General features: G+C 72.6%; 54 protein-coding genes (1 of these 54 only partly in view). 40 read left to right on the top strand and 14 right to left on the bottom strand.

Translation table 11 applies throughout. The features are described from left to right. Positions 1–1,292 carry the 5' portion of a (Fe-S)-binding protein gene (locus ACFZCD_RS05555; RefSeq protein WP_391828190.1) on the bottom strand. 1,018 nt of this gene lie to the left of the window's left edge, so 1,292 of the gene's 2,310 nt are visible here — the first part of the coding sequence; it begins with the start codon at positions 1,290–1,292; its stop codon lies off the left edge, out of view. 360 nt (positions 1,293–1,652) lie between these two features. Here ACFZCD_RS05555 and dnaK point away from each other — a divergent pair, with 360 nt between their 5' ends. From dnaK to ACFZCD_RS05525, 6 genes are all read left to right on the top strand, one after another. Further along, on the top strand, positions 1,653–3,503 hold the full coding sequence (gene dnaK / locus ACFZCD_RS05550) for a molecular chaperone DnaK (protein WP_391828188.1): 1,851 nt from the start codon (positions 1,653–1,655) through the stop codon (positions 3,501–3,503). Then, positions 3,500–4,177 (top strand): nucleotide exchange factor GrpE, encoded by a 678-nt coding sequence (grpE, locus tag ACFZCD_RS05545; RefSeq protein WP_391828186.1) that lies wholly within the window; start codon positions 3,500–3,502, stop codon positions 4,175–4,177. Before dnaK ends, grpE begins: the two co-directional genes overlap by 4 nt. A 48-nt stretch (positions 4,178–4,225) precedes the next feature. Continuing rightward, complete coding sequence (dnaJ, locus tag ACFZCD_RS05540; protein WP_391828184.1) at positions 4,226–5,395, top strand: molecular chaperone DnaJ; 1,170 nt, start codon at positions 4,226–4,228, stop codon at positions 5,393–5,395. Between the two features lie 5 nt (positions 5,396–5,400). Next, complete coding sequence (locus tag ACFZCD_RS05535; RefSeq protein WP_391828182.1) at positions 5,401–5,853, top strand: heat shock protein transcriptional repressor HspR; 453 nt, start codon at positions 5,401–5,403, stop codon at positions 5,851–5,853. A gap of 242 nt (positions 5,854–6,095) precedes the next feature. Beyond that, positions 6,096–6,299: a hypothetical protein gene (locus ACFZCD_RS05530; protein WP_391828180.1), complete on the top strand. Its 204-nt coding sequence runs from the start codon at positions 6,096–6,098 to the stop codon at positions 6,297–6,299. A gap of 88 nt (positions 6,300–6,387) precedes the next feature. Next, positions 6,388–6,642 (top strand): hypothetical protein, encoded by a 255-nt coding sequence (locus ACFZCD_RS05525; protein ID WP_391828179.1) that lies wholly within the window; start codon positions 6,388–6,390, stop codon positions 6,640–6,642. Between the two features lie 72 nt (positions 6,643–6,714). Here the strand turns inward: ACFZCD_RS05525 and ACFZCD_RS05520 are convergent, their stop codons facing one another. Beyond that, positions 6,715–7,713 (bottom strand): helix-turn-helix transcriptional regulator, encoded by a 999-nt coding sequence (locus tag ACFZCD_RS05520; RefSeq protein ID WP_391828177.1) that lies wholly within the window; start codon positions 7,711–7,713, stop codon positions 6,715–6,717. A gap of 252 nt (positions 7,714–7,965) precedes the next feature. On the opposite strand from ACFZCD_RS05520, the gene ACFZCD_RS05515 reads away from it, so the two are divergent. After that, positions 7,966–8,229, top strand: a complete 264-nt coding sequence (locus ACFZCD_RS05515) for a helix-turn-helix transcriptional regulator (RefSeq protein WP_391828175.1) — start codon at positions 7,966–7,968, stop codon at positions 8,227–8,229. Between the two features lie 85 nt (positions 8,230–8,314). Here the strand turns inward: ACFZCD_RS05515 and ACFZCD_RS05510 are convergent, their stop codons facing one another. Both ACFZCD_RS05510 and ACFZCD_RS05505 read right to left on the bottom strand, forming a co-directional pair. Further along, entirely contained in the window at positions 8,315–8,950 is a 636-nt protein-coding gene (locus tag ACFZCD_RS05510; RefSeq protein ID WP_391828173.1) for a hypothetical protein, read from the bottom strand. A 42-nt stretch (positions 8,951–8,992) separates the two neighbouring features. Beyond that, positions 8,993–10,750: an ABC transporter ATP-binding protein gene (locus tag ACFZCD_RS05505; protein ID WP_391828171.1), complete on the bottom strand. Its 1,758-nt coding sequence runs from the start codon at positions 10,748–10,750 to the stop codon at positions 8,993–8,995. Positions 10,751–11,018: 268 nt separating this feature from the next. Here ACFZCD_RS05505 and lxmA point away from each other — a divergent pair, with 268 nt between their 5' ends. From lxmA to ACFZCD_RS05450, 11 genes are all read left to right on the top strand, one after another. Further along, positions 11,019–11,234: a lexapeptide family class V lantibiotic gene (gene lxmA, locus ACFZCD_RS05500; protein WP_030366991.1), complete on the top strand. Its 216-nt coding sequence runs from the start codon at positions 11,019–11,021 to the stop codon at positions 11,232–11,234. A 91-nt stretch (positions 11,235–11,325) separates the two neighbouring features. After that, positions 11,326–11,994: a peptide terminal cysteine decarboxylase LxmD gene (lxmD, locus tag ACFZCD_RS05495; RefSeq protein ID WP_391828168.1), complete on the top strand. Its 669-nt coding sequence runs from the start codon at positions 11,326–11,328 to the stop codon at positions 11,992–11,994. Beyond that, complete coding sequence (locus tag ACFZCD_RS05490) at positions 11,991–12,974, top strand: hypothetical protein (protein WP_391828166.1); 984 nt, start codon at positions 11,991–11,993, stop codon at positions 12,972–12,974. Before lxmD ends, ACFZCD_RS05490 begins: the two co-directional genes overlap by 4 nt. Next, on the top strand, positions 12,971–14,167 hold the full coding sequence (gene lxmK / locus ACFZCD_RS05485; RefSeq protein WP_391828164.1) for a class V lanthionine synthetase subunit LxmK: 1,197 nt from the start codon (positions 12,971–12,973) through the stop codon (positions 14,165–14,167). Before ACFZCD_RS05490 ends, lxmK begins: the two co-directional genes overlap by 4 nt. 56 nt (positions 14,168–14,223) lie before the next feature. Continuing rightward, positions 14,224–15,258 (top strand): T3SS effector HopA1 family protein, encoded by a 1,035-nt coding sequence (locus ACFZCD_RS05480; RefSeq protein ID WP_391828162.1) that lies wholly within the window; start codon positions 14,224–14,226, stop codon positions 15,256–15,258. A gap of 8 nt (positions 15,259–15,266) precedes the next feature. After that, positions 15,267–16,124: a class I SAM-dependent methyltransferase gene (locus ACFZCD_RS05475; RefSeq protein ID WP_391828160.1), complete on the top strand. Its 858-nt coding sequence runs from the start codon at positions 15,267–15,269 to the stop codon at positions 16,122–16,124. Beyond that, positions 16,121–17,365 (top strand): M16 family metallopeptidase, encoded by a 1,245-nt coding sequence (locus tag ACFZCD_RS05470; RefSeq protein WP_391828158.1) that lies wholly within the window; start codon positions 16,121–16,123, stop codon positions 17,363–17,365. The genes ACFZCD_RS05475 and ACFZCD_RS05470 overlap by 4 nt, the downstream gene beginning before the upstream one ends. 112 nt (positions 17,366–17,477) lie before the next feature. After that, positions 17,478–18,701: a M16 family metallopeptidase gene (locus ACFZCD_RS05465; RefSeq protein ID WP_391828156.1), complete on the top strand. Its 1,224-nt coding sequence runs from the start codon at positions 17,478–17,480 to the stop codon at positions 18,699–18,701. Next, positions 18,698–19,666 (top strand): F420-dependent peptide dehydroalanine reductase LxmJ, encoded by a 969-nt coding sequence (lxmJ, locus tag ACFZCD_RS05460; protein WP_391828154.1) that lies wholly within the window; start codon positions 18,698–18,700, stop codon positions 19,664–19,666. Before ACFZCD_RS05465 ends, lxmJ begins: the two co-directional genes overlap by 4 nt. Before the next feature lie 73 nt (positions 19,667–19,739). Next, complete coding sequence (locus tag ACFZCD_RS05455) at positions 19,740–21,107, top strand: ATP/GTP-binding protein (RefSeq protein ID WP_391828152.1); 1,368 nt, start codon at positions 19,740–19,742, stop codon at positions 21,105–21,107. Further along, complete coding sequence (locus ACFZCD_RS05450) at positions 21,085–21,714, top strand: RloB family protein (RefSeq protein WP_391828150.1); 630 nt, start codon at positions 21,085–21,087, stop codon at positions 21,712–21,714. The genes ACFZCD_RS05455 and ACFZCD_RS05450 overlap by 23 nt, the downstream gene beginning before the upstream one ends. Positions 21,715–21,779: 65 nt before the next feature. On the opposite strand, the gene ACFZCD_RS05445 is transcribed toward ACFZCD_RS05450, so the two are convergent. The 4 genes from ACFZCD_RS05445 to ACFZCD_RS05430 form a co-directional block, all read right to left on the bottom strand. Further along, positions 21,780–22,226: a hypothetical protein gene (locus tag ACFZCD_RS05445; RefSeq protein WP_391828149.1), complete on the bottom strand. Its 447-nt coding sequence runs from the start codon at positions 22,224–22,226 to the stop codon at positions 21,780–21,782. A gap of 446 nt (positions 22,227–22,672) precedes the next feature. After that, positions 22,673–23,179 (bottom strand): DUF2505 family protein, encoded by a 507-nt coding sequence (locus ACFZCD_RS05440; RefSeq protein ID WP_391828148.1) that lies wholly within the window; start codon positions 23,177–23,179, stop codon positions 22,673–22,675. Positions 23,180–23,258: 79 nt separating this feature from the next. Then, positions 23,259–23,663, bottom strand: coding sequence for a pyridoxamine 5'-phosphate oxidase family protein (locus tag ACFZCD_RS05435; RefSeq protein ID WP_391828147.1), 405 nt, complete (start codon positions 23,661–23,663; stop codon positions 23,259–23,261). A 32-nt stretch (positions 23,664–23,695) separates the two neighbouring features. Continuing rightward, positions 23,696–24,283 carry a Uma2 family endonuclease gene (locus ACFZCD_RS05430; RefSeq protein ID WP_391828145.1) on the bottom strand — a complete coding sequence of 196 codons (588 nt, stop codon included), beginning with the start codon at positions 24,281–24,283 and terminating at the stop codon, positions 23,696–23,698. 266 nt (positions 24,284–24,549) lie between these two features. Between ACFZCD_RS05430 and clpB the strand changes: the two genes are divergently transcribed. Continuing rightward, positions 24,550–27,207, top strand: a complete 2,658-nt coding sequence (gene clpB / locus ACFZCD_RS05425; protein ID WP_391828143.1) for an ATP-dependent chaperone ClpB — start codon at positions 24,550–24,552, stop codon at positions 27,205–27,207. Positions 27,208–27,319: 112 nt separating this feature from the next. Here clpB and ACFZCD_RS05420 read toward each other — a convergent pair whose 3' ends face one another. Beyond that, positions 27,320–27,721, bottom strand: coding sequence for a hypothetical protein (locus ACFZCD_RS05420; RefSeq protein WP_391828141.1), 402 nt, complete (start codon positions 27,719–27,721; stop codon positions 27,320–27,322). Between the two features lie 181 nt (positions 27,722–27,902). Between ACFZCD_RS05420 and ACFZCD_RS05415 the strand changes: the two genes are divergently transcribed. Continuing rightward, positions 27,903–28,454, top strand: coding sequence for a YbjN domain-containing protein (locus ACFZCD_RS05415; RefSeq protein ID WP_391828139.1), 552 nt, complete (start codon positions 27,903–27,905; stop codon positions 28,452–28,454). Positions 28,455–28,536: 82 nt separating this feature from the next. Here ACFZCD_RS05415 and ACFZCD_RS05410 read toward each other — a convergent pair whose 3' ends face one another. Continuing rightward, positions 28,537–29,751, bottom strand: coding sequence for a hypothetical protein (locus tag ACFZCD_RS05410; RefSeq protein ID WP_391828137.1), 1,215 nt, complete (start codon positions 29,749–29,751; stop codon positions 28,537–28,539). Positions 29,752–29,992: 241 nt separating this feature from the next. Between ACFZCD_RS05410 and ACFZCD_RS05405 the strand changes: the two genes are divergently transcribed. From ACFZCD_RS05405 to ACFZCD_RS05395, 3 genes are all read left to right on the top strand, one after another. Beyond that, on the top strand, positions 29,993–31,162 hold the full coding sequence (locus ACFZCD_RS05405) for an aminotransferase class I/II-fold pyridoxal phosphate-dependent enzyme (protein WP_391828135.1): 1,170 nt from the start codon (positions 29,993–29,995) through the stop codon (positions 31,160–31,162). A 402-nt stretch (positions 31,163–31,564) separates the two neighbouring features. Further along, positions 31,565–32,086, top strand: coding sequence for a DUF2617 family protein (locus tag ACFZCD_RS05400; RefSeq protein WP_391828133.1), 522 nt, complete (start codon positions 31,565–31,567; stop codon positions 32,084–32,086). Positions 32,087–32,139: 53 nt separating this feature from the next. Beyond that, on the top strand, positions 32,140–33,723 hold the full coding sequence (locus ACFZCD_RS05395) for a polyamine aminopropyltransferase (RefSeq protein ID WP_391828131.1): 1,584 nt from the start codon (positions 32,140–32,142) through the stop codon (positions 33,721–33,723). Positions 33,724–33,758: 35 nt separating this feature from the next. Here ACFZCD_RS05395 and ACFZCD_RS05390 read toward each other — a convergent pair whose 3' ends face one another. Next, on the bottom strand, positions 33,759–34,706 hold the full coding sequence (locus tag ACFZCD_RS05390) for a helix-turn-helix domain-containing protein (protein WP_391828129.1): 948 nt from the start codon (positions 34,704–34,706) through the stop codon (positions 33,759–33,761). 75 nt (positions 34,707–34,781) lie between these two features. On the opposite strand from ACFZCD_RS05390, the gene ACFZCD_RS05385 reads away from it, so the two are divergent. From ACFZCD_RS05385 to ACFZCD_RS05325, 13 genes are all read left to right on the top strand, one after another. After that, positions 34,782–35,408 (top strand): DsbA family protein, encoded by a 627-nt coding sequence (locus ACFZCD_RS05385; protein WP_391828127.1) that lies wholly within the window; start codon positions 34,782–34,784, stop codon positions 35,406–35,408. A 90-nt stretch (positions 35,409–35,498) separates the two neighbouring features. Next, positions 35,499–36,149, top strand: coding sequence for an NAD(P)-dependent oxidoreductase (locus tag ACFZCD_RS05380; protein ID WP_391828125.1), 651 nt, complete (start codon positions 35,499–35,501; stop codon positions 36,147–36,149). A gap of 196 nt (positions 36,150–36,345) precedes the next feature. After that, a complete protein-coding gene (locus ACFZCD_RS05375; RefSeq protein WP_391828123.1) occupies positions 36,346–37,179 on the top strand; it encodes an SRPBCC domain-containing protein in 834 nt (277 codons plus the stop codon). Between the two features lie 180 nt (positions 37,180–37,359). Continuing rightward, positions 37,360–38,196: an aldose 1-epimerase gene (locus tag ACFZCD_RS05370; protein WP_391828121.1), complete on the top strand. Its 837-nt coding sequence runs from the start codon at positions 37,360–37,362 to the stop codon at positions 38,194–38,196. 24 nt (positions 38,197–38,220) lie between these two features. Next, positions 38,221–38,763 (top strand): orotate phosphoribosyltransferase, encoded by a 543-nt coding sequence (pyrE, locus tag ACFZCD_RS05365; RefSeq protein ID WP_179081539.1) that lies wholly within the window; start codon positions 38,221–38,223, stop codon positions 38,761–38,763. Between the two features lie 238 nt (positions 38,764–39,001). Beyond that, positions 39,002–40,024: a class II fructose-bisphosphate aldolase gene (fbaA, locus tag ACFZCD_RS05360; RefSeq protein ID WP_106682282.1), complete on the top strand. Its 1,023-nt coding sequence runs from the start codon at positions 39,002–39,004 to the stop codon at positions 40,022–40,024. A gap of 299 nt (positions 40,025–40,323) precedes the next feature. After that, a complete protein-coding gene (locus tag ACFZCD_RS05355) occupies positions 40,324–41,790 on the top strand; it encodes an MFS transporter (RefSeq protein ID WP_391829002.1) in 1,467 nt (488 codons plus the stop codon). A 128-nt stretch (positions 41,791–41,918) separates the two neighbouring features. Then, positions 41,919–42,332: a DUF3151 domain-containing protein gene (locus ACFZCD_RS05350; protein ID WP_391828118.1), complete on the top strand. Its 414-nt coding sequence runs from the start codon at positions 41,919–41,921 to the stop codon at positions 42,330–42,332. 166 nt (positions 42,333–42,498) lie between these two features. Continuing rightward, positions 42,499–43,329 carry a tryptophan 2,3-dioxygenase family protein gene (locus ACFZCD_RS05345; protein ID WP_391828116.1) on the top strand — a complete coding sequence of 277 codons (831 nt, stop codon included), beginning with the start codon at positions 42,499–42,501 and terminating at the stop codon, positions 43,327–43,329. A gap of 133 nt (positions 43,330–43,462) precedes the next feature. Next, entirely contained in the window at positions 43,463–44,827 is a 1,365-nt protein-coding gene (locus tag ACFZCD_RS05340; protein WP_391828114.1) for a kynureninase, read from the top strand. Further along, positions 44,824–45,603 carry an alpha/beta hydrolase gene (locus tag ACFZCD_RS05335; RefSeq protein ID WP_391828112.1) on the top strand — a complete coding sequence of 260 codons (780 nt, stop codon included), beginning with the start codon at positions 44,824–44,826 and terminating at the stop codon, positions 45,601–45,603. Before ACFZCD_RS05340 ends, ACFZCD_RS05335 begins: the two co-directional genes overlap by 4 nt. A gap of 190 nt (positions 45,604–45,793) precedes the next feature. Then, the gene (locus ACFZCD_RS05330; protein ID WP_391828110.1) at positions 45,794–47,185 is read left to right on the top strand and encodes a sensor histidine kinase; all 1,392 of its coding nucleotides are present in this window, start codon (positions 45,794–45,796) and stop codon (positions 47,183–47,185) included. Further along, positions 47,182–47,841 carry a response regulator gene (locus ACFZCD_RS05325; RefSeq protein WP_391828108.1) on the top strand — a complete coding sequence of 220 codons (660 nt, stop codon included), beginning with the start codon at positions 47,182–47,184 and terminating at the stop codon, positions 47,839–47,841. Before ACFZCD_RS05330 ends, ACFZCD_RS05325 begins: the two co-directional genes overlap by 4 nt. Before the next feature lie 149 nt (positions 47,842–47,990). On the opposite strand, the gene ACFZCD_RS05320 is transcribed toward ACFZCD_RS05325, so the two are convergent. Next, positions 47,991–49,151, bottom strand: coding sequence for a hypothetical protein (locus ACFZCD_RS05320; RefSeq protein ID WP_391828107.1), 1,161 nt, complete (start codon positions 49,149–49,151; stop codon positions 47,991–47,993). A gap of 265 nt (positions 49,152–49,416) precedes the next feature. Between ACFZCD_RS05320 and ACFZCD_RS05315 the strand changes: the two genes are divergently transcribed. Continuing rightward, a complete protein-coding gene (locus ACFZCD_RS05315) occupies positions 49,417–50,703 on the top strand; it encodes an adenylosuccinate synthase (RefSeq protein ID WP_391828105.1) in 1,287 nt (428 codons plus the stop codon). Positions 50,704–50,793: 90 nt separating this feature from the next. On the opposite strand, the gene ACFZCD_RS05310 is transcribed toward ACFZCD_RS05315, so the two are convergent. Both ACFZCD_RS05310 and ACFZCD_RS05305 read right to left on the bottom strand, forming a co-directional pair. Continuing rightward, positions 50,794–52,689, bottom strand: coding sequence for a serine/threonine-protein kinase (locus tag ACFZCD_RS05310; RefSeq protein WP_391828103.1), 1,896 nt, complete (start codon positions 52,687–52,689; stop codon positions 50,794–50,796). Between the two features lie 145 nt (positions 52,690–52,834). Next, entirely contained in the window at positions 52,835–53,038 is a 204-nt protein-coding gene (locus ACFZCD_RS05305; RefSeq protein ID WP_030367030.1) for a cold-shock protein, read from the bottom strand. A gap of 441 nt (positions 53,039–53,479) precedes the next feature. On the opposite strand from ACFZCD_RS05305, the gene ACFZCD_RS05300 reads away from it, so the two are divergent. The 3 genes from ACFZCD_RS05300 to ACFZCD_RS05290 all read left to right on the top strand — a co-directional run bounded on the left by ACFZCD_RS05300 (position 53,480) and on the right by ACFZCD_RS05290 (position 56,493). Further along, positions 53,480–54,835 carry an aspartate aminotransferase family protein gene (locus ACFZCD_RS05300; RefSeq protein WP_391828100.1) on the top strand — a complete coding sequence of 452 codons (1,356 nt, stop codon included), beginning with the start codon at positions 53,480–53,482 and terminating at the stop codon, positions 54,833–54,835. A 199-nt stretch (positions 54,836–55,034) separates the two neighbouring features. After that, complete coding sequence (locus tag ACFZCD_RS05295) at positions 55,035–55,709, top strand: GntR family transcriptional regulator (RefSeq protein ID WP_391828098.1); 675 nt, start codon at positions 55,035–55,037, stop codon at positions 55,707–55,709. Between the two features lie 133 nt (positions 55,710–55,842). Continuing rightward, positions 55,843–56,493, top strand: coding sequence for a hypothetical protein (locus tag ACFZCD_RS05290; RefSeq protein ID WP_391828096.1), 651 nt, complete (start codon positions 55,843–55,845; stop codon positions 56,491–56,493). Positions 56,494–56,643 lie beyond the last annotated feature (150 nt).

The raw sequence follows: 56,643 nt of genomic DNA, 5'->3' as shown, positions 1-56,643 counted from the left end.
GCCTCGGACGGGAAGGAGCTCTCGATCATCACCTGGTAGCGGCGCATGTCGACGATGTGGTCGACGTGCTCGATGTCGACCGGGCACTGCTCGACGCACGCGCCGCACGTGGTGCAGGACCACAGCACGTCCGGGTCGATGACGCCGTTCTCCTCCAGCGTGCCGATCAGCGGGCGCTCGGCCTCGGCCAGGGCGGCCGCCGGGACGTCCTTCAGCTGCTCCTCGGTCGCCTTCTCCGCGCCCTCGGCGTCCTTGCCGCCGCCCGCGAGCAGGTACGGCGCCTTGGCGTGCGCGTGGTCGCGCAGCGCCATGATCAGGAGCTTGGGGGAGAGGGGCTTGCCGGTGTTCCAGGCGGGGCACTGCGACTGGCAGCGGCCGCACTCGGTGCAGGTGGAGAAGTCGAGCAGGCCCTTCCAGGAGAACTCCTCGACCTTCGAGACGCCGAACGTGTCGTCCTCGCCCGGGTCCTCGAAGTCGATCGGCTTGCCGCCGCTCGTCATGGGGAGCAGGGCGCCGAGCGCCACGTCGCCGGAGGCCTCGCGCTTGAACCAGATGTTCGGGAAGGCGAGGAAGCGGTGCCAGGCCACGCCCATGTCGGTCTTCAGCGCGACCGTGATCATCCAGATGAAGGACGTCGCGATCTTCAGGCCCGCGAAGAAGTAGGTGAGGTTCTGGAGCGTCGAGACGTCCATCCCCTCCAGCCACGAGACGACCGGGTACGAGACGAAGAAGGAGGCCTCGTAGCCGTCCACGTGGTGCTGCGCGCCCTCGAGCGCGTGCAGCATGAAGATGCAGACGCCGACGATGAGGATGACGGCCTCGACGAAGTACGCCTGGCCGGTGTTGGAGCCGGCGAAGCGCGACTTGCGGCCCGGGGCGCCCGGCCGGTTCAGCTGCCGGATGACGATGAGGGTCAGGATGCCGAGCGCGGTCATCGTGCCGAGGAACTCGACGAAGACGTTGTACGGCGTCCAGTCACCGATGATCGGCAGCAGCCAGTCGGCCTGGAAGAGCTGGCCGATGGCGTTGACGATCGTCAGCAGCAGCGAGAAGAAGCCCACCGCCACGAACCAGTGCGCGACACCGACGACGCCCCAGCGGTTCATCCGGGTGTGGCCGAGGAACTCCTTGGCCACGGTGACGGTGCGCTGCGCGGGGTCGTCGGTGCGGGTGCCGGCCGGTACGGGCTGACCCATCCGCATGAAGCGGTAGATCTGCAGGATGGCGCGGCCGAACAGCGCTACGCCGACCGCGATTGTTACCAGCGACACGATGATCGCGGCGAGTTGCATGGGTGGGCTCCTCGGGCCTGCGAGAGCGAACTTCTACGAACCACTACTAACGGGTAACTTATCCAGTCCGTACGAGACTACTCACTCTCCCGCGCGCGATATAGCCGCACCGCCGGTGATCTGTGTCGCTCAGGGCACCCTCAGCGCCGGGTCCCCGCAATGGACCCCGGCAACAGACCCCCGGGCCGGCCTCTCCCGCCACGGGCTCTTCTTCCCTCCAGCGTCCCACCCTCCGTACGGGCCCGCCTGCGCATAAGCCCCGCATAAGACTTGAGCCGCCCCGACTCAGCTCCGTTGACAGAATCGGATCCGCATTGCACCCTTGAGTCTGTTCCACTCAAGTCAGCTGGAGGAATCGACATGGCACGTGCGGTCGGCATCGACCTGGGTACGACGAACTCCGTCGTCAGTGTTCTCGAAGGCGGTGAGCCCACCGTCATCACCAACGCCGAGGGCGCCAGGACCACGCCGTCCGTCGTCGCCTTCGCGAAGAACGGCGAGGTGCTGGTCGGCGAGGTCGCCAAGCGCCAGGCCGTGACCAACGTCGACCGGACGATCCGCTCGGTCAAGCGCCACATGGGCACGGACTGGAAGATCAACCTCGACGGCAAGGACTTCAACCCCCAGCAGATCTCCGCGTTCATCCTGCAGAAGCTCAAGCGGGACGCCGAGGCCTACCTGGGCGAGAAGGTCACCGACGCGGTCATCACCGTCCCGGCGTACTTCAACGACTCCGAGCGCCAGGCCACCAAGGAGGCCGGTGAGATCGCGGGCCTCAACGTCCTGCGCATCGTCAACGAGCCCACCGCGGCCGCCCTGGCCTACGGTCTCGACAAGGACGACCAGACCATTCTCGTCTTCGACCTCGGTGGCGGCACCTTCGACGTCTCGCTGCTCGAGATCGGCGACGGCGTGGTCGAGGTCAAGGCCACCAACGGTGACAACCACCTCGGTGGTGACGACTGGGACCAGCGCGTCGTCGACTACCTGGTCAAGCAGTTCGCCAACGGCCACGGCGTGGACCTCTCCAAGGACAAGATGGCTCTCCAGCGTCTCCGCGAGGCCGCGGAGAAGGCGAAGATCGAGCTGTCCTCGTCCACCGAGACCACGATCAACCTGCCCTACATCACGGCCTCCGCCGAGGGCCCGCTGCACCTGGACGAGAAGCTCACGCGCGCCCAGTTCCAGCAGCTCACGGCCGACCTGCTGGAGCGCTGCAAGACCCCGTTCCACAACGTCATCAAGGACGCGGGCATCGCCCTGTCCGAGATCGACCACGTGGTCCTCGTCGGCGGCTCCACCCGCATGCCCGCCGTCGCCGAGCTCGTCAAGGAGCTGACCGGCGGCCGCGAGGCCAACAAGGGCGTCAACCCGGACGAGGTCGTCGCCATCGGCGCCTCGCTCCAGGCCGGTGTCCTCAAGGGTGAGGTCAAGGACGTCCTGCTGCTCGACGTCACCCCGCTGTCCCTCGGCATCGAGACCAAGGGCGGCATCATGACCAAGCTGATCGAGCGCAACACCACGATCCCGACCAAGCGCTCCGAGATCTTCACGACGGCCGAGGACAACCAGCCGTCCGTGCAGATCCAGGTCTACCAGGGCGAGCGCGAGATCGCCGCGTACAACAAGAAGCTCGGCATGTTCGAGCTGACCGGCCTGCCGCCGGCCCCGCGGGGCGTCCCGCAGATCGAGGTCACCTTCGACATCGACGCGAACGGCATCATGCACGTCGCCGCGAAGGACCTCGGCACGGGCAAGGAGCAGAAGATGACCGTCACCGGCGGCTCCTCGCTGCCGAAGGACGAGGTCGACCGCATGCGCGAGGAGGCCGAGAAGTACGCGGAGGAGGACCACAAGCGCCGCGAGGCCGCCGAGACCCGCAACCAGGCCGAGCAGCTCGTCTACCAGACGGAGAAGTTCCTCAAGGACAACGAGGACAAGGTCCCGGCCGAGGTCAAGACCGAGGTCGAGACCGCCGTCACCGAGCTCAAGGACAAGCTCAAGGGCGAGGACACGGCCGAGATCCGCACCGCGACCGAGAAGGTCGCCGCGGTCAGCCAGAAGCTCGGCCAGGCCATGTACGCCGACGCGCAGGCCGCCCAGGGCGCTGCCGGTGCCGCCGGTGAGGCCGGCGGTCCGACCAAGGCCGACGACGACGTCGTCGACGCCGAGATCGTGGACGAGGACAAGCCGAAGGGCGGTGCGGCGTGACGGAGGAGACCCCGGGCTTTGACAACAACGAGAAGCCTGAAGGCACCTCCGACGCCGCCGGTTCCGAGGAAGCGGCGCAGGGCGCCGGGGCCGCCGACAAGGCGGGCCCGGGCTCTGCCCCCTCCGGTGAGGAGCTGGTGGAAGTAGGGCTCCAGGCTCAGCTGGACCAGGCCCAGGCCGCGCTCAACGAGCGCACCGCGGACCTCCAGCGTCTCCAGGCCGAGTACCAGAACTACCGCCGCCGGGTCGAGCGGGACCGGGTCACGGTCAAGGAGATCGCCGTCGCGAACCTCCTGTCCGAGCTCCTGCCCACGCTCGACGACATCGGCCGCGCCCGTGACCACGGCGAGCTGGTCGGCGGCTTCAAGTCCGTCGCCGAGTCGCTGGAGACGGTCGCCGCCAAGATGGGGCTGCAGCAGTTCGGCAAGGAGGGCGAGCCCTTCGACCCGCTGGTGCACGAAGCGCTGATGCACTCCTACGCCCCCGACGTCACCGAGACCACGTGCGTGCAGATCCTGCAGCCGGGGTACCGGATCGGCGAGCGGACGATCCGCCCCGCGCGGGTCGCCGTCGCCGAGCCCCAGCCGGGCGCCCAGGGCGCCAAGGGCGAGGGCGAGGACGCCGGGTCCGGCTCCGGCTCCGAAGAGGAGAGCGGTGGCCCGGACAAGGGCTGACGCTGAACCGATGGATCACCGCAGGGAACGGAAGGAGGGACACCGGGGATGAGTACGAAGGACTTCCTGGAGAAGGACTACTACAAGGTCCTCGGTGTCCCCAAGGACGCCACCGAGGCCGAGATCAAGAAGGCGTACCGGAAGCTCGCCCGCGAGTACCACCCGGACGCCAACAAGGGCGACGCCAAGGCCGAGGAGCGCTTCAAGGAGATCTCCGAGGCGAATGACGTCCTGGCCGACCCCAAGCGGCGCAAGGAGTACGACGACGCCCGCGCCCTCTTCGGCAACGGCGGCTTCCGCCCGGGCCCGGGCGGCGCGGCCGGCGGCTCCTTCAACTTCGACCTGGGCGACCTCTTCGGGGGCGCCCAGGGCGGGGCCGGCACCGGCGGCTTCGGCGGCGGTCTCGGGGACGTCTTCGGCGGCCTGTTCAACCGCGGCGGCGCGCGCACCCAGCCGCGCCGCGGACAGGACATCGAGTCCGAGGTGTCCCTGAGCTTCACCGAGGCGGTCGACGGGGCCACCGTTCCGCTGCGGATGTCCTCCTCGGCGGCCTGCAAGACCTGCTCCGGCACCGGCGACAAAAACGGTACTCCTCGTGTCTGCCCGACCTGTGTCGGCACCGGCCAGGTGTCGCACGGCTCCGGCGGCGGGTTCTCCATGACCGACCCGTGCCCCGACTGCAAGGGCCGCGGCCTCATCCCGGAGAACCCCTGCGACGTCTGCCACGGCAGCGGTCGCGCCAAGTCCTCCCGCACGATGCAGGTCCGCATCCCCGCCGGCGTCTCCGACGGCCAGCGGATCCGGCTGCGCGGCAAGGGCGCCCCGGGCGAGCGCGGCGGCCCCAGCGGCGACCTCTACGTCGTCGTGCACGTCGGCACCCACCCGGTCTTCGGCCGCAAGGACGACAACCTCACCGTCACCGTGCCCGTCTCCTATCCGGAGGCGGTCCTCGGCGGCGAGATCAAGGTGCCCACCCTCGGCGGCCCCCCGGTCACCCTCAAGCTGCCGCCCGGCACGCCCAACGGCCGCACGATGCGCGCCCGGGGCAAGGGCGCGGTGCGCAAGGACGGCACCCGCGGCGACCTGCTCGTCACGGTGGAGGTGACCGTGCCCAAGGATCTCGGCGACAAGGCCCGGGAAGCCCTGCAGACCTACCGTGAGGCCACCGCGGACCACGACCCGCGGGCAGAGCTCTTCCAGGCCGCGAAGGGAGCGTGACCCCCATGGATGGGACCGGCCGGCGGCGCAATCCGTACGAGCTGACCGACGAGTCGCCTGTCTACGTCATCTCGGTCGCCGCGCAGCTGTCGGGCCTGCATCCGCAGACCCTCCGGCAGTACGACCGGCTCGGCCTGGTCTCACCCGACCGCGCCGCCGGGCGCGGCCGGCGCTACTCCGCGCGGGACATCGAGCAGCTCCGGCAGGTGCAGCAGCTCAGCCAGGACGAGGGCATCAACCTCGCGGGCATCAAGCGCATCATCGAGCTGGAGAACCAGGTGGCCGCGCTCAAGGCGCGCGTCGCCGAGCTGCAGGGCCTGGTGGAGGGCGCCGCGGCGGCCCGGCAGCAGGCCGAGGCGGCGGTCCACGCCTCCTACCGCCGCGACCTGGTCCCGTACCAGGACGTGCAGCAGACGAGCGCGCTGGTGGTGTGGCGCCCGCGCCGCGATCAGCAGTAGGGCGCGCGCATCAGCAGGAGAGCGCATCGCAAGTAGGGCGCATCGCAAGTAAGGCGCATCAGCAGTGCCGGCAGGGCCGGGTGAGCATTCCGCTCACCCGGCCCTGTCCGCATCCGGACACCCGCCCGGACTGGCATGAAGCTGTGTGCCCACTGCAGCAAGCTGACAGTCCATTCCTGCCGGCCGTCCCGCCCCCGCTGGCAGAGTTTTCCCCACGGAACAACGACGTTGGGGGAAACGTGATGACCGGTAAGTTCGCCGCCAAGGCCGCCGCAGTGCTCGTTCCGGGGGTGTCCCTGGCGGTCTTCGCGCTGCCGGGCACGGCGGTCGCCGCACCCGCCGCAGCGGACGCGCACGGCCTGCATGGCCTGCACGGCCTGTGCGGCATACCGGTCAAGCTCGTCGACCGGCTGCCGGTCTGTCATCGTGTCAACGGGTGGCAGTGACAAAGACGTCGGCTTCGGAGCCCCGGTCTGCGATGTGGCAGGCCGGGGCTTTGCCATGGGTACCCCGAGAGGAACCGGAGGAGAAGGCGTGGCGAGGACAGCAAGCACGGAGGCGGTGGTGGAGCGCGCCGCGCCCACCGCCGCTCCTCCGGAGACGGCCGTGATCAGGCTGGTGTCGGCGCTGCCCGAGGGCTGGGACTGCACCTGGCGGCTGGAGGAGGACCGGATCCTCCTCCGGGTGACACCCTCCGGCCCCGCCACGGGCCCCGCCGCCGTCCACGCGTGGCTCGCAGGCGCGCTCGTGGAGGGCGGGGGGCTGCGCGGCTGGCGGCGGGGCCGCTAGCTCCGGCGGCGGCCGGATCCGGCAGCGGTCAGGCCGGCCGTGCGGATCCGGCAGCGGTCAGGTCCGGCCCGCTCAGATCCAGCCGCGCTCCCGCGCCAGCAGCGCGGCATGCGCACGGCTGGAGGCGTTCAGGACGCGCAGCAGGTCGGCGACGTGCCGGCGGTACGTCCGCACGGAGATGCCCAGGTCGCGGGCGCCGATCTCGTCCTTGCCGACGCTGCACATCGACTCCAGGACCCGCTGCTCCATGGCGGAGAGCCCGGCCGCGCCCTCGGCGGGCTCGTCGATCAGTGCGGCGAGGTCGGTGGCCTGGTCCCAGATCTTTTCGAACAGGGCCAGGATGTTGGCCACCAGCCCGGCCTCCTGGGCGACGAGGGCACCGCGCGAGGTGTCGTCGGGATCGGCGGGCACCAGTGCGGTGTGCCGGTCGTAGACGAGGATCCGCTCGGATATGTCGCAGGCGACGCGTATCTCCGCGCCCCGGGCGGTGAGTTCGCGCAGGTAGGCCAGGGTGGGCGGGTGGTCGAGCGCCTCCTTGAGGACGACGTTGCGGATGCGTACGCCGCGGCGCAGGCAGCGGGCGTCGAGCGGCCGGGCGTGGTCGATGTTCTCCTGGGTGAGCGCCGTGTACGGCTCGACGGACAGGATCTCCTCGCGGGCGAAGAAGGACAGGTCGTCGATGCGCTCACGGATCCGGGCCAGGTCCTCCATGCGCTCCACGCCCTTGGGGGCGGGGGCGCGCCGGCCCTGTTCGGCCTGCAGTTCCGCGATCAGATGGCGGGACTGGGTGACCTGCTGCAGTTCGTGGTGGAGCTCGCGGAGCCGCAGGTCGGTGAGGCGGTCCACGGCGATCCCGGGATCGGCCGGGGTGACGGTCCCGTCCTCGGCGCGGCGCAGCAGGCCGAGTCCGTGCAGCCGGTCCAGGGCGGTGCGGACGGTTTCCTTCGCGGTGTGGATCCTCAGGTGGATGTCATCGGCGGACGTGCCGGGATGGCGCAGGAAATGCCGGTAAATATCCTCTTCTGCTGTGGAAAGCCCCAAAAGGCCCATACCCATGCCTGACTTGCTCATGGTTCCCCCGTGTGCGACTGGCCGGCGGCGGCTCGACTGGTCAGTGACGAGCGCGGTTCTGCGTAACCGCCGGTACATCGTCCAAAGCGTAATGCAGAGGTAAAGCGACTGGCCACGGCGTTCCTGCGGGGAGGACGCAGCAAGCTGTAACGGCGGTTGCAGGAAGCTGCCTTGGGAGAACGGGCCCCGGGCCGGGCCGCCTTGGCAGTCTGGTGGGTGCCGGAAAGGCTGAGACCTACGAGGGGAATCCGGATGAGTACGACGATGGCCGAGGCACGGCACGACTTCACCACGCTCACCGAGCGTGAGGTGGAGGTCCTGCTCCTGCTGGCCTCGGGGGAACAGAACAGGCGGCTCGCGCGGAGGCTGGGCATCGCGGAGCGCACCGTACGGGCCCACACCGCGAACATCGTGCGCAAGCTCGACCTGCGGTCGCGGTTCGAGGCGGCGATCGTGTCGCACGTGTACGCGGACGCCATCAGAGCCGCCGTGCCGGGCGGCCGCGCAGCCGCGTAGCCGCGTAGGCCTTCCACGGACGACAGGCCCCGCCGGGACTCTCCGGCGGGGCCTTCAGGGTGTTCCGGGCGTGCCGCTCATCCCGTCATCCCGGGAGCAGTTCGGCCGCGGCCTCGATCGCCACCATCCACATCGGCTGCCCACCGGTGCCGAACGCCGCGGCGAGCGCGTAGCCGACGGAGGCGTCCGCGGGGGCGACGTCCGCCCCCTCCTTCCACTCGGCGAGGACCCGCCCGTCGCCGTCGGAGGAGAAGTCGCCGAGGTGCTGCCCGTCCTTCAGCAGCCGGCTGCCGGCGATGGAGTCCGGCACGAGGCGGTAGACGGTCCCGCCGCGGGTGACGTCCACGGCGTACGAGCGGCGCGACAGCTTGCCCTTGCTGGGCACGAGCGCGACCGGCTCGCCGTCCACCGTCATCGTCAGACGGGCGGGGTCGCGGGTGCCGATGGGGACGTGGTCCTCGGTCTCCGCCTCGGGGGCGCGGTCCACGGCGACCGGGGGTATCGCGTCGCCCAGGACCTCCACCCAGCCCTCCTCGTCGTTCAGGAGGACGGTGATGTCGCCGAAGAGGTCGTCCCGGACGGGGCCGGTGAGGGCTTCCTCGTCGAGGCCGTCGGCACCCGTGCCGTCGGCGTCCTTGCCGTCCAGGCCGTTGTCATCGGCGTTCTTGCCGTCCACGTCCTTGTCCAGGGTTACAGGTCGGCTGTCGGTCACGTGCGTCATGCGGAGCTTCCTTCAGTGTGGTCAGTACTGACGGTCTGACGATCAGTGTGAGACGGCGAGCTGCGTCGCCGCCAGGTCGCGGTACAGCTCGTCCCGGTCCAGGAGTTCCTCGTGCTTCCCATGGTCACGGACGCGTCCGCCTTCCAAAAGGATGAGCCGGTCCGCCGACGTCACCGTCGAGAGCCGGTGCGCGATCAGCAGGACCGTGCAGTGCTCCGCCGCCTTCTCGACGGTCTGCCGCAGCGCCGTCTCGCTCAGGCCGTCGAGGTGCGCGGTGACCTCGTCGAGGAGCAGCACCTGGGGGCGGCGCAGCAGGGCGCGGGCGATGGCCAGGCGCTGCCGCTGGCCGCCGGAGAGGGCGAGTCCGCGGGCGCCGACGGGGGTGTCCAGGCCCTCGGGCAGGCCGGCGACGTACGAGTCGAGCAGGGTCTGCCGCAGCACGTCCGCGATCTCGTCGTCGGTGGCGTCGGGGGCCGCGTAGAGCAGGTTCTCCCGGACCGTGCCGGCGAGCATGGGCGCGTCCTGCTCGACGTAGGCGATGCGGCGGCGCACCTCGGCGCGGCTGAGGCCGGAGATGTCGGTGTCGCCGAGGAGGATGCGGCCGCCGTCCACGTCGTAGAAGCGCTGGAGGAGGGAGAAGACGGTCGTCTTGCCGGTGCCGGACGGGCCTATGACGGCCGTGATCTTGCCGGCGGGGGCGGTGAAGCCGATGCCGTCCAGGACCGGGGCGCGGCCGGGGTAGGCGAAGGTGACGTCCTCCAGGACCACGCTCGGCGGCGGTCCGGTGGGGCGCGCCGGAACGGTGTCGACGTCGTCCTCGGTCTCCATCCGGTCGACCTCCTCGATGCGGGCGAGGGCGCCGAGGCCCTGCTGCAGCGAGGTGGTGCCGCCGACGAGGGAGAGGATCGGCCCGCCGAGGTTGAACAGGTAGAGCAGGAAGGCGATCAGGGCGGCCAGGTCGAGCGTCCCGGTGGCGACGAGGGCGCCGCCGAAGCCGATCACGGCCAGGAAGGACGCCTGGACGACCATGCCGGTGATCACGGCGATGGCGGCCTGGTAGCGGGCGCCGACCAGCCCGGCGCGGTAGGCGTCCTCGGCGGCGGACACGGCCCGCGCGGTCTCCGTGGCCTCCCCGCCGTTGGCCTTGACCGTACGGGCGGCGCCGAGGGCGCGGTCGAGGGCGGCGCCGATGTCGCCGACCGACTCCTGGGAGCGGGTGGTGACCCGCCGGATGCGCGGCATGACGATGCCGACGGCGATGCCGGCGAAGACCAGGACGCCCGAGGTGATGCCGAGCAGCGGCAGACTGGTGATGCCCATCAGCACGATCGTGGCGAGCAGGTGGACCGCCCCGTCCACGAGCTGGATCACGCCGTTGGTGGCGGCGTGCTGCACGAGGGTGCTGTCGGAGGTGACGCGGGTCGTCAGGCCGCCGGGCTCGACGCGGTCCAGCTCGGCCGTGCGCAGCCGGATCAGACGGGTGATCAGCCCGCGGCGCACGTGCAGGACCACCCGCTCCGCGGTCCGCTCGCTCAGCCAGGACTGTGCCCAGGTGAACCCGATGGAGACGACGAGCAGGCCGATCAGCAGCAGGAGGGTGTTGCGCAGGCTGCCGCCGGTCATGAGCGCCGTCATCGCCGACTCGATGACCATGGGCTGGGCGAGACCGGCGGCGCTGCCCCCCAGTGTCAGCAGCAGCACCAGCGCGAGGACGCGGCGATGGGGGCGCGCGTACGCGAGCAGGGCCCGCAGCGGAGGCCGCGGGGCGGGTGTGGTGTCGTGCGAGTCAGGTGATTTCACCCTCGTAGTTCTAGCTCTCTTACGCGGGCGCGCGAAATTGGCGGTTGCGGCATTGCCGGTTGCGGCAATGCCGCGCGAGGCACCGCCTATTGGGCGTTGTGGGGTGGGCGTTGCCGGTTGAGGCAATGCCGGTCGGGGCAATGCCGCAAGTGGCAATAGCGCGGTTCCCGGCAGCCGGGTGAATATCTGTCTGTCCGCAGCGGACACCGGGCCGGAAACACCAACTCCCGGCCCGGGAAACCTTGTTGAGAATGTGGAGACATTCACCATGCAGAACGTCACCGAGAAGGACCTGTTCGACGGCTACACCGCCTACACCTCGGCCGAGGAGCTGGGCCTGTACGACGGCAAGGACGCCGCCCCGGCCTTCAGCCCCACCATCCCGTGGGCGATCCGCGCCACCCTCATCACCGCCCGCTCCTCGCAGCAGTGCGCCATGGCGATCGGTTCTTTCACCGCTCGCACGATCGAGAGCAAGTGCTGATCGCTGCGTGAGCCGCGGGGGCCGGCCGGTCGCGCACCGCGCCGGCCGGCCCCCGGCCCCGTACGACTCCGGTGAGAAGGAAGCACCCGTTATGGAAATCGCCGATGCCGGATTCCGGCGCGTGCTCGTGGTGGGCACGGGAGCGCTCAGCGTGTCCTTCCTGCCGTTCTGGATCAACTGGCTGCAGGATTCCTTTCCGGCGATGGAGAAACGGGTCGTGCTGACCCGTTCCGCCCGCCGCTTCGTCTCGCCGGACGCCGTCGCGGCGCTCGCCCGCCAGGAAGTCCTCACCGACGACTGGGACAGCGCCCCGCCGGGCAAGGCGCCGCACGTCGAACTCGCCGCCTGGGCCGACCTCGTCCTCGTGCACCCGGCCACGGTGCACTTCCTGAGCCGGTACGCGCTGGGGCTCGCCGACACCCCCGTGCTGCTGGCCCTCCAGACCACCCGGGCCGTGGTGGGAGTCGCCCCCGCGCTCCCGCCGGCCGCTCAGCACAGCCCGGTGGTCCAGGGCCACCTGGCGGCGCTGCGCGCCCGCCCCGGCGTCGTCGTCGCCCCGACCGTGCCCGCGGCGAGCGCCACCACGGGCGAGCGGGAGGACGGCGGCGCGGCGCCCATGCCGGAGCTCTTCCGCCTGTGCGCCACGTACCAGCAGAAGCGCGTCGCGGACGAGCAGAAGCGCGTCGCGGACGAAGAGAAGCGCACCACGGACGAACACAAGCGCGCCCTGGATGAGCAGAAGGTGGAGCAGCCGTCGTGACGCTTCCCGACGACGCCGGTGAGCTCGTGGGCGAGTACGTCACCGGTCTCCAGCACACCCGCGTGCACCGCTCGGCGCGCGACGGCTTCCTGTGGTGGCACCGGCCCGGCGCGCTGCACCCCGGCCCGCTCACGGCGCCCGCCGCCGCGGCCGTGCCCGACCTGTCCGGCGTGCCCGGAGCCGCGCTGCTCGTCACCCCCGTCCCCGCGGGCGGCGGCCTGCTCCACCGCGCGCCGGGCGCCGTCTCCGCGGTCACCTGGCTCGCCGACCCCCGCCCGGGGGCCCGGCAGCTGGCCGCGCATGCCCTCGCCGCCGCCGGACGGGCCCTGCGCGCGCTGCACGGCACGCCCGTACCGCCCGGCCTCCCCGCGGGCCCGCCTGCCGCGCTGCGGCGGATGCGCGCGTGGGCGGACGGCCGGAGCGGGCTCCTGCCGGGCGCCGCGCGGCTCCGCGAGCAGACCCTCGGCGTGTGGGGAGCGGACCGGCTGGAACGGGTCCGCGCCTGGTACGACGCGGCGGTCGCACCGCCCGCCCCGTGCCTGATCCACGGCGGGGCCTCGCTCGGAGCGCTCGTACCACCCCTGCACCGGGGCCGGACCGCGCTGCTCACCGGGGAGGACCTCGCCGCGGGCAGCCCCGCGCTCGACCTCGGCTGGCTGCTCGGCGACCTCGCCGAACTGGCCTGGTCGGAGGGCCGGCACGGGGGGCCGGGCGGCGGGGCCGGGTCCGGCGGGGCCGGGCCCGATCCGCGGCAAGTCCTGCTGGCTGCTTACGGCACCGGGGTCGATCCCGGGGTCGATCTCGCCGCCGTGGGCCGGGCCGCCGTCCTGCGGGTGGTGACCCACATGCAGGACTTCGCCGCGTACTGCGACTGGACCGACGAACTGCACGACTACATCGCCTTCACTGCCGAGCTGATCGACGAGGAGGGCCAGCGGGCCGTCCCCGGCCTCGGCCCCGGCCCCGGAGGAACGCCATGACCACCACAACAGCCGAACAGCCCACGCTGCAGCGGTTCCAGCCCACCGACCTCGACGCGGCCCCCGAGGTCAACGCCCTGCTGGAGCGGCTCGGCCTCGGCCGGCTCGGCCGGGAGGGCCTGGCCTCCTTCGGCGGCCGCAACGACAACTGGGCGGGCCGCACCACCGGCGGCCGGCAGGTGTTCGTGAAGACCGTGGCCCGCAGCGCCGAGGGCGGCAGCCCGCAGCTGGACCGCGCCCTGGCCTTCGAGCACCTCGCCCGCCTGCTGCCGGCCGGTTCCCCGCTGCGCACGCCCGCGCACCTCGGCTCGGACCGTACGGCCGCGGTCGGCGTCTACGAGCTGCTGCCCGGCGCCCGCTCGGGCTCCGAACTCGCCCTGGACGACGAGTTCGACGACGACCTCTGCCGCGAGGCGGGCCGCGCCATCGGCGCCCTGCACGCCCTGCCCGCCGGCGATACCACCGGCAACGCGGAGGGCTCCGGCTTCGGCGAGGACGGCCCCGCCATCGACACGGAGGAGGCGCCGCTGCCGCCCATGCCGTGGCTGGAGGCGCTCCCCTGGAGCACCGTGCAGGAGCGCAGCATGGGCCAGATCGCCGCCTGGCGGCTGGTCCAGGACGACGCGCAGGTCATCGCCGCGCTGCACGCCCTGCGTGCCGCCGAGCGCGCCGCGCCGCACACGCCCGTCCACTGCGACCTGCGCTTCGACCAGTTCCTGCGGCACGACGGGAAGCTCTACCTCTGCGACTGGGAGGAGTTCCGGCTGGCCGACCCGGCGCGCGACGTCGGCGCCTTCGCCGGCGAGTGGCTCTTCCACGCCACGTACGCGGTGTTCGCGCCGGGCGCCGGAGAGGACGCGCCCGCCGCCGGCTTCGGCCTCGACCACGCCGAGATCATCGAGCGCGGAGCGGCCAGCCTGCGCCGCCACACCCCCCGGATCGCCGCCTTCTGGCAGGGCTACCTCGACCAGCTCGCGCTCGAAGGGCGCACGCCCGGTCCCGGGCTCGCCGAGCGGGCCGCGGGCTTCGCGGGCTGGCACATGTTCGACCGGCTGCTCGCGACGGCGGAGCTGCACGCGACCCTCAACCCGGTCGCCCGCGCGGCCGCGGGCATCGGCCGCACGCTGCTCCTCAACCCCTCGGGTTCCGTCACCACGATCGGCCTCACCCAGCCCTCCGGGAGCTCCCGATGACCCTCACCGCCCACCCCGCAGATCACCTTGTAGACCCCTCTGCAGAACACCTCGCAGTGCACCCGGCGGATCGCCCCTCGGATCGCCCCTCAGATGTCCCGGCGCGGGGCCTCACCCCCGGGCTCGCCGCCGCCCTCGCGACCGTCTCGGTCCGGGGCGACGGCTGCCAGGCCACCGTCGCCGGGCGCTCCCTCTCCGCCGACAGCCCCCGTGACCTGCGCGGACGCCTCACCAACGCGCTCTACGAGGAGCTGCACGCCGGGCGCGACGGCGCGGCGCGCGACACCGACACCCCGCCGCGGCGCAGCCTGCGCGACCCGGAGCTGGAGCGGCGCCTGGCCGCCGCCGTCCCGCACGACCGCACGCCCGTCCGCGGCCGGCTGATCGAGGTGCTCCGGCGGCCCGACGGCGATCAGCTGATCGTCCGGCTCCCCGAGGTCACCGCCCGCGTGCCCGCCGACCGGCTGCTCGGCCCCGAGGCGCCCGAGCCCGGCGAGTACGTCGAACTGTCCCTGGAAGCCGCCCGGCCCGCGCTCTCCCCCGGCTTCTTCTACGTCATGGGCTCGCGCGCCCTGCCCCGCCCCACGGGCGCCGTCCGCCGCATCTTCGTGCACGCGGCCGACGCGGACAGCGCCGTCGTCCTGTGGGGGGCGACCCTGGCCGCCCTGGAGCGCGCGGAGGCCCGCTACCACGCCAAGGTCCTCTCCGACCCGCAGGACTTCCCGCGCCGCGACGGCATCGTCGTCTACCTGCACGGTGACCACGTACCGGGCGAGGAGGCCGTCGTCCGCGCGGTGGCGCCGCTCCCCGGGAAGGGCGCGGAGACCTCCGTCTTCACCGAGCGCCTCGCGCCGGGCATCGCCGCGTCCTGGGACCCGGAGGACCCGCGTCCCGGCCAGGACGGCATGAGCTTCGGCCAGCACCGCGCCTTCGCCCTGGCCACCGCCCTGATCGACCACGCCCTGGCCCCGGAGGGGTCCGGGACCCGCGAGGAGCACGTCGTGCGGTGCTTCCGCGAGGCGGGCATCGACCCGTGGCGGCCCGACCGCAACCTGACTTCGCCCACCGACCGCACCGTCTCCGGGAGCTGAGAGCCGACATGTCCACCGACACCGCAGTGATCACCGACGACACCGCAGTGACCGCCGGTACCGCGAAGGCCGCCGGCACCGCGAAGGCCGACGAGGCCCCGGCGGACGGGATGAGCGGCTTCGCCGTCGCCATCACCGCCGCCTACAGCGACGCCCTCGCCGAGGTCTACGACGACATCTACCCGAGCACCCCCGACCTCGAAGACGTCGCCGACTTCCTCCTCACCCTCACCGCCCCCGGCGCGAGCGTCCTCGAACTCGGCGTCGGCACGGGCCGCGTGGCGCTCCCGCTCGCCGACAAGGGCTTCGCGGTCCACGGCGTGGACGCCTCCGAGGGCATGCTCGCCCGCCTCGCGGAGAAGGACCCGGAGGGGCGCATCACGCCCGTCCTCGGCGACTTCGCGACCCTCGACCTCGGCCGCACCTTCGACGTCGTGCTCGCCCCGTTCAACGCCATGTGCTGCGCCGTCACCCCGGCCGAGCAGATCGCCCTCATCCACGCCGTCGCCCGCCACACGGCACCGGACGGGCACGTCGTGATCGAGACGTTCGACCCCAGCGACTACCACGTGCAGAAGAAGAACGAGGTGAACACGTACCCGATCGGCACCCGCGGCGCCATGATCGAGTCCGTTGGCGTGCTGCCCGCCTCGCAGAACATGATGATGCAGAACACCCTCTTCCTGGACGGCGAGGCCCCCAAGTCGGCCACGACGGTGATGCGTTACCTGTGGCCGAGCGAGCTGGACCTGCTGGCGGGCCTCGCCCGGCTGGAGCTCGCCGAGCGGTACACGGGGTGGCAGAAGCAGCCGTTCGACGGCGGCGACAGCCGGAAGATGGTCGTCTCCGTCTACCGCCCGCTGTGAGCCCCGCCGCCACGGTGACCCGCACGCTCGGCAACGGGCTGCGCCTGACCGTCGAGCCCGAGCCCGGCCGGGGGCTCGTCGCCGTCGCCCTCACCGTGGCCGCGGGCGGCGCCCACGACCCGGCGGGCCGGCACGGCATGGCCCACCTCGTGGAACACCTGATGTTCCCCCGGGGAACGGCCGCCGACCCGGACGGGCACGTCGGCCGGGTCGAGGGCGCGGGCGGCATGTGCAACGCCGAGACGCACCGCGACCACACCGTCTTCCACACGGTCGCCCCCGCGGACGCGCTCCCCGGGATCCTGGAGTGGGAGGCGCGCCGCCTGCTGGACTTCGCGCCCGGCGACGCCGTCGTCCGTACGGAGACGGAGATCATCGGCGAGGAGATCCGGGGCGCGGTCGGCGGCGGCCGGCTGTGGGACACGGCCTACGCCTCGCTCCACCCCGGCAGCCGCGACAGCTACGGCACGGTCGCCGAACTGCGGCACGCCACGGCCGCCGAGGCCCTCGCCTTCCAGCGCGCGCACTACACGGCGGGCGCGATGGCGCTGACAGTCGTGGGTGACGTGGATGCGGAGTGGGTGGCCGAGCGGGCGGGGGAGCTGTTCGGGGGAGTGGCCGCGGGGTCCCCTCGTACGCCTGACGGGAAAGTCGCGTCACTCTCGCCCGTAACGACCGGCAGCATCCCGTACGCGGCCTCCGGCGTGGCCCTCGCCCACGCCCTCCCCGACGCGGTGAGCGAACGGCACGCCTACCTCGCCCACGTGGTCCTCGCGGAACTGCTGGGGCGGGCCCGGCTGCCCGGCGCCGTCCGGACGCATGCCGGGCTCACGTCGGCGAGCGTCATCTGCGGCTACTACGGGGAGTGGCTCGCGTCGGCGGCGCCCGATCTCGCGCTGGTGCTGCTGGGGAGGTCCGGCACCGCCCGCACGGACGAGGTGGTGGACGCCTGGCTGGGGCTGCTGCGGGAGGCGGGGGAGCGGCCGCCCTCCGCGACCGAGCACCGCCGCGCCGTCAACGCCCTCCTGGTGAACTGCCACCGGCACGCGGACTCCCTCGCGGCCAGAGCCGTCGCCCACGGCCGCGCGGCCCTGCTCTTCCCCGGGCGCTTCCCCGGGGACAACGGCCCGGACGCACTCGCAGGACAACTGGCCGCCGTCACCCCGGCGGACGTCTCGGCCGCCGCCCGGCGGCTCCTGGCCGCACCGTACGGAGTGACCGAACTCGTATCGCAGCACTAGCGAGTACACCGCACGGCAGTAGCGAACGCACCGCACGGCAGCAGCAAACAGCAGCGACAGCTGCAGCGAACAGCAGCAGCGAACAGCAGCAGCAAACTCGTAGGAGACACCAATGAAGCGCCCCTGGGCCCGTACGGTGCTCGATAACGGCCTGCAGGTGGTCGTTGTCGAGGCCCCCGGCGCGCCCCTGGCCGAGGTCCGGCTCGTCGTCCCGTACGCCCTGACGGATCCGCACCAGGCCTCCGTACGGGAGCTGCTCGCCGCCCGCCTCGGCACCGGAAGCACGACCCGCGACCGCCAGGCCGTCACCGACCGGACGGCGGACCTCGGCGCGGAACTGTCCACGGTTGTCACCGCCGACCAATTGCTGCTCTCCGCCAGCGTGCTGTCCGGCGGGCTGCCCGGGACCCTGGAGCTCCTGGGCGACCTCCTCGTCCGCCCGGCCTACCGAGACCTGCCCCCTGCACCCGCCACCGCCGGCCCCCGCCCCGCAGGCCCCCGCACCACCCTGCGCCGCGCCGTCCTGACCCACGCCTTCGGCCCCCACCCGCTGGCCGCCGAGCCCGCGCCCCCGGCACCGGTGACGCAGGACGACCTGTACGCGCTGCACCGCCGCGCCGTGGTGCCCGCCGGATCGGTGCTCCTGGTCATGACGGGCGACGACCCGGACCGCGTCCAGGGGCTCGTCGCCGAGCACCTCGGCCCGTGGGCCGGCGGCCCGTCCGGCCTGACCCTGCCGCCCTTCGGCCGCGCCGTACCCACCCCGGGCCGGCCGGCGTTGCAGCACCCCGGCGCGGGGCAGGCACTCCTGCTGACGGCGGGCCCGGCCGTCCCGTCCACCGACCCCGGCCACGCGGCCCTGCACCTCGCCCAGCTCGTCCTCGGCGGCCACGCCTCCTCCCGGCTCACCCGCCGCCTGCGGGAGCGCCACGCCCTCGCCTACGCGGTCTCCGCCGCCCTCCGCGAGAACGCCGCGGGCACCTGGCTGGAGATCGAGTGCGCGGGCGCTCCCGGCACGGCCGACCGCCTGGCCGCGGAGGCCGCCGACGTCCTGCGCGTACTCGCCGAGGACGGCCCCACGCCCCAGGAGACGGAACGCGCCCGCCGCTACGCCGCCGGCTTCACCCGCTTCGCCCTCGCCACGCGTGCGGAGGAAGCGAGCGCCCTCGCCGGGTTCGCCGCCCGGGGCGTGGACGTGGACTGGCTGCCGGCCTACGCGGACGCCGTGGGGGACGTCACCCACGCCCAAGTCAAGGCGGCGGCCCGCAACTTCATGCCGCCGGAAAAGACCCTGCTGGCCACCCTCGACGACGACCAGGAAGGAACGAACCGGTGAGCACGAGCACCACTCCGGCGGTCCTCTACCCCCTCCAGCCGGACCATCCGGAGCTGGTGGCCCCCTTCGCCGCCCTCGTCCAGCGCTCCGGCGCCCGCCGCCTGTGGCTGTGCCAGTCCTTCAAGGCCGAACCGCACCAGGTCCTCGCCCACCTCTCCGGCGCCGGGTACGACGTGCCGGTCGGCACGAGCGTCAGCGTCATGCCGCTGCGCCATCCGTACGAGGCGGCGCTGCAGGCCCGCTCCCTGGCACTGCTGACCGGGCAGCCGGTCGTGGCCGGATACGGCATCGGCACACCCGACTTCGTGGCCGCGCTCACGGGCGAGCCGTACAAGAGCCCCCGCACGGCCGTCCGCGACTACCTGACCTCCGTACGGGACCTGCTGGACGGTAAGCCCGTCGACCGCACCGGCCCGTACCACCACCTCGACGCCCGGCTGCTGCCGCTGGACCACGCCCCGGTGGAGGTCGGGGCAGGGGTGCTCCGGCCGGGCATGGCCCGTACGGCGGGCGAGGCCGCCGACGTCGCGATCACCTGGATGACGCCTCCCGCGTACGTACGGGACGTCCTCGTGCCCGCCCTGGAGGACGGCGCCGCGGCCGCCGGCCGCCCGGCCCGTCCCCGCGTCGCCACGGCCGTGCACGTCGCCGTCGCGCGCCCCGGCCGCGACCTGCGCCGGGCCGCCCTCGCCGGAGCCGGCGAGCACCTTAAGGGCCCGCACTACGCCGACATGCTGCGCCGCGCGGGCGTTCCCCTGGGGGACGATCCGGCCGCGAACGCGGAAGCTCTCCTCGGCCACTCCGTGGTCGTCACCGGCACTCCCGCGGAGATCGCCGAGCGCCTGGCCGCGTACCGCGCCGCCGGCGTCGACGAGATCATGCTGAATCCGGCGGGGGTCATGCTCACCGAAGGCGTCCAGGCGGCGGTGGACGACATGGAGGAGATCATTTCGGCGTGCGGCTGAGCATGGACCGGGATCGCCACTCAGTCGGGTGGCGGGCCTGTCGCCACCCGCCCGCGGGCCGTACGGTGGTCGGGTGCTGCTGAGCTTCCGGGTCTCGAATCACCGCTCGATCAAGGAGGAGCAGCAGCTGCTCCTGGCGCGAGTGGACCACGCGGGCGAGACCGAGGCCGATGGTGAGCCCGGCGGTAGGACCGATGGCGAGGCCGGCAACAAGGCCGGCGGTGAGGCCGTCCCCATCGCGGCCCTCTTCGGCGCGAACGCCGCGGGCAAGTCCAACGTCGTGGACGCCCTGCACTTCATGGCCTCCCTGGTCCGCACCTCCCACCGGGACGCGGAGCCGGGCACGGGCCTCGTCCGGTCCCCGTTCCTGCTGGACGAGGAGAGCGCCGCCGCCCCGTCCTGGTACGTGGTGGACCTCGTCCTCGGCGGCGTGCGCCACACGTACGGCTTCGGACTGGACGACGAGCGGATCCGCGACGAATGGCTCTACCGCTACCCCGGCGGCGGCAGACAGACCGTCTTCCAGCGCACGGGCGACGACATCCGCTTCGGCGACGCCGTGCCCAGGCCCGAGCTGGACCTCGTCCGCAGCATCACCGAGCCGAACGCGCTGTTCCTGACCGTCGCCGCGCGCTCGCGGCAGGCCGAGATCCAGCCGGTCTACGCATGGTTCATGAACGTCCGCTTCCGGGCGGGCGGGGCGCACGGTTCACCCGATCCGGGCAGCCTGCTGCGGCTGCAGGACCCGGAACGGGCCGAGAGCGTCGTCGCCCTCCTGCGCGCCGCCGACCTCGGCATCGAGGACATGGGCATCGAGGACTTCGACGCGGCGGAGGCCGGCGAACGGCTCTCCCTGCGCGGCTTCGCCGACCGCCTGCTGCGCGAACTGCGCCGCACCGAACTGTCCACGTGCCTCTTCACGACCACGACCGCCCGCGTCTGGGTCCAGCAGAAGGGCCGCGGCGGCAGCAGCATCCGGATGGGCCTGGAGGACCAGTCCCAGGGCACCCGCATGCTCTTCGACTACGCGGGCCCCGTCCTCGACACCCTCGAACAGGGCGGCGTCCTCATCGTCGACGAGGTCGACGCCAGCCTGCACCCGCGGCTCACCGCGCACCTCGTCAAGCTCTTCCGGGAGCCCGCGACCAACCCCCGCTCGGCACAACTCATCCTCACCACGCACGACGCGAGCCTGCTGGGCAGGTGCGGGGGCGAGGAGATCCTGCGCCACGACCAGATCTGGTTCGTGGAGAAGGACCGGAACGGGGAGAGCGCACTTTACCCCCTCTCCGACTTCGCACCGCGGGAGAGCGAGAACCGCGAGCGGCGCTACCTCGGCGGCAGCTATGGTGCGGTTCCGGTCCTCAATGACGAGCGGTTCGAGGCGGCCCTGGCCGCCAGGGGGAAGGCAGCGGCGGATGGCGAGGACGCCGAAGAGTAACGGTCGTTGGGCACGCCCCGCAGCGCCCGTCCCCTCCTTCGAGTCGAACGTCCTCCGCTTACCGGGCGGCCGTCGTGCCCGTGACCGCCTGCTGGTCGTCTGCGGTGCGAAGGCCACCGAGAAGGACTACCTCCTCGGCCTCGTCGACCACATCGCCAACCCCGCCGTCACCGTCCGCATCAGGACGAAGTCCTGCTCGCCGACCCAGCTGATCACGTACGCGGCCGGTGAGCGCGACCGCATCGGCGACGACTTCGACCAGGTCTGGTGCGTCTTCGACGTCGACCACTTCGAGGTGGCGTGCGCGGTCGCGCGCGCCCGGCGCGAGGGCATCCGCGTCGCGGTCTCCAACCCGTGCTTCGAACTCTGGCTGATCCTGCACTTCGCCGGCCACACGGCCCCCGTCCACACGTACCGCGAGCTGCTCCCGTACCTGAAGCGGCACGTCCCCGCCTACGAGAAGGCCCGCCTGGACTTCCGCGACTTCGAACACGGCTGGCCGGAAGCGGGCCGCCGCGCGCGGCGCCTGGCGGCGGCGGGCGAGGAGCACGTGACGAACCCGTCGACGGGCGTGTGGGCGCTGGTGTCGCGGATCACGACGCGGTAGGCGGGGCGGGGCGGCGGGCTGTCGGGCCCGGCCGCCCCGCGTGTGCGCGTGGCTGACCCTGCTGCCTAGTCCTCGTTGAGGGGCCCCACGAACTCCAGGGTGAACGTCTCCTGGAACTCCGGCTTCGGCTCCACGAGGGTGATCTGCGCACCACGGTGGCCGGCGCGGAAGGCGAGGTGCTTCTCCGTGAGGATCTTGACCCCGCCGAGGACCGACTCGAACGTGAACTTCGCCCACTCGGCGCGCGGAACGGCGTTGACCCAGAGCTTGTCCTCCTGAACCACGAGGCCCGCCGCCTCATGGTGAGCGAGGTGCATCATGTACGGCGCGCCCGGGATGGGCTCGCTGGGCTCGATGATCCAGTCCTGCTCGATCGGGAGCGGGTTCAGCCGGTCGGTGATGACGGGGGCGCCGTACTTAACGGCGTGCTCGGTGGCGGTGATCAGGGCGGACGGGCCGATGATGTGCGCGTGGATCTTGTAGATGCCGGGACGTACCGGGACAGGAGGCATGGGCGGACTTCCTCTCTCCAACGGCTTCCGGTACTCCTGACGCGACATCAGGAGACGCCGTCCACCATTGCGGCGCGGTGCGCCCTCGTACAGGACGGGATAACGCCAAGTCGACTACGGCGGGGATCGCTCGATCGCACATGCGAGTGGGTGTGGGCGGGGGCGATGGCTGAGATCCGTGGGTCGGCCGCGGGTCAGAACAGGCTGGCAGTCGGCGAAGCCGCGGGGCGAGGAGAAGTAGTTCCACCGATCGGCGAGCATCTGCAGCAGCTTCAGGCCACGGCCGTCGTCGGCGTAGGGGTGACCGGCCTGCGGAGCAGACCGCCCGGGTTTGGCGTCATAACCGAGGCGCGGCCTCTCCCGCGGCGCGGCACCCGCAGCGGAGGCCTCCCCGTCCTCAGGGGTGGGGAGGCCCGGAGCGGTCTCTGCGCTCGCTCAGCGCTCGCTCAGCCTTCGGCCTTGGCCAGGCGCTGGTTGAGCGCGTGGCCGAGCTGCTGCCAGTCGTTCCGGCTGTGCTTCTCGGCGGACGACTCCATGATGCCGCCGACGCCGAAGACCTTGCACTCGATGGTGGTCTCGGCGACGAGCAGGGTGCCGCCGTCGACCGCCGGCTCGACCCGTACCAGGCCCTCCTCCTTGATCTTGTCGGCCATGGTGGAGGGGATCCTGCGCCAGGTCCAGGTGAACCGCTTGGGGTCGAGGCGGCTCTCCTCGGTCTCCTTGAAGCCGGGGCCGAGGAGCTTCAGCACGGGCGCGGGGGCGTTCATGGGCGGGATGAGGGTGACCTTGCGTATGAGGTCGCCTTCCGGGGCGTCGTGCCGTTCGTCGACGGCCCACTTCACGTAGTTCAGCCGGTTCCGGTACAGGTCTTCGAGGAAGGCGTCGTCGGTGAGCAGCGCCCAGACCTCGGACGCCGGACCGTTGACGCTCAACTGCACGGTGAACTGAGACATGTTGACACGCTAGGCGCCGGCGTCCGGCCGTGTCAGGGGCACCGGAGAAGAGGGCGGCCCTCCTCCGCTCAGCTGTTCGTCAGACCAGCCCCAGGGCCTTGGTGACGGTGATTTCCACAAGGACCCGGTCGGGGTTGGGGGAGGGCATCCGCCCGTAGCGCTCGGCGTAGCGGTTGACCGCGTCGGCGATGGCGTCGGCCTCCGTACGGACGATCGCGCGGCCCTCCAGCGTGGCCCACTTCCGCTCGCCGATCTGGCAGACGGCGACGCGCGCGCCGTCCGGGCCGGCGGCCAGGATGTTGGCGACCTTGCGGCTGTTCTTGTTGGTGATGACGCGGGCGATCCCGGCCTCGGGGTCGAACGTGACGCCCACGGGCACCAGGTGCGGGCTGCCGTCGGGGCGGGTGGTGGTGAGAGTGCAGATGTGTCGCTCCCGCCAGAACGCGACGTAAGCGGGGTCCAGGTTGCGCAGGTCGTGGGCCATGCGGGAAGCGTAACGGCGCGTCCGCGCGAAGCTCAGCCGAAGTCGGACGTCTCCAGGTCGAACGAGAACGGCTCGGGCAGGGGGAGCGCCTTGCCATAGGGCACGGTGTGCGTCTCGGCGTAGTCCTGGGCCGAGGGCTCGCTGAAGAGCGTGACCGTCTCCTCCTCCCGGTCCACGAGCAGGTACAGGGGGATGCCGGCGCGGGCGTAGCAGTGGCGCTTGGCGATGCGGTCCCGCTCGGCCCGGCTGCTGGTGACCTCGGCGACCATGGCGACTCCGTCGCAGGGCATCCAGGGGGGTGCGCCGCGGAAGAGGCGCAGTTCGCGCGGGGCGAAGGTGGCATCGGGGATGGCGTAGTTCTTGGGGCAGAGGCCGCCGCGGGGGAGCTTCAGGCCCTTGTTCCCGGAGTACTGCATGCGAACCGTCGAGGCGTCGTACATCTGGGCGACGATCAGCTCGATGGCGTCCTCGTGATCGCCGTCCGGCGCTGGTGACACGACAATCTCCCCCTCGATGAGCTCGGCCCGGAACCCCTCGGGGGTCTCCAGGGCGAGGAAGTAATCCAGGAGGGTCTCGTCCTGCGTAGACGTTGCCTTCGGCTCGCATGCCATGGCAGTCATGCTGCACCTCCTTGTGGTCGAGAGGCCAGCATCGCCACCCGCAGGGCCCGGCAGGCGGTGAACAGGCGCCGTTCACACGTAAGGGAGTGCGTCAAACATATGTGCGGGCTACCCGGAGGCGGCCCGCCTCCCGGCGTCGGACCATGGAAGGGGTCCGAGTGGCCCCTGGCCTTCCAGGGTTGAGTGGAATAGGCTCAACTTAATGCAGGTTGGGCAGAGCAGGCCCGTAGCGCAAGGGCCATGAGAACAAGGAGGCGCACACCGTCGTGGATGCCGAGCTGACCAACAGGAGCCGGGAGGCGCTGAGCGGGGCCAGTGAGCGGGCCGTGTCGGCCGGGCATGCCGATATGACGCCCGCGCACCTGCTGCTGGCGCTGCTCGCCGGCCAGGAGAACGAGAACGTCATGGACCTGCTGGCCGCCGTCGAGGCCGACGCCGCCGCGCTGCGGTCCGGCGCCGAGCGGCAGCTGGCGGCCGAGCCCAGCGTGCAGGGCGCGACGGTCGCGCCGCCGCAGCCCAACCGCGACCTGCTCGCCGTGATCGCCGACGCGTCGCAGCGCGCCCGCGAGCTCGGCGACACCTACATTTCCACCGAGCACCTGCTCATCGGCCTAGCCGCCAAGGGCGGCCGCACCGGTGAGCTCCTGCAGCAGCAGGGGGCGTCCGCGCCGCGCCTGCTGGATGCGTTCGAGACCGCGAGGGGCGGACAGCGAGTGACCACCGCCGACCCGGAGGGCACGTACAAGGCCCTGGAGAAGTTCGGTACGGACTTCACGGCCGCCGCCCGCGAGGGCAAGCTCGACCCGGTCATCGGCCGGGACACCGAGATCCGCCGCGTCGTGCAGGTCCTGTCCCGCCGTACGAAGAACAACCCCGTCCTCATCGGCGAGCCGGGCGTCGGCAAGACCGCCGTCGTGGAGGGGCTGGCCCAGCGGATAGTGAAGGGGGACGTCCCCGAGTCGCTGCGCAACAAGCGCCTCGTCGCCCTCGACCTCGGCGCGATGGTCGCCGGCGCGAAGTACCGCGGCGAGTTCGAGGAGCGGCTGAAGACCGTCCTGGCGGAGATCAAGGCCAGCGAGGGCCAGATCATCACCTTCATCGACGAGCTGCACACCGTCGTCGGCGCCGGCGCCTCCGAGGGCGCCATGGACGCGGGGAACATGCTCAAGCCCATGCTCGCCCGCGGCGAGCTCCGCATGGTGGGCGCCACGACGCTGGACGAGTACCGCGAGCGGATCGAGAAGGACCCCGCCCTGGAGCGCCGCTTCCAGCAGGTCCTGGTCGCCGAGCCGTCCGTCGAGGACACGATCGCGATCCTCCGCGGGCTCAAGGGCCGCTACGAGGCCCACCACAAGGTCCAGATCGCCGACAGCGCCCTCGTCGCCGCGGCCACCCTCTCCGACCGCTACATCACCTCCCGCTTCCTGCCCGACAAGGCCATCGACCTCGTCGACGAGTCCGCCTCCCGGCTCCGCATGGAGATCGACTCCTCGCCCGTCGAGATCGACGAGCTCCAGCGCGCCGTCGACCGGCTGAAGATGGAGGAGCTCGCCCTCTCCAAGGAGTCGGACGAGGCGAGCAAGCAGCGCCTGGAGAAGCTGCGCCGCGACCTCGCCGACAAGGAGGAGGAGCTGCGCGGCCTGACCGCCCGCTGGGAGCGCGAGAAGGAGTCCCTCAACCGGGTGGGTGAGCTCAAGGAGCGCCTGGACGAGCTGCGCGGGCAGGCCGAGCGCGCCCAGCGCGACGGCGACTTCGACACCGCGTCCAAGCTGCTCTACGGGGAGATCCCCGGCCTGGAGCGCGAGCTGGAGGCGGCGGCGAAGGCCGAGGCGGAGGCCGAGCAGGAGGCCGCGGCGAAGGACCTCATGGTCAAGGAGGAGGTCGGCCCGGACGACATCGCCGACGTCGTCGCCTCCTGGACCGGCATCCCCGCCGGCCGCCTGCTGGAGGGCGAGACGCAGAAGCTGCTGCGCATGGAGGACGAGATCGGCAAGCGGCTGATCGGCCAGGGCGAGGCCGTCCGCGCCGTCTCCGACGCCGTGCGCCGCTCCCGGGCCGGCATCGCCGACCCCGACCGGCCGACCGGCTCGTTCCTCTTCCTCGGTCCGACCGGCGTCGGCAAGACCGAGCTGGCCAAGGCCCTCGCCGACTTCCTCTTCGACGACGAGCGGGCCATGGTCCGCATCGACATGAGCGAGTACAGCGAGAAGCACGCCGTGGCCCGCCTGGTCGGCGCGCCCCCCGGCTACGTCGGCTACGAGGAGGGCGGCCAGCTGACGGAGGCCGTGCGCCGGCGCCCGTACAGCGTCGTCCTGCTGGACGAGGTCGAGAAGGCCCACCACGAGGCCTTCGACATCCTGCTGCAGGTGCTCGACGACGGCCGCCTCACCGACGGCCAGGGCCGGACCGTTGACTTCCGCAACACCATCCTCATCCTCACCTCCAACCTGGGATCCACCTATCTGGTGGACCCGCTCCTCAAGGAGGAGCAGAAGAAGGAGAAGGTGCTGGAGACGGTGCGGGCCTCCTTCCGTCCCGAGTTCCTCAACCGGCTCGACGACGTCGTCGTCTTCCACCCGCTCGGCGTCGACCAGCTGGAGCGCATCGCCGCGATCCAGATCGACCACCTCCAGCGCCGCCTCGCCGACCGCCGGCTCGTGCTCGACGTCTCGCCGGAGGCCATGCGCTGGCTCGCCGCCCTCGGCCACGACCCGTCCGCCCCGGACGGCGCCGCGCCCGACCTCACCTACGGCGCCCGCCCGCTGCGCCGCCTGGTCCAGACGGCCATCGGCGACCAGCTGGCCCGTGCCATCCTCGGCGGCGAGATCCGCGACGGGGACACGGTGCGGGTCACCGTCGCCGTGGACGGTGACGGCCTGACGGTGGCACCGGCGCGCGAGGAGACGCTCGCGAAGGCGCTGTGACGCGCTGACGCGGTACGGCGACGCGCTGGATGCGTCGACACGATTCGGTACGCGCTGACGTCGGCGGGCCCGGCCGGGGGCTTCCCCCCGCCCGGCCCCGCCGGCGCGCGCCTCACACCTCGAACGCCTCCAGCGTGATCAGCGCCGTCCCGCCCTCCTCGTAGGCCGCCCTCACGTTCACGATGAGGGTGTCGTCGTCCGAGCGGCCGTGCTCGGCCGGGTGGTACTGCTCGACGCAGAGGTCCTCGCGGCAGTACTCCCGCTTGGTCAGCGGGCTCTCCCCGGGGAAGTTCTCGGCCATCCAGCCGGCCACGTCGCCGCGCGGCATCCGGAACGTGCCGTCCACCGACGTGTCCCTCCACGACCTCCTGGTGCACTTCCGGTCCGAGGAGTGCGCGGGCATCCGTGCCCCGCCCGCGAATTCCACGGCCTCCGAGCAGGAGATCCCTTCGCCGCCGGCGGCGCCGGAGAGGGCGAGGCAGGAGCAGCCGGCGGGAAGGAGGACCAGCAGCACGCCTGCGAGTCCGCACGTCACCCACGGCCACGCGGGCGTCCTCCGCCGGTTCTCGCGCGCCACGCCGTACCTGCCCTGTTGTGATCGATGTGCCGGAAGCCGATCAGGGTACGCGAGGGGTTGCGAGGCAGGGGCGGGTGTGAGGGAGGATGGCGGGAGACCGTACGAAGGGAATAACACGGTGAGCATCGACCCGTCCTCGATCCCGAACTTCGGGGGACAGCCCGAACCGCAGCCTGAGGCGGGCCCGACCGGCCCCGTCATCCCCGACCAGGACCTGGTCAAGCAGCTCCTGGAGCAGATGGAGCTGAAGTACGTCGTGGACGACGAGGGTGACCTCGCCGCGCCGTGGGAGCAGTTCCGTACGTACTTCATGTTCCGCGGCGAGGAGGAGCAGCAGGTCTTCTCCGTGCGGACGTTCTACGACCGCCCGCACGCCATCGACGAGAAGGCCCGCCTGCTGGAGGCCATCGACGACTGGAACCGCCGCACGCTGTGGCCGAAGGTCTACACCCACACGAATGACGACGGCACGGTCCGCCTGATCGGCGAGGCGCAGATGCTGATCGGCGTCGGGGTGTCCCTGGAGCACTTCGTCTCCAGCACGGTCAGCTGGGTGCGGGCCTCTATCGAGTTCGACAAGTGGCTCGTCGAGCAGCTGGGCCTCGAGGCGGACGCGGAGTCGGGCGACGACAAGCCGGACGACGAGCCGCCGCACCCGACCTCGGCGTGATCGCCTCCCGGCGGGGGCGTCGCTTGTGCGGCGCCCCGCGCCGGTGTGTGTTCCGGCCGACGACAGCCGGGCACCGCCGCCCCTACATCGGCATCCGCGCCACCGTCAGCAGATACGTTCCGTAGAAGAACGACAGCGCCGCCAGCGCCCCGACCACCAGCAGGACCGTCCGGGGCCGTGCCTTGGCCAGCGCCAGTGCCACCGGTACGAGCAGGGGGAACGCCGGCATCAGGAAGCGCGGCTTCGACGCGAAGTAGCTCGATCCGCCGACCGCGATGACGACGAGCACGACCGCGTACACCAGCAGGGCGGCGGGCGGCCGCGGCCGCTCCAGGACCAGGAAGGCCAGCGCGACGAGCGCGACGGCGATGACCGCGACCGTCAGGTAGTACGCCATGGCGTCCCGCCCGATGATCAGGTGCCGGACGAACCGCAGCGCGTCCTTCCCGAAGTCGAACCGCGAGCCCCACAGCCGCTGCACCTCGAAGTAGCCGAACGGGCCGTCCCCGGAGCGGAATCCGGCCCAGGCGACGTAGCCGGTCCAGCCCACCGGGGCGAGGGCCGCGCCCGCCCACACGCGCCAGTCCGCCCGGGCGGCCGCATCCCGCCGCAGCAGCAGCGCGGAGGAGCAGACGACGGCGGCGGCGACCGCGATTGCGTTCGGCCGGGAGAGACCGGCGAGCAGGGACAGCACCCCCGCCCACAGCGGCCGGCCGGTCAGGACGGCGAACAGGGACCATGCCGCGAGCGCGGTCATCAGCGGCTCGGTGTAGGCCATGGACTGCACGATGGCGTGCGGCAGCACCCCCCACAGGACCACGAGCAGCGTCGCCGCTTTGCGGCCGTACAGCCGTTCCCCGAGCGCGTAGATGCCCCATGCGGCAACCCCGGCGGACAGCCAGGCGACGAGCAGGCCGGAGCTGACGACGGTCAGTGGCGTGACGGTGGAGACGGCCCGCACGAGGCCGGGGAAGAGCGGGAAGAACGCCAGGTCGTTGAAGACGACACCGCGCGTGGTCGGCGAGGGCAGCACCAGCCCGTAGCCGTGCCGGGCGATCCCGGCGTACCAGATGCCGTCCCAGGAGTGGCCGAGCAGCGTGCGCGGGTGGCGGCCGATCCACCAGGCCCAGGCCGCCATCGTCGCCATGCCGGTCAGCCGGGCCGCCGCGTAGAACGCGAGCGCGGGCGCCGCCCGGCGCAGGGCTTCCCGCCCCCGCTCGACGAGGCGGACGCGGGCGTTGCCGGACGCCGGGCGCGGCTCCGGCGCCCGGACGGGCACGGCGGTGTCGGCTGACACGGGGGGACCTCCGGCATCCTCGGCCTCTCGGCCTCGGCCTGTGGGTCTGTTCGGCATCTTTGACCTTGCGGCGCCCGCCTCGCGCGCGCGAGCGGGAGCGCCCGTAAGCAGTGCGCCTTCCACCCGCTCGGCGGGCACCGCGGAGTGTCTGCGCGGTGCGCGGCGGACCGTGTGCTGTGCCCGCGCGCACCGGCCTGCCTAGGGTGAGGCAGCCTCGGTAACCGACCGGAAGTGGGATCGCATGAACAAGGCCTGGAGCCCCGCCGCCCGCGTGCAGGGCCTCGGCACCTCCGTCTTCACGGAGATGACGGAGCTCGCCCGGCGCACCGGCGCGGTCAACCTCGGCCAGGGCGTGCCGGAACTGTGCGCTCCGCCCGAGCTGCTGAAGGACGTCTCGGCGGCGGTCCTCGCGGGCAGCAACCAGTACCCGCCCGCCACCGGCTTCCCCGCGCTGCGCGGGGCGGTCGCCGCCCACCAGTCCCGGCGCTACGGCCTGGAGTACGACCCGCAGGACGAGGTGCTGGTGACGACGGGCGCGACCGAGGCCCTCGCCGCGGCGCTGCTCGCGCTGTGCGACCCGGGCGACGAGGTGCTGGCCTTCGACCCCTGCTACGACGCCTATCCGGCGGGTGCCCGCTTCGCGGGAGCGAAGGTGGTGGGCGTGCCGCTCGCCGCCCGCGACGACGTGTTCGTGCTGGACGCGGACGCGCTGCGGGCCGCCGTCACCCCGCGCACCCGGGTGCTGCTCCTCAACAGCCCGCACAACCCGACCGGCAAGGTCTTCACGGCGGAGGAGCTGGCCGTGATCGCCGCGCTGTGCAGGGAACACGGTCTGACGGTGGTGACGGACGAGGTGTACGAGCACCTCGTCTACGACGGCGGGCGGCACACGACGATCGCGGCACTGGCGGGCATGCGGGAGCGTACGCTGACCATCTCGTCGGCAGGCAAGACGTTCAACGTGACCGGCTGGAAGGTCGGCTGGGTGTGCGGGCCCGCGGAGCTCGTCCGGGCGGTCGGGGCGGCGAAGCAGTTCCTCACGTACGCCTCCGGCACGCCCTACCAGGAGGCGCTCGCGCGGATGCTGGGCGGCGTGGAGGACTGGGCGGCGGAGCTGAGGCGCACGCTGCAGCGCAACCGGGACCTGCTGAGCCGGGGGCTCACGAGCGCGGGATTGCGCCCCTATCGCGCGGAGGCGGGGTATTTCCTCCAGGCGGACATCCGCGCGTGGGGGTACTCGGACGGCGTGCGTTTCTGCCGTGAACTCCCGTCGCGCGCCGGGGTGGTGGCCATTCCCACGGCCGCCTTCAATCTGCGCCCCGATGCGCCGTCACATCTCGTGCGTTTCTCGTTCTGCAAGCGTGAAGAATCCGTGATTTCGGCGGTGGAGAAGCTGGTGAACGCCGCCTGACGGGGATTCACGGCCGTCCCGGGCTTGATCGCATATGCATCCGGCGGGTTCCCCCGGCCCGCCGGCCGTTCAATCGGCGGCCCGCCGGAGCCGCCTCCGGCAGGGTCGATGCCGCCTCCGGTCCGCAAAGATTCTGAACAGTTGAACTGCCCGGCCCTCGCGTGGATGGAAAGCACGATGAGATGGGTAAAAACGCTGTGGGCGCTGCTCATTCATGATTCCCTCTCATTAAGGCTCCGGGGAATCCCGTAATCACTGTCCTCGGACGTCCTCGGACCCCACGGAAACAGCTCATATGTGGGCATGAGCCGGCGCACTCGAAGACTTTGGTCCTCGTCCGAAGACTCTGGTCCTCCCCGGCGGGCCGGCCCACCCTCGACTGCCTGCTTGCGGAGCCGACCCATGCTCACCACCCTCAAGACCACCTACACCGACACCCGTGCCGCGGACCTCGCCTGGTGCCTGGGCAAGGACCCGCTGCCCGCGCTCGCCGTGCTCGACCTGGAGCTCGCCGGCTCCCAGGTCCAGCTGCGCCTGCTGGGCGCCTCCCACCAAGTGCTGCTGGAAGAGGGCGACGGCGTCTGCTCGGAGACCGTCGCCTGCCTGCCGGGCAGCGCCACCCCGCTGCCGCTGGGCGTCGCCAAGCGCATCGGCGCCTGGGAGTACGAGTTCGCGGCCCGGATAGAAACGCTCTCGCACGGCTCCTTCGCGGGCCGCGCCCAGGAGCTCCTCGCCCTGGTCGCCGAGCACCCCTACGGCCTGGCGGGCACCTTCCCGGGCAGCCCGCACGCCTTCACCGCGCTGCTCGCCCAGCGCTGCGACGGCCAGATCAGCTGGCGCACCTGGCACGCCTACCCCCAGGAGGGACGGCTGGTCGCCACGCGCACGAGAGTGGGCGTACGAACGGCGGCGGCCCTCTCGTAATAAACCCTTGTGGGTGACAAAGGGTTGCCGTTTCGTGACGTAGCGTTCCCAACATGATCTACCGCCCGGTACCGGCGCGGCTGCCCGTACCGGCCGGGCTCGGCCGCTTCGTGGTGCTGACCACCGTCTTCATCTGCGCCGCCTGCGGGCTGGTGTACGAGCTGGAGCTGGTCGCCCTGGCCTCGTACCTCATCGGCGACTCCGTCACCCAGGCGTCCGTCGTGCTGTCCGTCATGGTCTTCGCGATGGGCATCGGCTCGCTGCTCGCCAAGCAGCTGCGCAAGCGCGCCGCGCTGGGCTTCGCCGCGGTCGAGGCCTTACTGGCGCTCATAGGCGGCCTGTCGGCCATGGCGCTCTACGCCTGCTTCGCCTGGTTCGGTCAGGCGCGGCCGGCCCTGGTCGGCTTCTCCCTCGCCATCGGCGTGCTGATCGGCGCCGAAGTGCCCCTGCTGATGACGCTCATCCAGCGCATCCGCCGCCAGGACGCGGGCGGCGCCGTCGCCGACCTCTTCGCCGCCGACTACGTGGGTGCCCTGGTCGGCGGCCTCGCCTTCCCCTTCCTCCTCCTGCCCGTGCTCGGCCAGCTCACGGGCGCCCTGCTGACCGGTGCCGTCAACGCGGTCGCCGGCGGCGCGCTCGTCCTGTGGCTCTTCCGCGGCGACCTCTCCGTGCGCACCCGCCGGCTCCTCATCACCGTCAACGGCCTCGTCCTCGCCCTGCTCGCCACGTGCTCCGCCCTCAGCGGGCCCTTCGAACGGGCCGCGCGCCACGCCGTCTACGGCGGGGACGTCCGCGTGGCCGTCCGGTCCGACGTCCAGGAGGTCGTCCTCACGGGCGGCGGCGGGAGCGGCAAGCCCCTGTCCCTCTTCCTGGACGGCCGGCTGAGGGTCAACGGCAACGACGAGTACCGGTTCCACGAAGCACTGGTCCACCCCGCGATGGACGGCCCGCACCGCAGGGTCCTCGTCCTCGGCGGCGGCGACGGCCTCGCCGTCCGCGAACTGCTGCGCTACGGGGACGTCTCCTCGGTGACCGTCGTCGAAGTGGACCCGGCCGTCCTCCGCCTGGCCCGTACGGATCCCGATCTCGTCGCCCTCAACCACGGGGCGTTCCGCGACCGCCGCGTGCGGCTGGTGACGGCCGACCCCTTCGAGTGGCTGCGCGCCCGCCCGCCCGCCGAGCCCCCGTTCGATGTGGTGATCTCCGACCTCCCCGACCCCGGCAGCACCCCGAGCACCAAGCTGTATTCGCAGGAGTTCTACGGCCTGGTGGAGCGGTGGCTGGCCCCGGGAGGGCGGTTCGCCATCCACGCGGGCACGCTCGATGCCCGCCCGCACGTGTTCTGGACGGTCGACGCCACCGTCCGCTCGCTCGGCCTGTACAGCACGCCGTACCGCGTGGACGGCAGCGGCGCCCCCGGCGGCCCGGACCGCGGCCCCGTGCACGGCGGCCGTGGTGAGGACTGGAGCTTTCTGCTCGTCTCGCGGGAGCGGTTGCCGCTGGAGCTGCCCAGGGTGCGGCCGTGCCTGCTGTCCCTCACCGGCGGCAGGCTGACGGCGGCGGTGCGGCAGGCCGAGCACAGCCGCGAGCCGGGGCTGTTGCCGTCGACGCTGATGCATCCGCGCTATGGGGAGTGACGGCAGCCGCACGGATGCGGAGTGACGGTCGCGGGCTATGGGGAGTGGCGGTCTCCCTCTGCGGAGTGGTCACCGTGGTGCGGGGTGCGGCCCTGCTGCAGGCGGGCGCGGAAGGCGCCCGGTGAGCAACCCTCCCGGTGCTGGAAGAACTTGGAGAAGTTCGCCGCGTCGTCGAAGCCGATCCGGCCCGCGATCCGGGCCGCGGGCAGCCCGCTGTGCGCGAGCAGCCTCTTGGCCTCCAGCATCACCCGCCGGTCGATGAACTCCTTGGCGCCCACCCCGGCCGCGGCCGTCGTCGCGCGCGACAGGGTGCGTGCGGAGTAGCCGAGCGCGCGGGCGTAGTCGGCGACCCGGTGGCTGGTGGCGAAGTCCCGCTCGACCGCGGCCCGGAAGTCCAGGAAGGCGTCGCCCGGGGCGGGCATCCTGCTGCCGACGGGGGCGGTGAGGTGCGCGAGCCGCAGCACGAGGACGGACAGCAGGTGCCGCAGGACGTCGGTGTGCACGTCGGCCGGCAGGCCCGTGCTCGTACGGAAGTCCGCTTCGAGGTGGCCCACCGCGCAGAACACGGCCTCCCGGTCCTGGCCGACCGGCTGCCACACCACCGGCCGGAACGGGTCGTCCGCCACGGCGGCGACGGGGCTGCCGGACGGCAGGAAGCCCGGCTGGACGAGGATCACCGTGCCCTCGATCGCCTCCGGGTCGCCGAACTGCTGCACCTGTCCCGGGCGCACCCACAGCACCGAGCCCTCGTCCAGCCAGTGACCCGTGAAGTCGACGGTGTGGGCGGAGGCGCCCGAGCGGACGGCGACGATCTGGTGGAAGTCCAGCCGCTGCGGGCTGACCAGCAGGCCTTCCGGGGCCCGCGTGCGCAGCTCGGACACCGGCATCACCTCGACACCGGCCGGCGTGCCGGGCGGGGCCTGATAGGCGAGATCGATGATGCCGCCGCCACCGTCGTCGGCGGCCTGTCGCTTTTTCACCATGAGGAGACCCGAGCGTACCTGGTTGCGGCCGGAAAACGCCCTTAGCGTGGTCGTAACGCACAAGGAGTGAAAGACATGGCACGGCACAAGCTCACCTACGCCTTCGACGCCTACTGCGGCTGGTGCTACGGCTTCGGCCCGGCCGTCCGGGAGTTCGCGGAGGCGAACGCCGAGCGCATCGAGCTGACCGTGCTCAGCGGCGGGCTCTTCACCGGCCCGCGGGCCCGCCCGGTGTCCGCGTACCCCTACATCCCCCAGGCGGACGCCCGGATCGGCGAACTGACCGGCGCGGTCTTCGGCCCCGGCTACGCCAGGGCGTTCGCCGACGGCACGGCGGTCCTCGACTCGGCCGCCGCGGCGGCGGCCCTCGCCGCGCTGCGCGAGCAGGCTCCCGAGCGGACACTGGAGTTCGCGGGCGCACTGCAGCGCGCCTGGTACGTGGACGGACGCAGCCTGTCCGACCCGGAGACGGTGCGTGCGGTCGCGGCCGGGCTCGACGGCATCGACGCCGGCGCGGCGGTCGCGGCCCACGCCGACCCGGCCACCCGGCGCGCCGTGGAGGCGGAGTTCCGGGAGGTCCGGCGTCTGGGCGTCGACAGCTTCCCGACGCTGCTGCTGCACACGCCCGGCGGAGTGCGGCGGCTCGGCGGCCCGACGACCACCGCACGGATGCTCACGCGCGCCCTCGACCAGCAGCACTGACTTCCCCTACCGGCCTTCCACTCACTGGCCTGGAACCACTGGCCTCCGGCCGTTCCGTTTTCTGCACCGCACACCCACAGGAGAACCACCATGGCGAAGATCGCCCTCTTCGGCGCCACCGGCACCATCGGCAGCCGCGTCCTGCGCGAGGCCCTCGACCGCGGCCACCAGGTCACGGCCGTCGTCCGCGATCCCAAGAAGCTCACCGAGACCCACGCCAACCTCACCGTCGTCACCGGTGACGTCCTCGACCCCGAGTCGGTCGCAGCCGTCGCCCAGGGCCAGGACGTCGTCGTCAGCGCGGTCGGCGGCGGCGACGGTCCCGGCCACGTCGCGACCATCGAGCCCGCGGCGAAGTCGCTGGTGGCCGGTGTGCGGGCGCTCGGCGAGCAGGCGCCGCGGCTGATCACGGTCGGCGGCGCGGGCTCGCTGCGCACGCCGGACGGCAAGCAGGTCTGGGACGCGGAGGGGCTCCCCGAGTTCCTGCTGCAGATCATGCACGCCCACGGTGACGCCCTGGACTACTACCGCACGGTCACCGACGTGCGCTGGACCAACCTCAGCCCCGCCGGTCTCATCGAGCCGGGCGAGCGCACGGGCACCTACCGCACCGCCCTGGACGACCTCGTCGTGGACGGCAACGGCAAGTCCCGGATCTCCGCCGAGGACTACGCCGTGGCCCTCGTCGACGAGATCGAGGAGGCCAACCACATCGGCGAGCGCTTCACGGTCGGCGACTGACGCTCGTGACTGACGTCCCTGACTGACCTTCGTGGCTGACGTCCGCGACGGCCCGCAGCGCCCGTAACGGCGGGTGCTGCGGTAACGGCCCGTGGAGCCCGTAACGGTCCGCGGGCCCGGCGGTCACGGCGCGGTTGCCACGAAAATCCGTCCGGAGAGGCCCTGGTGAGGGGACCGGTGGGTAGGCTCGCTGACTATGGAGCATGAGGTGTTCGTCCCGTTTCCCGTCGAGGCCGTGCGCCGGGTCCTCGCCGACCCGGCGCGGGTGGCCCGGTGCGTGCCCGGACTGCAGCAGGACAGCGCCGACCCCTCCGGTACCGACGCGTCCGGTGCGGGCGGCGAGACCGTCGCCGGGCGCCTGCGGCTGCGCATAGGCGGCTCGACCATCACCTACCGGGGCCACCTGCGCCTGACCGAGCGGGAGGGCGGCGCGTACGAGCTCTCCGGCGAGGGCACCGAGGTGCGCGGCACCGGCACGGTGACGCTGTCGCTGCGCGGACTGCTGACCGAGGCGCCCGGCGGCGCGCGGCTGACCTGCGCCGGGAGCGTCGCCACCGGCGGCCGGCTCGCCGAATTCGACGAGAAGACGACGGAGACCACGGCCCGCCGCCTGCTGGACCGTTTCGCCGCCGCGCTGGTGGAGGAGCTCCGGGAGGACGCCGAGGAGGCGGCCGGCGACGGCCCCCGCCTGGAGGGCGGCAGCGTCTTCGACACGGTCGTTCCGCCGGCGTCCCTCGACCCGTCGGTGGACGACGACCTGACGGACGAGCTCGCCGACGACCTCGACGAGGACGATGTGGACGACGTGGACGACGAGCCCCCGGCCGAGGCCGCGCACGCCCGCCGCACGATGATCGGCCGCAGCGCCGAAGAGGTCGACCACGCGCCGCCCCGCGGCCGCTACGCCCCCGTCCCGGCCCCCGAGGCCGCCTCCGCCACGGCGACCGCCCTGCGCTGGGCGGCCCCCGCGGCGGCCGTGGCGCTCGCGTCGGCGGTCGTGGTGGGACGCGCGCTGCGCCGCCGCCGCTGACCGCCCCCGACGGCGCGGCGGCCTGGCGGCCCGGCGGGCTGGCGGCCTGTCCGCGGTGGCCGCTCCGCGCGGCGGGTGGCCGGGTGCCCTCGCCCGCGGGCCGGTTACCCACTTGCCCGCGGCGGTGGTTGACCGCGGTGGCGGATGCCCGCGGCGGCCGTTGCCCATAGGGTCGGAACCGTGACGAATGACGTACGCACAGATGACGCGAATGACGGGCCTGTTGAGACCGCGCAGGTCCGGCTCAAGGCCGGGGACGCCGAGCTCACCGTGGACCCCGCGAACGGCTGCCGGCTGACCGGTCTCCGCATCGGCGGGACCGAACTCCTGCGCCAGGGCGCCCAGTACGGCTCCTTCCCCATGGTGCCCTGGTGCGGCCGGATCGAGCTCGGCCAATTCCGCAACGGCGGCGAGCGGCACCAGATGCCCGTCAACCACCCGCCGCACGCCATTCACGGCACCGGCCGGGACACGGCGTGGCGTACGGCCCGGGCGGACGACTCCTCCGCCGCGTTCACCTACGACCTCGCCGACCCGTGGCCGTACCCCGGCCGCGTCACCCAGCTGGTCGAACTGGCCCCGGACGCCGTCACGCTCACCATGGGCGTGGAGGCGGCGAGCGACTCCTTCCCGGCGCAGGCCGGCTGGCACCCCTGGTTCCTGCGGAACCTCGGCGCCGGCGAGGACGTACGGATCGACTTCTCCCCGGCCTGGCAGGAGGAGCGCGGCGACGACCACCTCCCCACCGGCCGCCGCATCGACCCCCTCCCCGGCCCCTGGGACGACTGCTTCGGCATGCCCGACGGCGTCGACGTCACCCTCACCTGGCCGGGCGCCCTGGAGCTGAAGGTGGCCAGCCGGGCCGAGTGGGTCGTGGTCTACGACGAGCAGGAGGAGGCCGTCTGCGTCGAGCCGCAGTCCGGCCCGCCCAACGGCCTCAACACCCTGCCCCGCCTCGTCACGCCGATCGACCCCCTGGAGATCTCCACGACGTGGACCTGGCGCAGGCTCGCCTGAGCACAGGGGCACTGGCCTAAGCTCATGGGCATGAGCACGCGTGACGCCCTGCTGCAGCAGATCAAGGACAAGGCCGTGGTCCACGGCAAGGTGACCCTCTCCTCCGGCAAGGAGGCCGACTACTACATCGACCTGCGCCGGATCACCCTGGACGCCGAGGCCGCCCCGCTGGTCGGCCAGGTGATGCTGGACGCCACCGCGGACCTGGACTTCGACGCCGTCGGCGGCCTGACCCTCGGCGCCGACCCGGTCGCCACGTCGATGCTGCACGCCGCCGCCGCGCGCGGCCGCAAGCTGGACGCCTTCGTCGTCCGCAAGGCGCAGAAGACCCACGGCATGCAGCGCCGCATCGAGGGCCCGGACATCAAGGGCCGCCGCGTCCTGGTGGTCGAGGACACCTCGACCACCGGCGGCTCCCCGCTGACCGCCGTCGAGGCGGCGCGCGAGGCCGGCGCGGAGGTCGTCGCCGTCGCGACGATCGTCGACCGCGGTGCCGCTTCCGCGATCGAGGGCGCCGGCCTGCGCTACGTCACGGGCTACTCGCTGGGGGACCTGGGTCTGTCCTGACCCGTCCTGGGCCCGCACGGGCCTTTCCTGACCTGCTGTTTTCTTGCGGCGCCGGGTTCCGGGGGTGTGGTTTCACGTGAAACCGCACCCCCTGCGCATGCTCTGGCTCATATGAGCGTGGTGGACCTCATGTGGAGTAATTCGGGGAGTCTGGGAGTATGGGGGCGACGATGACCGTCGCCCCCTAGGTCAGGGCCCCGAATCACGCCCGTACCCGCACATCACAAGGAGCGGACAGATGCCCATCGCAACCCCCGAGGTCTACAACGAGATGCTCGACCGGGCGAAGGCAGGCAAGTTCGCCTACCCGGCCATCAACGTCACCTCGACGCAGACCCTCCACGCCGCGCTGCGCGGCTTCGCCGAGGCGGAGAGCGACGGCATCATCCAGATCTCCACCGGTGGCGCGGAGTTCCTGGGCGGTCAGTACAGCAAGGACATGGTCTCGGGTGCGGTCGCGCTCGCCGAGTTCGCGCACGTCGTCGCCAAGAAGTACCCGGTGAACATCGCGCTGCACACCGACCACTGCCCCAAGGACAAGCTGGACGGTTACGTCCGCCCGCTGCTCGCGATCTCCCAGGAGCGCGTCGCCGCCGGCCAGAACCCGCTCTTCCAGTCCCACATGTGGGACGGCTCCGCCGAGAAGCTCGACGAGAACCTCGCCATCGCGAAGGAGCTCCTCGCCGAGGCCGTGAAGGCGAAGATCATCCTTGAGGTCGAGATCACCCCGACCGGCGGCGAGGAGGACGGCGTCTCCCACGAGATCAACGACGACCTCTACACCACCGTCGCCGACGTCGAGCGCACCGCCGAGGCCCTCGGCCTGGGCGAGAAGGGCCGCTACCTGCTGGCCGCCTCCTTCGGCAACGTCCACGGCGTCTACAAGCCGGGCAACGTCGTGCTGCGCCCGGAGCTGCTCCGTGAGCTGCAGGACGGCATCGCCGCCAAGCACGGCAAGGCCGACCCGTTCGACTTCGTCTTCCACGGCGGCTCCGGCTCCACGGAGGAGGAGATCCGCACCGCGCTGGAGAACGGCGTCGTGAAGATGAACCTCGACACCGACACCCAGTACGCCTTCACCCGTCCGGTGGCGGCCCACATGTTCAAGAACTACGACGGCGTCCTGAAGGTCGACGGCGAGGTCGGCGACAAGAAGACCTACGACCCGCGCACCTGGGGCAAGCTGGCCGAGGCGAGCATGGCCGAGCGCGTCACCAAGGCGTGCGCGGACCTGCGCTCCACGGGCACGAAGCTGAAGTAAGGACCCGCGCTCCACGGACCCGCGCTCCACCGGCACGGATCCGGAGCACCGGCCTGAGGGCTCACTGCAGGCGAAAGGGCCGTTCCGCTCACCGAGCGGGGCGGCCCTTTCGCCTACGGCGGGCCCTCACTCGCGTGGCCGTGCGCGCCCGGCCAAGGGATGATCGCGGCATGAGCGACTCCGCACCGGAACCCGGGCGCGGCCCCCGCCCCGAACCGCCACCGGCGCAGGCCGCGGGGCCAGGACGGACGTCCGGCGGGGCAGCCCGGGTGTCCTCCGGCGGCGGGCCCGCCGTGCGCATGGGCACGGCGACGGGGCGCGCGGTGCTGCTGACCGCCGTGCTCGGCTCGGGCATGGCCATGCTCGACAGCACCGTCGTGAACGTCGCCCTGCCGCACATCGGCCGGGACCTCAACGCCGACCTGGCGGTCCTGCAGTGGACCGTCAACGCGTACATGCTCACCCTCGCGGGCCTGATCCTGCTGGGCGGCGCCCTCGGCGACCGCTACGGACGGCGCCGGATCTTCGTGATCGGGGTGGTGTGGTTCGCGCTCGCCTCGCTGCTGTGCGGGATCGCCCCCGGCGCCGGTGTGCTCATCGCGGCGCGGGCCCTGCAGGGCGTCGGCGGGGCGCTGCTCACGCCCGGTTCGCTCGCCCTCATCCAGGCCGTCTTCCGCGAGGAGGACCGGGCCGCGGCCGTCGGCGCCTGGTCCGGCCTGGGCGGGGTGGCCACCGCGGTCGGCCCGTTCGTGGGCGGCTGGCTGGTGGACGGCCCCGGCTGGCGCTGGGTGTTCCTGATCAACCTGCCGCTGGCGGCGGTGTGCGTCCCGGTGGCCCTGAAGTACGTGCCCGAGACCCGCGATCCCGGCGCGGGCGGGCGGTTCGACGTCCTCGGCGCGGCCCTCGGCGCGCTCGCCCTGGGCGCCGTGACGTACGCGCTGATCGCCGCCCCCGACAAGGGCGCCTCGCCGTGGGTGATCGGCCCGGCGGTCGCGGGCGTTCTCCTGGGGATCGCCTTCTGCCGCGTGGAGGCCCGCAGACCGGACCCCATGCTGCCGCTGGGGATCTTCTCCGTCCGCCTGTTCTCGTCGATCAACGCGGTGACGGTGTGCGTCTACGCGGCCTTCAGCGGCTTCTTCTTCCTCTCCGTGCTGCAGCTGCAGGTCGTGGTGGGCTGGTCGGCGCTCCAGGCCGGCACGGCCCTGCTGCCCACGACGGTCCTGATGCTGCTGCTGTCGGCCCGCTCCGGAGAGCTCGCCCAGCGGATCGGCCCGCGCCTGCCCCTCACCGCCGGGCCGCTGCTGTGCGCGGCGGGCATGGCCCTGATGGCCCGCGTGGACCGCGGCGCCTCGTACTGGGCGGACGTGCTGCCACCGCTCGTGGTCCTGGGCCTGGGCATGACGGCCCTGGTCGCCCCGCTCACCGCGACCGTCCTGGCCTCCGTGGACGTGGCCCGCGCCGGCCTGGCCAGCGGCATCAACAACGCGGCCGCACGCGCCGCGGGCCTGGTCGCCGTGGCCGCGCTGCCGCTGCTGGTCGGCATGGGACCCGACGCCTACCGCGACCCCGCGGCGTTCGCGCGCGCCTTTCGCAGCGCCATGTACTGGTGCGCCGGCTCGCTCGTGGTGGGCGCGGCGCTGGCCTGGTTCACCGTCCGCGCGACGACCCTGCGGGCCCCCAAGCCCACCGGAGAGGAGCCCTGCCACCCGGAGACCACGTACCACTGCGGAATGGCGGCCCCGCCGCTGGACCCGGGCGACGCCTGAGGGCGGGCGCGGCGGTGCCGGGCGCGCGTCCCGGACCGGGTCGCTCTCCGTGGCGCCCGGCCCGTATTCGGTAACGGCGGGTCCCGGCACCTGCCCAGGCGGCAGGACGACAGGGCAAACTGGAGCCCATGTCCATTCACGAGAACCTGCTCGGGGGACCGCCCCCGACCCATCTGCCCGACGACCCGGAGCCGCGCGAGCTGCTCGCCTCCGGAGCGGCCCCCGCCGAGGTCGCCGCGAAGTACCCGGCGTCGTCGCTGGCCTGGGCCCAGCTCGCCGACGAGGCGTTCGAGGGCGGCCGGGTCGTCGAGTCGTACGCCTACGCGCGCACCGGCTACCACCGCGGCCTCGACGCGCTGCGCCGCAGCGGCTGGAAGGGCCACGGCCCGGTGCCCTTCGAGCACGAGCCGAACCGCGGCTTCCTGCGCGCGCTGCACGCCCTCGCGCGGGCCGCGCAGTCGATCGGCGAGCAGGAGGAGTACGAGCGCTGCACCGCCTTCCTGCGGGACAGCTCGCCCACGGCCGCCAGCACCCTGGGCTGACCGGCCCGCCCGCCGGCGCCGCGCGTCCCCCGCCGGAACGCCCCGCAGAGTGCGGGGCGTTCCGGCTGTCCGCGGGTTATCCACAGGCCTTGCCGTGACGGGCCCGCGGCCCGCATGATCGCCGCAGTGGCCCGGCGAACCCGGGAGCGACGGCAGGGGAGACGACGTGACTTCTTCCGACCCTCAGGACACGGCACCCAACCTTCACTTCACCGGCACCACCCCGTACGAGGACTATGTGCGGGCGTCCGTGCTCAGCAATCTTCAGGAGCCGCTCTCCGAAGACCCCGGAGAGATGGCCTTCCTCGTCACCACCCAGGTGATGGAGCTCTGGTTCCGGGTCATCGTCCACGAATGGGAGACCGCCGCGCGGGCCCTCCGCGAGGACGACCTGCCGGTGGCGATGGCCGCCCTCAAACGGTCCACGTACGAGCTGCAGTCCCTCAACGCCAGCTGGGAGCCGCTGGCGCACCTCACCCCGGCCCAGTTCAACGCCTTCCGCTCCGCGCTGGGCGACGCCTCCGGCTTCCAGTCGGCCATGCACCGGCGGCTGGAGTTCCTCCTCGGCGACAAGTCCGCGGCCATGCTGGTGCCGCACCAGGGCGCGCCGCAGATCCACGCCGAGCTGGAGAAGGCGCTCTACGCCCCGAGCCTCTACGACGAGGTCTTGCGCCACCTCGCGCGCCGCGGCCATGCGATACCCGCGGCCGTCCTCGACCGCGACGTCTCCGAGCGGTACGTCGCCCATCCGGCGGTCGAGGCGGCCTGGGAGCGCATATACGCCGGGGACCAGGGCAGCGAGGAGTGCCGGCTGGGGGAGGCGCTGACGGAAGTCGCCGAGCTCGTGTGGCGCTGGCGCAACGACCACCTGGTGGCCACGCGCAGAGCCATGGGAGCGAAGGTGGGCACCGGCGGATCGCCGGGCGTGGCCTGGCTGGAGAAACGGGCGACGAAGAACGTGTTCCCCGAGCTGTGGACGGCGCGCAGCCGTGTCTGAGAAGCCGACGGCACCGAAGGCTCCAATAACGCCTACGGCTTCAACGACTCCTACGGCTTCAACGACTCCTACGGCTCCGGCGATGCCTACGGCTCCGGCGATAGCTACGGCTTCAACGACGCCGCTGACACCGATGGCCGAGGAGGCCGCAGCGCTCGACGCCGCCGACGGACTGGCCGCCAAACGCGCCGAGTTCGACCTGGACGACGCCGTCGTCTACCTCGACGGGAACTCCCTGGGCGCCCCGCCCCGCGGCGTCGCCGGCCGCCTCGCCGACGTGGTCGGGCGCGAGTGGGGACGCCTGGGCATCCGCTCCTGGGAGGAATCCGGCTGGTGGACGGCCCCGGAGCGCGTGGGCGACCGCATAGGCCGCCTCATCGGCGCCGCCCCCGGCCAGGTCGTCACCGGCGACTCGACCAGCGTGAACGTCTTCAAGGCGGTGGTGGCGGCGATACGCATGGCACAAGGGGCAGGGCGGGACGGGGAGGGTGGGGAGGGGGGAGGGGAGGGGCCCCCGGAGGGCAGTCCGCAAGGCCGGGGCCGAGAAAGGAACCGGGACCGGCCCCCAGCCCAACCCCCCGGCGCCGTACGCGACGAAGTGCTGGTCGACTCCGCCACCTTCCCCACCGACGGCTACATCGCCCGGTCCGCCGCCCGCCTGACCGGCTGCCGGATCCGCGCCGTCGACGCCGCGGGCATGCCCCGCGCGGCCGGCCCCCGCACCGCCGTCGCCCTCGTCAACCACGTCGACTACCGCACCGGCCGCCTCCACGACCTCCCCGGCACCACCGCCGCCCTGCACGCCGCCGGCGCCTACACCGTCTGGGACCTCTGCCACAGCGCGGGCGCGCTCCCCGTCCACCTCGACGCCGACGGGGCGGACTTCGCGGTCGGCTGCACGTACAAGTACCTGAACGGCGGCCCCGGCGCACCGGCCTTCCTCTACGTGCGCCGCGACCTGCAGGACCGTTTCGACTCCCCGCTCCCCGGCTGGAACTCCCACGCCGACCCCTTCGCCATGGCCCCCGCCTACGCGCCCGCCGACGGCGCGGTCCGCGGCCGCGTCGGCACCCCCGAAATCCTCTCCCTCCTCGCCCTCGACGCCGCCCTCGACGTCTGGGACGGCGTGCACCTCGCCGCCGTCCGCGCCAAGAGCCTCGCCCTCACGGACTTCTTCCTGCGCTGCGTCGCGGAGTACGTGCCGAAGGGCCGCGTCGAGCCCGTCACGTCCCGCTCGCACGCCGAGCGCGGCAGCCAGGTCTCGCTGCGGTACGACCCGGGCGCGAGCCCCGGCCCCGGATCCGGCCCGGGCGCCGGCGAAGTCATGGCCGAGCTCGTCCGGCGCGGCGTCGTGGGCGACTACCGGCGCCCGGACATCCTCCGGTTCGGATTCACGCCGCTGTACACGCGTTTCGCGGACGCAGAACGGGCCGCGCGGGTCCTGGGTGACGTACTGAAGGACGTACCGAAGGACGTACCGAAGGAGGCCCGGCCGTGACCGCCGACGAAGACGCCCTGTTCGGCCTGGCCTACGTGCCGCCCGACACCACCGTGTCCTACGGCCCCCACCCCAGCCAGGTGGTCGACTTCCACCTGCCGGCCGAGCCGGCCGGCGTACGAGTGACCTTGCTGCACGGCGGGTTCTGGCGCGAGGCGTACGACCGCCGCCACCTCGCGCCGCTCGCAGCGGCGCTGGCCGCGCACGGCGCCGAGGTGGCGCTGGCGGAGTACCGCCGCGTGGGCGGTGACGGCGGCGGAGGCTGGCCGCAGACCTACGAGGACGTCGTCCGCGCCATCGGCGTCCGCCACGGCAGCCCGCCCCGCCACGTCCTGGTGGGCCACTCGGCGGGCGGCCACCTCGCGCTCTGCGCGGCGAGCGAGGACACCGGTGCGGACGCCGTCGTCGCCGTGGCCCCGGTCGCCGATCTCGCCCGGGCGCGGGAGCTCGGGCTGAGCGGAGGAGCGGTGGACGAGTTCCTGGGCGGCAGCCCGCACCCGCGCCCGCGCCCGTATTCACACCCGCACCCGTACCCGGACGCCGATCCGGTACTGCGCCCTCCCGCGCGCGTCCCCGTGACCGTCCTCCACGGCACCGCCGACCCGGACGTCCCCCTGGAACTGTCCCGGTCCTACGTGGCGGCGGCGGGAAGCAACGCGTCGCTACGGGTCCTGCCGGGCACAGGTCACTACGCCGCGGTCACACCGGGCACTGTGGCGTTCGGCACGCTGCTGACGGCACTGGGGCTCAAGGACCCGCAGCCCCGCACGCCGTAGCCCCGCACGCCGTAATGCGCCCAGGGCGGGCCCCGCACAGCCCCGTAACGCGGCTCCGCACGGTCCCGTAGTGCCGCCCCGCACGGCCCCGTAATCCCCCTCCCGGCACCGCATCCGTCTTAAGGAGGACCCTCGGAGATCCGCATTCATGGGGACGACCTACGAATTGCCGTTCCCTACGGTTGATGGTGTGACCGACACCCATGAGACCAGCCTGCGCAGTGAGATACGGCTAGTGAGAGGCGCCCTCGACCGGCTCCGCGAGGACCTCTTCCACGACGCCTTCGCTTTCCGGCCGCTGCCGCCGCTCGCCGCCGATCACCGGCTGGTCCGGCTGCTGCCCCGCCGGGCCGGCCGGTACGCGCGCTGGCTGCCGCACGCCGCTCTCGTGGCCTTCGCGTGCATGTTCATCCTGGCAGCGTCCGAGCACGAGGGCGGCCGGTTCGGCCTCTTCGCCGGACTGCTCGTGGGGGCGCCGATGCTGACGACGCTCTTCCGGCCGGTCGGCGCCTGGTGGGTGTCCGCAGGGGTGCTGTTCTTCGCCAGCCTCTTCGGCGGTTACTCCCTCAGGCCGTGGAGCCCGGCCCTGTTCATCTCCCACCTCTTCGTCATGATGATCGTGACACTCCGCACCCGCCCCCGCGTGGCCGCCGAGATGTGGCTGCTGACCGGAGCGCTGGGGGTGTTCATGGGTGTGTTCTTCCAGGCGCTGCAGCCCTATTACGGCTTCGGCGGCGACATGTTCCAGATGATGCTCCTCTCCGGGGTCCTGCTCTTCGCCGTCGCCGCCTTCCGCGGCCTGCGCGAGACCAAGCAGCAGGTCGCCGCGCAGGTGGCCGTCACCGAGGTCGAGCGCTCCCGCCGCACCGTGCTGGAGGAGCGCACGACCATCGCCCGGGAGCTGCACGACGTCGTCGCGCACCACATGTCGGTCGTCGCCATCCAGGCGGAGGCCGCCCCGTACCGCGTCCAGGACACCCCGCCCGAGCTCGCGGCCGCGTTCCAGACGATCCGCGAGAACGCCGTGGCCGCGCTGACCGAGCTGCGCCGGATCCTCGGCGTCGTACGGTCGGAGAACCCCGACGCGTTCGCCGACCCCGAGGCCCCGCAGCCCACCCTCGAAGCGCTCCCCTCGCTGATCGGCAACATCCGTTCGGCAGGGCTGCCCGTCGAGCACGTCACGACGGGCGCCGTACGGCCCCTGCCGCAGGGCGTGGAGCTGTCGGCGTACCGGATCGTCCAGGAGGCCCTCAGCAACGTCCTGCGCCACGCGCCGGGCGCCGAGGCGCGCGTCGAGGTCAGCTACGTCCTGGGCGGGCTCGGCCTGCGCGTGGTCAACGGCGCCCCCAACCGGCTGGCCAAGCCCTCGCCCGGCGCCGGCCACGGCGTCCTCGGCATGCGGGAGCGCGTGGCGATGCTCGGCGGCGAGATGACGGCCGAGGCGACGGCGGAGGGCGGCTACGAGGTCGCGGCCTTCCTCCCGGTCACGCCCTCCGGCTCGGCCGCGCCCTCCGGTTCCGCCGCGCCCTCCGGTTCCGCCGCGCCCTCCGGTTCCTCCGCAGCGGGCGGGGCCGGCGCATGACCATTCGCGTGATGATCGTGGACGACCAGATGATGGTCCGCGAGGGTTTCTCCGTGCTGCTGAACGCCATGCCCGACATCGAGGTCGTGGGCGAGGCCGTCGATGGCAGGGAGGCTGTGGAAAAAGTCGCCACTCTGCGCCCTGACGTCGTCCTGATGGACATCCGGATGCCCGTGCTCAACGGCCTGGAGGCCACCCGGGAGATCGTCGCCGCCGATGCGGACGCGAAGGTGCTGGTGCTGACCACCTTCGACCTGGACGAGTACGTCTACCAGGCGCTGCGGGCCGGGGCGAGCGGCTTCCTGCTCAAGGACGCCTCGGCCCGGCAGCTCGCGGACGGCGTGCGGGTGGTCGCCGCCGGCGAGGCGCTGCTGGCGCCGACGGTCACGAAGCGGCTCATCCAGGAGTTCTCCCGGCTGGGCGCGCCCAAGCCGCCCACGCAGGAGCGGGTCGGCGAGCTGACCGAGCGGGAGACGGAGGTGCTGGTGCTGGTCGCGCAGGGCCGCTCCAACTCGGAGATCGCCACGCACCTCGTGGTGGCCGAGTCCACCGTCAAGACGCACGTCAGCCGCATCCTGGTGAAGCTCGGCCTGCGCGACCGGACGCAGGCGGCGGTCTTCGCGTACGAGGCGGGGCTCGTCACTCCGGGCGGCTGAGCGGACCGGCGGCCCGCCCGACGGCCGTCCCGGCCCAGCTCCACGCCCGCCGCAAGACGCCTCAGCGCCTGCCGCAACACGCCTCCCCGCCCGCCGCAAAAACGACCTCACCCGCGCTACGGCGGCTCCAGCACCACGCCACGACGGCTCTACCCCCGCGGCAAGATCAGCCGCCACGCGCCCGCGTGCGCCGTCCACGTCCGTCTGCGGACCGGCCCGCTGAGCACGCTGTCCGCGCGGTAGCGGAAGGCGGGTCCGGCGACGGTGATGCGGCGGGCCCGCGAGCGCTGCGGGTGGTCGGCGTCGTGCATGTGGACGACGAGCTCGGCGAGGCCGTCGTCCGCGGCGGTCACGGCGACACGCGTGACCGGCCGGTCGAGGTCGGTGACCAGCACTCCGTCCGCCTCGATCCGCAGCCTGGTGCAGCCGGGCAGCCTGGGGCGGCCCACGGCGGCGGCCGGACCGGTCAGCAGGGTGAGCGCGGAGCGGGCCGTACGGGCGGCGGGCGACCACCATGGCTGGTGACCTTCGCCACCCGCGCCACCCGCGCCACCCGGCCCGTCAGCCGGACCACCACCTGGCCCATCACTCGGACCACCACCCGGCCCGTCCCCCGGCCCGCCCGCCTCCACCGTCTCCAGGGCCTCCACGCCGGCCTGCACGGCCTGCACGGTTTCCAGGCCCTCCACGGCCCGCACGGTCTCCATGGCCTCCACGGGGGCTTCCCCGCCCCCCTCGGTTGCCCCGTTCGGCCCAGCCGCGTCCGCCGAACGCGCCCCCGCCGGATGAGCGCCCGCCGTATGCGTCCCCACCGCGCCCAGCGCCCGCGCCGCCGCCGGTATGTCCGTCTCCCCGGCGGGCCCGTAGCCGCCCGGGATCCACAGCCCGCCGAGGACCAGACCCCCGCTGTCGTCCACAAGCACGTCCAGACGCCGCTCCAGGCCGTCCAGGACGGCCCGGGCGGCCGCGACGGGCCCCAGGGGCACCCCGAGCGTGCGGGCCAGGGAGACGGCCGGCAGGGGCCCCACGGGGACGACGGACACCGGGGTGTCCGCCAGCTCCCGCCGGCGGTGCAGGACGCTCACCATGTGCAGCAGGGCGCGGTCGTCGCCGATGACGACGGGCCGCCGCCGGCCGCGCCGGGCCAGGGCGCGTTCGACCTCCTCCGGCCCGTCCGGCAGGCAGATCTTGGTCGCTGCGCCGCCACGGAGCACGTCCCTCGCGATCCGTACGGATTCGCCGTCCACGCGGCGGGCGGCCGGGTCGATGACCACGAGCAGAGCCTGCTCGCCAGGGTCTGGAGCCGACACCTCGGTCCTTCCTCAGGTGCTGTTTTTCCCGGGGCACGACCCCCGGCCCCCCGGTCGCGACCCGGGGCCCTGGGTCTTGCTGTTCGTCCCCCGAGCGAAATATTCGGTAATCTCTCGGTGCAAGAGCCCCTGTCGCTGTTGCGCCAGGGGCTTCGTCTATCCGGGGCACCGGTTCGACGGCTCTAGCGGTGGTGTACGCCCTGAGCAAGCGGGGTGACACCACCACGCACGTTGGACATGCCCCGCCCGGAAGGGGTGTACGCCTGTGCCCGCACTTGTGCTGCTCGGTGCTCAGTGGGGTGACGAGGGCAAGGGAAAGGCCACCGACCTCCTCGGTGGATCCGTGGACTATGTGGTGCGCTACCAAGGTGGCAACAACGCCGGCCACACGGTGGTCGTCGGCGACCAGAAATACGCGCTGCACCTCCTCCCTTCCGGAATCCTCTCGCCGGGGTGCACCCCGGTCATCGGCAACGGTGTGGTCGTCGACCCGGCGGTCCTGCTCTCCGAGCTGAGCGGGCTGAACGAGCGCGGCGTCGACACGTCCAAGCTGCTGCTCAGCGGTAACGCCCACCTGATCACGCCGTACCACACGACGGTCGACAAGGTGACGGAACGCTTCCTCGGCAAGCGGAAGATCGGCACCACCGGCCGCGGCATCGGCCCGACCTACGCGGACAAGATCAACCGCGTCGGCATCCGCGTCCAGGACCTCTACGACGAGTCGATCCTGACGCAGAAGGTCGAGGCTGCCCTCGACTTCAAGAACCAGATCCTGGCGAAGCTCTACAACCGCCGCGCGATCGACGCCGCCCAGATCGTCGACGAGCTGCTGGGCTACGCCGAGCAGATCAAGCCGTTCGTGGCGGACACGACGCTGATCCTCAACAACGCCATCGACGAGGGCAAGGTCGTCCTCTTCGAGGGCGGCCAGGGCACGCTGCTCGACGTCGACCACGGCACGTACCCCTTCGTCACCTCCTCCAACCCGACCGCGGGCGGCGCCTGCACGGGTACGGGCGTGGGCCCGACGAAGATCAACCGCGTGATCGGCATCCTGAAGGCCTACACCACGCGTGTCGGCGCAGGCCCGTTCCCGACCGAGCTGTTCGACAAGGACGGCGAGGCGCTGCGCACCATCGGTGGCGAGCGCGGTGTGACCACCGGCCGTGACCGCCGCTGCGGCTGGTTCGACGCGGTCATCGCCCGCTACGCGACCCGCGTCAACGGCCTGACGGACTTCTTCCTCACCAAGCTCGACGTGCTCACGGGCTGGGAGCAGATCCCGGTCTGCGTCGCCTACGAGATCGACGGCAAGCGCGTCGAGGAGCTGCCCTACAGCCAGACCGACTTCCACCACGCGAAGCCGGTCTACGAGATGCTGCCGGGCTGGACCGAGGACATCTCCAAGGCCAAGACCTTCTCCGACCTGCCGAAGAACGCGCAGGCGTACGTGAAGGCGCTGGAGGAGATGTCGGGCGCGCCGATCTCCGCGATCGGTGTCGGTCCGGGCCGCGACGAGACGATCGAGATCAACTCGTTCCTTTCGTAGGCACGTCCGGGCAGGCGCGACTGCAGATGCACGGCGCCCCGGTGGCTTTCGGCCACCGGGGCGCCGTCGCGTTCAGGCGATCTTCGGGTATCAGCCGGTTTTCCGGTAGACCAATGAGGCGTCCTTCGTGCCCGAGTCGGCGAAGTCGCGCCGCATGCTGCCGTCCGGGAGCAGGACGAGGTCCGACGCGGAGCCGGGCTGGCAGGCCGAGGCGGGGTTCGCGTGGGTTACCCGGGACGGGCCGAGGTGCAGCGGGCTCCCGGCGGTGCCGCCGCCGGTCGCCGTGGTCTGCCACTGGCAGGTGTACGGGGTGCCGTCGTCCAGGACACCGCTGCCGTCGATCGTCACGGCGGTGTTCGGGCCCCGCGAGATGGTGATGGCCCGGCTGTTGGTGCGCGTACCGCTCCCGAAGCCGGTCTGCCACGTACCGGCGAACGCTTGCGGGCCGGTGTTGTCACCGTCCGTGCCTGCGGCCGGACTCGTGGCGGGCGCGGGCGCGGATCCGGTCGCCGGGGCGGCGGACGGGGACGTCGTGCCGGGGGAGGCTGCCTTCGAGGTGGAGCTCACCGGCCCGGAGGCGTTGTCGTTCTTGGAGTTCTGCTTGAGCAGAAAGACCGTTCCTGCTCCGGCGATCAGGCCGGCGGCCACCACTGCGGCGAGGATCAGCGGCAACCGTGAACGGCGCGGCGCGGGAGGCCCGTAGGGGACGTAGCCGGTGACGTAGGTGCTGCCCGAGTCGTGCGGGCCGGGGGTGTGGCCGGAGCCGTACGGGCCCGGCTGCGGATAGCCGTACGGGGCGGGGGCCGGGGCCGGCGCGGGCGGCGGCAGCGGCTGCGACGACTGCGAGAACTGCGAAGACGACTGCGACGGGTGCGAAGGCGGGGGAGGCGTCGCACCGGCGGTCAGGGTCGGCGGGTCGCGCCGCACGGGCGGCAGGGGCGTCGGCAAAGGCATCGGCTGAGCGCCCGGCGTTCCCGCCGGATTTCCCCCTGCACTCGCCCCTGCACTCCCCGCCGGGGATATCGCTGTCGGCGCGTGCCCGTTCCCCTCCGGCTCCTCGTCCCGTGCGGGCTCCTCCACGTTCAGCAGCCGGACGGCGTGCCGCCCGAGCTGGGCGACGAGGCCGCCCGGCAGCCAGGGTTCCGCGGACCGCAGGTCGCCGAGCAGTTCCTCGACGCCGGTGACCTCCAGGACCTGTGCGGGCGTCGGCCGCTCCTGCGGGTCCTTGGCGAGGAACGACGTGATCAGGGGGCGCAGTCCGGCCGGCACCCCGGTCAGGTCCGGCTGCTCCTCGGCGATCCGGTACATGAGGGCGTGCACGCCGCTGTCGGCCGTGCCGAACGGCATCCGGCCGGTGGCCGCGTAGGCCAGCACCGAGCCGAGGCAGAAGACGTCACTGGCGGGCGTGACCGCGCCGCCGCGCACCTGCTCGGGCGACATGAAGCCGGGGGAGCCGACGGCTGCTCCGGTGCGGGTGAGGCCGCCGTCGGTGACGGTCTCCAGGGCGCGGGCGATGCCGAAGTCGATGACGCGCGGGCCGTCGAGGGTGACGAGCACGTTGGACGGCTTGAGGTCGCGGTGGACGATGCCCGCGGCGTGGACGGCCTGCAGGGCCCGGGCGAGGCCGGCGCCGAGGATGCGCACGGAGCGCTCGGGCAGCGGCCCGAAGTCGCGGTCGACGACCTGCCGCAGGGACGGCCCGGCGATGTAGCCGGTGGCGACCCAGGGGACCTCGGCCTCGGTGTCCGCGTCGAGGACGGGGGCGGTCCACTCGCCGCCGACCTGGCGGGCGCTGCGCACCTCCTGGCGGAAGCGCCGCCGGAACTCCTCCTGGCCGGCCAGCTCGCGGTGGACGAGCTTGACGGCCACCGTGCGGCCCCGCTCGGAGCGGGCCAGGTAGACGCGGCCCATGCCGCCCGCGCCGAGCCGCCCGAGCAGCCGGTACGCGCCGAGTGTGCGTGGATCGTCTGGCCTCAGGCCGTCCATGGGCTGGTCCTCCGTGTCCCCCGTGTTTCCTTGCGGAGAATAGCGGGACCGGAAAGGACCGGGACCCCGCACTGCGGAAAGTGCGGGGTCCCGGTCCGGGCGCGAGGGGCCCCCGGCACGGGCCGGGGGCGGGATCCGGCCGGAATCAGGCCGGAATGATGTTCTCCGCCTGGGGGCCCTTCTGGCCCTGGGTGACGTCGAAGGTGACCTTCTGGCCCTCCTGCAGTTCCCGGAACCCCTGGGTAGCGATGTTCGAGTAGTGGGCGAAGACGTCGGCGCCGCCGCCGTCCTGGGCGATGAACCCGAATCCCTTTTCGGAGTTGAACCACTTCACGATGCCGGTAGCCAAGATGCTCTCCTCGATGCGGCGGTGCCGGAATTCCCGGGCACTGCGGAATTACGCGTCGCAGTACGGCCCTTCGGACCGCCGGCCCGTAAAACACAACAGCGCCTGAAGGTCGCAGACCTTCAGGCGCGCATATGACTGGGTCCATAACTGCAACGGAAAATGACCGTAGCATGCGGCTCGCACCATTCGCGGAATTTGTGCATTTCTCCGGCGGGCACGGCGTGGCGCGGCCCGGTGCGCGCCCCGGCACTGTGTCGCTGGGCGGGGCAAGAGCCGTACACAGTGCCGGTGTCGGGCCGTTCCGGGCCCGCCTACGCTGGCCGTTGCCCGTCCCAGAGCCCCGCGAATCATCCAGAGCCCCGCGACCCATCCAGGGCCCCGCGACCCGTCCGGAGCCCCAGGGGTCCCGGGGCCACTCCCGGACCGATCGAGGTAACGACCGTGAGCACCCAGCACCCCGCCGCCGATCCCGCCGCCGGCGCCGCCGTCAAGGCCGCCGACCGCGCCCACGTCTTCCACTCCTGGTCCGCGCAGGGCCTCATCGACCCGCTGGCCGTCGCCGGCGCCGAGGGCTCGTACTTCTGGGACTACGACGGCAACCGCTACCTCGACTTCTCCTCCCAGCTGGTCAACACCAACATCGGTCACCAGCACCCCAAGGTGGTCGCCGCGATCCAGGAGCAGGCGGCGCGGCTGTGCACCCTCGCGCCGGGCTTCGCGGTGGACGTGCGGTCCGAGGCCGCGCGGCTGATCGCCGAGCGCACCCCCGGCGACCTCGACAAGATCTTCTTCACCAACGGCGGTGCGGAGGCGGTCGAGAACGCCGTGCGGATGGCCCGTCTGCACACCGGCCGCCCCAAGGTGCTGAGCGCCTACCGCTCGTACCACGGCGCGACCGCCGCGGCGATCAACCTCACCGGCGACCCGCGCCGCTGGCCCTCCGACACGGCCTCGGCGGGCGTGGTGCACTTCTGGGCGCCGTTCCCCTACCGCTCGCCCTTCCACTCCGACGGCGAGCGGCAGGAGTGCGAGCGGGCGCTGCAGCACCTGGAGGACACGATCGCCTTCGAGGGCCCGGCGACGATCGCCGCGATCGTCCTGGAGACGGTGCCCGGCACGGCCGGGATCATGGTTCCGCCGCCGGGTTACCTCGCGGGCGTGCGCGAGATCTGCGATCGCCACGGGATCGTGTTCGTCCTCGACGAGGTGATGGCGGGCTTCGGGCGTACGGGCCGCTGGTTCGCCGCCGACCACTTCGGCGTCGTCCCCGACCTGCTGACCTTCGCCAAGGGCGTGAACTCCGGCTACGTGCCGCTCGGCGGCGTCGCGATCTCGGCGGAGATCGCCGCCACCTTCGCCGAGCGGCCCTACCCCGGCGGGCTCACCTACTCGGGGCACCCGCTGGCCTGCGCCTCCGCCGTGGCGACGATCAACGCCATGGCCGAGGAAGGCATCGTGGAGAACGCCGCCCGGATCGGCGAGCAGGTCCTCGGACCGGGGCTGCGGGAGCTCGCCGAGCGCCACCCGAGCATCGGCGAGGTGCGCGGCCTGGGCGTCTTCTGGGCCCTGGAACTGGTCAAGGACCGCGCCACCCGCGAGCCGCTGGTGCCGTACGCGGCCCCGGGCGAGGCGATGACGGCGTTCACCGCCGCCTGCAAGGACCGCGGCCTGTGGCCCTTCGTGAACATGAACCGCACCCATGTCGTGCCGCCGTGCACGATCACGGAGGCGGAGGCCAAGGAGGGCCTGGCGGCCCTGGACGAGGCGCTCACGGTGGCGGACGGGTTCACTGCCTGAGGCCGGCACACGGGCGCGCAACCCCGCACGTACGTGACCGGCAGTCCCATAACCCCCGAGCCCACTCGTAAGGGCACAAGCCGCATGGGGTACCGTGCCCCGTTCCTGTGCGCACGGCCATATCGGCCATAACGGCCCTCGCATATGGTTTGCGAGGGCCGCCCGTGGTGCGCGGCCGGGGAAGGGGAGACGGAGACAGATGCCGGGCAGCGAGGCTGTCAGACGCACGACGCTGCGCGAGCAGATCGCCGATGCCTTGCGCGACGAGGTCATAGCGGGGCGCCTTCCCGCGGGCCGCCAGTTCACGGTCAAGGAGATCGCCGAGCAGTACGGCGTCTCGGCCACACCCGTGCGCGAGGCCCTGCTCGACCTGTGCGCGCAAGGGCTGCTCGACGTGGAGCTGCACAAGGGCTACCGCGTGCGCGAATTCACGTACGCCGACTTCCGGGACATGGTCGAGGCCCGCTCGCTGATCGTCGAGGGCATCTTCCGCCGTGCCGCGGACCGCGCGCTGCGCAGCGTCTCCCCGGCCGCGCTGGCCTCCGTGCGGCGCCGGGCCGAGGAGGCCTCGCGGGCGGCCGTCGCGGGCGATCTCGACATCCTCATCGGCTACGACCTCCGCTTCTGGCGCGAGCTCGCCGCGATCGTGGGCAATCCCTACATATCCGACTTCCTGAACACGGTGCGGGTGCAGGGCTGGGTCTTCACCGTCCCGCTGCTGCGCCGCATGCCCTCGCTCCGCGGCCGCCTGTGGCACGGCCACAGCGAACTGGTCGAGGCGGTGGCCGCGCAGGACGCCCAGGAGACGGAGCGGATCATCACGGCGTACAACCAGCACTCCCTCGCGCTGATCGAGGCCTCCCGCCCGGTATGACAACCGGCCCGGCGGCACTACTCTGGCTCGACCATCGCTTCAACGGCCGGTGAGGGGGCGAGGACCGGGGCCCGGCGCCCGTGCGTCCCGCCCGTACCGGAAGTTGCGTCGTCGCGAACGAGAGTGAGTTCACGTGGCCTGTGACCTCTGGCTGGTCCCCCTCGTCGATGTGCTGTGCCACAGCCCGGACAACCCCTTCGCCGAGGAGATCGCCGCGTACGACAAGGCGCTCGGCGACGCCGGGCTGCCGCCCGTCCCCGTCTTCGGCTACATGCCGGGGCTCTCCGGGGACGTGGCCCCCGTCGCGGGCTTCGACTACGACGCCCTGCACTTCCTGCGGCGCGCCCATCTCCTCAACCTGTGCGGCCTCGCCGTCACCCCCGTGGACGAACTGGGCGGGGACTACGAGCAGTTGCTGGAAATGTTCGAGGCCACGGCGCAGCAGTCGCACCTGGTGTGGCACTACGACCACGCCGGTGCGTACGTACCGGTGGACTTCGCCCATCCGCTGACCAGCGACGAACTCCTCGAAGGCGGCGGTCCTTTGGGGTCGAGCCAGGGGCTGCTGCGCGAACTGCACGCTGTCGCGCCGGTGCTGGGCATCGATCCCGCCAACCCGCCTGCGGCGCCCGCCGCTCCGGAGCGGCCCACGGGGCTGGAGGAGCGGGCGGCGCCCGGGCCGGAGGACGACAGCCCCTTCGCGCGGGAGCGGCACGTCTGGCTGGGGCTGCACGCCGCGGCGACGCGCAGCCTGGGACAGGGGTCGATGATCGTCTTCAGCTGAGCCGGCCCGGAGCGGGCCGGGCGCCGGCGAGGGCCCGGCCCCGGCCCCGAACAGCCCCCGGCCCCGAACAGCCCCCGGCCCCGAACAGCCCCCGGCCCCGAACAGCCCCCGGCCCCGAACAGCCCCCGGCCCCGAACAGCCCCCGGCCCC

Source organism: Streptomyces sp. NPDC008001 (genome assembly GCF_042958085.1).
In the GTDB taxonomy this organism is placed as follows: Bacteria; Actinomycetota; Actinomycetes; order Streptomycetales; family Streptomycetaceae; genus Streptomyces.
This window is presented reverse-complemented; position numbering and strand designations above follow the sequence as displayed.

Excerpts from the sequence above, each read along its gene's own strand:
- dnaK (WP_391828188.1), top strand. The coding sequence starts at position 1,653 with ATGGCACGTGCGGTCGGCATCGACCTGGGTACGACGAACTCCGTCGTC.
- dnaJ (WP_391828184.1), top strand. The coding sequence starts at position 4,226 with ATGAGTACGAAGGACTTCCTGGAGAAGGACTACTACAAGGTCCTCGGT.
- ACFZCD_RS05535 (WP_391828182.1), top strand. The coding sequence starts at position 5,401 with ATGGATGGGACCGGCCGGCGGCGCAATCCGTACGAGCTGACCGACGAG.
- ACFZCD_RS05530 (WP_391828180.1), top strand. The coding sequence starts at position 6,096 with ATGACCGGTAAGTTCGCCGCCAAGGCCGCCGCAGTGCTCGTTCCGGGG.
- ACFZCD_RS05520 (WP_391828177.1), bottom strand. The coding sequence starts at position 7,713 with ATGAGCAAGTCAGGCATGGGTATGGGCCTTTTGGGGCTTTCCACAGCA.
- ACFZCD_RS05515 (WP_391828175.1), top strand. The coding sequence starts at position 7,966 with ATGAGTACGACGATGGCCGAGGCACGGCACGACTTCACCACGCTCACC.
- ACFZCD_RS05510 (WP_391828173.1), bottom strand. The coding sequence starts at position 8,950 with ATGACGCACGTGACCGACAGCCGACCTGTAACCCTGGACAAGGACGTG.
- lxmA (WP_030366991.1), top strand. The coding sequence starts at position 11,019 with ATGCAGAACGTCACCGAGAAGGACCTGTTCGACGGCTACACCGCCTAC.
- lxmD (WP_391828168.1), top strand. The coding sequence starts at position 11,326 with ATGGAAATCGCCGATGCCGGATTCCGGCGCGTGCTCGTGGTGGGCACG.
- lxmK (WP_391828164.1), top strand. The coding sequence starts at position 12,971 with ATGACCACCACAACAGCCGAACAGCCCACGCTGCAGCGGTTCCAGCCC.
- ACFZCD_RS05475 (WP_391828160.1), top strand. The coding sequence starts at position 15,267 with ATGTCCACCGACACCGCAGTGATCACCGACGACACCGCAGTGACCGCC.
- ACFZCD_RS05465 (WP_391828156.1), top strand. The coding sequence starts at position 17,478 with ATGAAGCGCCCCTGGGCCCGTACGGTGCTCGATAACGGCCTGCAGGTG.
- ACFZCD_RS05450 (WP_391828150.1), top strand. The coding sequence starts at position 21,085 with ATGGCGAGGACGCCGAAGAGTAACGGTCGTTGGGCACGCCCCGCAGCG.
- ACFZCD_RS05445 (WP_391828149.1), bottom strand. The coding sequence starts at position 22,226 with ATGCCTCCTGTCCCGGTACGTCCCGGCATCTACAAGATCCACGCGCAC.
- ACFZCD_RS05440 (WP_391828148.1), bottom strand. The coding sequence starts at position 23,179 with ATGTCTCAGTTCACCGTGCAGTTGAGCGTCAACGGTCCGGCGTCCGAG.
- ACFZCD_RS05435 (WP_391828147.1), bottom strand. The coding sequence starts at position 23,663 with ATGGCCCACGACCTGCGCAACCTGGACCCCGCTTACGTCGCGTTCTGG.
- ACFZCD_RS05430 (WP_391828145.1), bottom strand. The coding sequence starts at position 24,283 with ATGACTGCCATGGCATGCGAGCCGAAGGCAACGTCTACGCAGGACGAG.
- ACFZCD_RS05405 (WP_391828135.1), top strand. The coding sequence starts at position 29,993 with ATGAACAAGGCCTGGAGCCCCGCCGCCCGCGTGCAGGGCCTCGGCACC.
- ACFZCD_RS05400 (WP_391828133.1), top strand. The coding sequence starts at position 31,565 with ATGCTCACCACCCTCAAGACCACCTACACCGACACCCGTGCCGCGGAC.
- ACFZCD_RS05395 (WP_391828131.1), top strand. The coding sequence starts at position 32,140 with ATGATCTACCGCCCGGTACCGGCGCGGCTGCCCGTACCGGCCGGGCTC.
- ACFZCD_RS05390 (WP_391828129.1), bottom strand. The coding sequence starts at position 34,706 with ATGGTGAAAAAGCGACAGGCCGCCGACGACGGTGGCGGCGGCATCATC.
- ACFZCD_RS05385 (WP_391828127.1), top strand. The coding sequence starts at position 34,782 with ATGGCACGGCACAAGCTCACCTACGCCTTCGACGCCTACTGCGGCTGG.
- ACFZCD_RS05380 (WP_391828125.1), top strand. The coding sequence starts at position 35,499 with ATGGCGAAGATCGCCCTCTTCGGCGCCACCGGCACCATCGGCAGCCGC.
- ACFZCD_RS05375 (WP_391828123.1), top strand. The coding sequence starts at position 36,346 with ATGGAGCATGAGGTGTTCGTCCCGTTTCCCGTCGAGGCCGTGCGCCGG.
- pyrE (WP_179081539.1), top strand. The coding sequence starts at position 38,221 with ATGGGCATGAGCACGCGTGACGCCCTGCTGCAGCAGATCAAGGACAAG.
- fbaA (WP_106682282.1), top strand. The coding sequence starts at position 39,002 with ATGCCCATCGCAACCCCCGAGGTCTACAACGAGATGCTCGACCGGGCG.
- ACFZCD_RS05355 (WP_391829002.1), top strand. The coding sequence starts at position 40,324 with ATGGGCACGGCGACGGGGCGCGCGGTGCTGCTGACCGCCGTGCTCGGC.
- ACFZCD_RS05350 (WP_391828118.1), top strand. The coding sequence starts at position 41,919 with ATGTCCATTCACGAGAACCTGCTCGGGGGACCGCCCCCGACCCATCTG.
- ACFZCD_RS05340 (WP_391828114.1), top strand. The coding sequence starts at position 43,463 with ATGGCCGAGGAGGCCGCAGCGCTCGACGCCGCCGACGGACTGGCCGCC.
- ACFZCD_RS05325 (WP_391828108.1), top strand. The coding sequence starts at position 47,182 with ATGACCATTCGCGTGATGATCGTGGACGACCAGATGATGGTCCGCGAG.
- ACFZCD_RS05310 (WP_391828103.1), bottom strand. The coding sequence starts at position 52,689 with ATGGACGGCCTGAGGCCAGACGATCCACGCACACTCGGCGCGTACCGG.
- ACFZCD_RS05295 (WP_391828098.1), top strand. The coding sequence starts at position 55,035 with ATGCCGGGCAGCGAGGCTGTCAGACGCACGACGCTGCGCGAGCAGATC.